This window comes from Herbaspirillum lusitanum (assembly GCF_026127345.1).
Lineage (GTDB): Bacteria > Pseudomonadota > Gammaproteobacteria > Burkholderiales > Burkholderiaceae_D > Herbaspirillum > Herbaspirillum lusitanum.
The window spans coordinates 169,506-227,176 of sequence record NZ_QXFG01000010.1 but is presented as its reverse complement, the minus strand read 5'-3'; the positions used below and the strand labels follow the sequence as shown (position 1 = coordinate 227,176).

Below are 57,671 nucleotides of genomic sequence, written 5' to 3'. Positions count from 1 at the left end.
TTTCATTGACCAGCGCGCGGAAACCGGTTGGTTGCCACAATTGGCGCAGCAGGAGGTTGTAGGCAATGCCGACGAAGATCATGTACGCCACCACTGCCGTAATAACTTGCGGCTTGCGGAAGAAGCGGCTGGCCGGATTTGTGCCGGGCAGGGCCAGCGCCGAAAAACCCACGGCGCTCAGCAGGATGGTCAGGTTGGTGAGATAGCTCGTCAAACGTTCGATGCCGTCCATGACCGTCATGCCGCGGTCGAGCAGGCGGTCTATGGTGATGTCGGTCTGGGCGCTCAGCGCGAACCAGCTGATCGCGGCGATCAGCAGGGCGAGCATGCAGGAGAGGGTGATCAGTTGCCGGTCGGGAAAGATCTCGGCGGACAGGGTGGGTTCGTTCTTTGGCGTGGACATCGGCGTAGCGGCGGACTGGTGTGGATAAGAAAAGGCAAAAAGGCGTTCAGTCCGGTGGCGGCATGCCGAAGCTATCAAGCGGGAAGCCTCAGAAATCCTTCACTGGAACTTGGGTATTGACCGTCGCAACGAAAACATTGTTCCGGGCCGCTACCTCTGTATGTCGCTCCGCCAGTTCAGCCGCCTCAATGAAAATGAAGTCTTCGTTGCTGTCCGGCACGAGATCCAGCGCCTGCAACAATTGGAACAGCAGCGATGCCGCGATGGGCAATGCGATAGCGCCAATGATAATCCACATGATCCTCTCCTTGTTTAGCACGATAGTGCGAAATTTAGCCAAAAAAGCACACGCGATTTCCGCATGCGGCCTCAGCCGTGATAATTGAAACTGCGGTAAGTCGAAATCAGCCGGTCGTAGGCCGTCTGTACGCGCTCCAGCGCCTGCGGATCGCGCAGGAAACGCGCATCGTGCATCAGTCCGACCATCAGGCAGTACAGTTCGAACACCAACTGCTGCGGATCGGTGTCCGGGCGCAGTTGGCCTTCTTCCAGCGCCTGCTCGATGGTCCGGTGCAGCATGCCGCGCCATTGCAGGATGTTCTTCTTGATGCGGTCGCGCATCGGGCTGTCGAGCACGTCGTCGTATTCAAAGGCGCCGGCGATGTACAGGCAACTGACGTCGTTGTTGGTGCGTTGCAGCCAATTGCGGATCATCTTGTTCAGGCGCGGCAGGCCGCGCGGCAACGCCATCGCAGGCTTGAAAATCTCTTCCACGAAACGCCGGTCGAATTCATCCAGCACCGCCTGTTGCAAGGCTTCGCGCGAGCCGACGCGCGAGAACACGCCGCTCTTGCTGATGTTGAGCCGTTTGGCGACTTCGCCCAGCGACAGCGACTCGAGGCCCTCGTTTGCCGCCATTTCAAGGGCGGTGTCGACGATCGCGGCCAGGGTCAGTTCGCTTTTGGCGGTTCGGGTGATGACGGTATCCATGGTCGTCAATTTAGCACACTAGTGCGAAATGTAAACTGCTTTCAGCCGCGGTTCAGCCGCAATCGTAAAAGTACCGTAGCAGAGCTGTGTCGGACGCAAGGGAAAGATGTTGCGGAGAAAGTTTTTGGCGTTTCCTTGATCAGATGCCGGTCTGAGTTTTCAGGGCTGCCGTCGGGTTATTGCGCATTGAGAATACGCTCCACCCGCTCGGCGCTGGCCGGATGGCTCGACAGGTAGGGCGGCACACCGCCACCGGCAGCTTCCTTCTCGCCCAGCTTCTCGAATACGTACGCCAGCTTCTTGCGGCTGATGCCATTGGCCTTGAACAGCTCCACGGCATAGTCGTCCGCTTCACGTTCGACGTCGCGTGAATATTTCATGTCCAGCAGCACGGTCGGGATATTGGCGATCACCGCCGAGACGTCGCCGAACAAGGCCGTCGCGGCCGCGCCGATGGCCGAGCTCTGGATCAGGCGGCGCATCAGGTGGCGCCGGTGCACGTGGCCCAGTTCATGCGCGAGCACGCCCATGACGGCGTCGTCGTCGTCCAGCAGCGTGACGATCTCGTCGGTCAGCACGATCTGGCCCGACGGTAGCGCTAGTGCGTTCGGCCCGATGCGGCTTTTGCGGAACACGATCTCATAGTGCGGCACGCCTTCGACCTCCGCCGTCAGCGCGCGAAAGCGCGTGGTGATGGCGGTGCGTCGCGCGGCCGGCAACTGCGTCGGCAGCAGGATATGGTCGTCGAGGAAGTCCAGCGCGCCATCGCCGATGCGCTGCTCGACGCTGATCGGCAACGAGCGCGCGACGACTTCCGCCGCCAAGGGCAACAGGTACAGGTAGCCCAGCGCCAGCACCGCCACCAGCGTCGCGGCCGCGGCCAGCGTGGCGCGCCAGTTCTGTTGCATGCGCACTACCAGCGAATCGCGATGTGCGGTGGCCTGCAGCAGGCTGGTGAAGGCGGCGTTGTCCTGGATTTCAAGATAGGCGCCGTCGGGGTAGGTCACTTTGCGCGCCGCCCGGTTGAGCCGCTCGGACACGCGCAGCTGGATGATCGGACACACCCGCTCGGCTTCGCCGCTGATGGTGGCGACGCCGTCGGCCACGTCCAGCGTGACCGCATGGCGACGCGAGGTCTTGCCGTCGAAATAGAACGCTGCAACCTGCATCGCGGCGCTCAAAGCGACAGATCGAAGTCGAGCAGGTCGCTCAGGCCTTCACCGGCGGCGGAGCCTTGCGCCGCATTGTCGGCGATGAACTCGTCGAGATTGCCGGCGGCATGCAGGCTCATCGACTCGATCTTGTAGCGCAGTGCGCGGATCTGCGCGAACGGCGTGAACAATCCCAGCGTCGCCACGATGCCGACGATGTTGGTGAAGGCGATGAACATCATGCGCGGCCAGCGCATCGCGCTATGGAAGCGATGTTCGCCGAGCCGGGTATGGTTCCAGATGAGATTCTGCAGCAGCGTCAGGAACAGCGGATACATCAGGAAGGTCCAGGCGTACAGCGCAAAGAACAGCAGCATGAACGAGAACACGCTGTGCGCGCCGAAATCACGCCCGGCGGCGATCAGGGCGGTGCCGCCCAAAGCCACCACGATCGCGATGAAACCCGCGAGGTAAATCCCGAAGCCGATCAGGTAGGTCTTGTAAAAGCTGCCGACCGAACCATCGAAGGAAAAATGGCTGGCGCCGAAGCGCGATTCATTGTGCTGGAAGCGCTTGATACGCTGATGCGTGAACGGCGTCAGCAGGTACAGCGTCAGCACGGTCAGCACCGGCAGCAGCAGATACGCTTTGTAAGCGCCGCCGGCATTGCCGCGGAAACCGAAACGGATGCCGCGATAACTGGAGTTGTACAGCTTGAACTGCAGGCTGCGCCAGATCAGCCACGGCACCGCCAGCGCAAACACCAGCAGCGCGATCATGCCCAGCAGCGGGTTGTAGCTGAACGCGAACTGGTAACCGAACAGCAGCACCACCGCGACGATGCGGCCCTTGAGGATGGCGATGGGGTTGCCGTGATACTCGAAGCTGGTGCCGGCCACCGTCGTGTTGTCATAAAAATAACGCAGGCGGCGCACCTTGGCCCACGCCGAGTAAATGCCGAAGGTCACCACCGACAGCAGCAGATTGACTATCCATATGCGGAAATATTCGGAGCCGCGTCCGCTGAACGAAAACGCTTCGACCGATGGCCCGGTCTGCGCCGGCAGCAGCGATGCAAAACTGACCGGTTGATTGGGCTCAGGCTGCCCGGGCGGATCGAAAGTGTCGCTCATGTTTACCCCGTTCGTTGTTATGGAAATAGATGGTCGACGTGAGCGATGAGTCCGACGCGTCGTTGAGTGCGCCAAAGAATCTCTTGCGGCATCCAAAAAGTCAAGCCGTTGACGGATCGACGTCAGCGGAGTTGGTGAGGAGGAGCTAAAAAAAGAAGACGCGAAATAAAAATGAAAAGAAGAAAAAAGCTGACGCGAAAAATATGACTGCCGCCCATCGCCTGATGAAAAACCGACGGTGTCGCCGATTGGCGACATCATCCTCATCGTCGAAGATCTATCGTCTTCACAGAGCGAAAACGCAGAATAAAAATGATGAAGCGCGTAGTGGTATTTGCGTGTGGCGAAAATTTTATACGGATTAAAAATGCGCGATGCGAATTCAACCGCGCGAATGTTCCGCAATCTCATTCCACTGTTACAAAATTCTCGTGAACTTTCTATTTCATGATGTGCCGAATCGCCTGATATCGCTGCACAACTCATGTCGTGAAAACGCAAACGGCATCAGCAGTACAGCGATCTCATCCTCCGCGGAGGACAGCGTTCATCATCGCGTCGAAACAGTGCGCCACCATATGAAGATCATGTCCCCGATTTGTTTTATCAGTGCCACGTCTTGCACCGCACATCTATCTTCAGGAGATACCATGCTTCGCTCAGAAACCCTCTTTGGCAAACGAGAAACCAATTCGCCAAATTCCCCTTTCAGCGCCAACAACAACTTGACGCAACCGGGCGTATCCAATGTGTCCAAGACGGCTACTTCGACTTCTGCTTCTTCCGGCTCGCAGTCGAACAACAACTCCGGTTCCAACGAAATGGGCAGCAAGCTGATCGTCGGTCCCAACATCAAATTGAAGGGTGTCGAAATCAACGACTGCGACACGCTCGTGGTCGAAGGCCGCGTCGAAGCGACCATGGATTCGCGCGTGATCCAGATCGCCGAAAAGGGCGCTTTCAAGGGTTCGGCTGAAATCGACCTGGCCGAAATTCGCGGCGATTTCGACGGCGATCTGACCGTACGCCAGAAACTGGTGATCTATTCCAGCGGCCGGGTATCGGGCAAGATCCGCTACGGCAAACTGGTGATCGAAGAAGGTGGCCAGCTCAGCGGCGACGTGCAGGTCGGCGGCAGCGCCGAGCAGCGCGAGCTGTTGCAGGCTAAAACGGCTTAACGGACGCATCAAATTCATCTGGTCGCCTTCACCGCATAAGCGGCGACCGTCAGCTGCTTGCCGCAGGTGCGGCAGCGGCGTGTCCACCTGTGGGCCGTGTTACGGGCTTAGTGCTCAGGACGGCAAGGGCAGCGCCACGCTTTCCGGAATGTTTTGGACGGGTTGCTGGCCTTGTTCGCCTGTTTTTAACGGCTTTTAGACGTTTTTCGTGCTTTCCAGACCCCTGATCCGGGTTTGGTGCTTTGTGCGCGTGCGCCGGGCATGCGACAATAGCGGCTTTTCGCCATTCGGCTGCGTTCTGGAGGTTTCTCCGGGGACTGGCAGCGGGCGACAGTGCTTCGAAGAACGGCTATGACTCACCCGGAATACATCCTCACCATCTCCTGTCTCGACCAGCGTGGCATCGTCCACCGCGTGTCGGGCTTCCTCGCCGATCACGGCTGCAACATCATCGATTCCGCCCAGTTCGGCGACGCCCAGTCGAAGTTGTTCTTCATGCGCGTGCATTTCGCGTCGGAAGACGTCACGGTCAGCGACGAAGTGCTGCGCGCCGATTTTGCGCTGCTCGGCGCTTCGCTCAACATGGATTGGGAATTGCACGATGCCGCCGCCAAGCCGCGCGTGTTGCTGATGGTGTCCAAGATCGGCCATTGCCTCAACGACCTGCTGTTCCGCTACAAGAGCGGCCTGTTGCCGGTGGAAATCCCGGCCATCGTATCCAATCACACCGATTTTTACCAACTGGCGGCAAGTTACAACATTCCCTTCCATCATCTGCCGTTGGCGGCCGGGGCCTCGGAACAGGCCAAGCTGGCGCAGGAAGCGCGCATCCTGGAAATCGTCGAGCATAACCAGATCGACCTGGTGGTGCTGGCCCGTTACATGCAGATCCTGTCGCCGTCGATGTGCGCCGCGCTCAAGGGCCGTGCGATCAACATCCACCATTCCTTCCTGCCTAGCTTCAAGGGCGCCAAGCCGTACTACCAGGCGCACGACCGCGGCGTGAAGCTGATCGGCGCCACCGCGCATTTCGTCACCAGCGATCTCGACGAAGGCCCGATCATCGAGCAGGGCGTCGAGCGCGTGGACCATTCCATGGGGCCGGAAACGCTGACCGCCATCGGCCGCGACATCGAATCGGTGGTGCTGGCGCGCGCGGTGAAATGGTTCACCGAACATCGCATCCTGCTCAACGGCCACAAGACGGTGATCTTCAATTGATCCGGCTGTCCATAGGGTCGTCCTGACCTTGCAAATGAAAAACGCCGGTGCAGATCTCTGCACCGGCGTTTTTCATTACGGCCGCAGGTGGCAATGCACGGGTGATTCGAGGATAATGCGCAGAAAGCAAGAATCTGGCTTTTTTTCGATGATTTTTCGATATTAGTTTCACGCGATCTTCCGCATCATCTTTTATCCCCATTCAGAGAGCCCCGTCAGCATGAAAAATTGGACGATCAAACAGCGAATCCTCGGCAGCTTTGCGGTCATCCTGATCCTGATGGCGGTCATGGCCGGAATCGCTTACACCAGGCTGGCCAAGATCGACGACGAGGCCACCAGCCTGCGCCAGGATTCCACGCCCGGCTTGTATTACAGCACCATGATCAACGCCGCCTGGTATGAAAACCTGCTGCTGGGCCAGCAGATCGCCCAGATCGACGACACCGAAGCGACGCGCCAGGCCGACATTGCGCTGTTGCGCGCCAATAGCGAGCGCCTCAACCATCTGCAGGAAGAATACGAAAAGACCATCTTCAGCCCCCGCGATCGCGCCTTGTTCGATCAGTTCAAGCAGGCTCGCATGGGATACCGTCAGATCCAGCAGGACATCCTGCGCATGGACTTGTCCAGCCCCAATGCCGCCGTCTACAAGATCATTTCCGATCAGCTGCGCCCGGCCTGGCGCACCGGTTATGTGCTGACGCAGAAGATGGTGGAGATAAACAAGACCATTTCCGATGATTCGGCGCACCGCATCACCGACGCCGTCACCCAGGCCAAGACCAGCATGCTGATCGCGGTCATCGCCGCGCTCGCGGCGGCAGTGGTATGCGGCTACTTCCTGCTGCGCGCGATCACCGGCCCGATGCAGCGCCTGATGGGCATCCTCGACGTGATGCGCGCCGGCGATTTTTCGCAACGGCTGTATTTCGAACGCCGCGACGAGTTTTCGCATCTGGCGGCAGGCTTCAATCGCATGACCGATGAACTCACCGCGCTGGTCGGCCAGGCGCAGAAATCCTCGGCGCAGGTGTCGACCTCGGTCACGGAAATCGCTGCAACGTCGCGCCAGCAACAGGCCACCGCCTCCGAGACGGCCGCCACGACCACCGAGATCGGCGTTACCTCGCGCGAAATTTTCGCCACGTCGCGCGACCTGGTGCGCACCATGAACGAAGTCTCGCTGGTGTCGGAGCAGGCGGCCACGCTGGCCGGCAGCGGCCAGAGCGGCCTGACGCGCATGGAAGACACCATGCAGGACGTCATGGAAGCGGCCGGCTCGGTCAGCGGCAAGCTGGCCATCCTCAACGAGAAGGCCGGCAACATCAACCAGGTCGTCACCACCATCACCAAGGTCGCCGACCAGACCAACCTGTTGTCGCTGAACGCTGCCATCGAAGCCGAAAAGGCCGGCGAATACGGCCGCGGCTTCTCGGTCGTGGCGACCGAAATCCGTCGCTTGGCCGACCAGACCGCCGTGGCCACGTACGACATCGAACTGATGGTCAAGGAAATCCAGTCCGCCGTCGCCGCCGGCGTCATGGGCATGGACAAGTTCTCCGACCAGGTCCGCCGCGGCATGGCCGAAGTGCAGCAGGTCGGCACCCAGCTGTCGCAGATCATCGCCCAGGTGCAGGCGCTGGCGCCGCGCTTCCAGGTGGTCAACGAAGGCATGCAGGCGCAAGCCAACAGCGCCGAGCAGATCAACCAGGCGCTGCTGCAGCTGAGCGAAGCAGCCCAGCAGACCGTCGAGTCGCTGCAGCAATCGAGCCAGGCCATCGACGAACTGAACCTGGTGTCGAACGGCCTGCGCAACGGCGTCTCGCGCTTCAAGGTATCGGCCTGAGCGGCCGGCCATGCTATTCCTGATTTTCCAGATCGGCAATGAGCGTTATGCGCTCGACGCCGCCCAGGTGGCGGTGGTGTTGCCGCCGGCGCCATGCAAACAGGTGCCCGAAGCGCCGCCCTGGGTGCGCGGCATCTTCAGCCACGAAGGCAGCAACGTGCCGGTGCTGGACGTGAGCATGCTGGCGCTCGGCACGCCTGCCGCCGCGCGCCTGAGCACGCGCATGGTGCTGGTCCGCTACACGCCTGAAGGGAAAACGCCGCAACTGCTGGGACTGATCGTCGAGCGCGCCACCGATACGCTGCGTTGCGAAGCGGCCGATTTCACCGGCTCGGGCCTGGCGCACGACAATGCACGCTACCTCGGCCCGGTCATGCGCCACGGCGACGGCCTGATCCAATGGATCAAGGTCGCCGACATGCTCGATGCCGAGGTGCAGGCCTTGCTGTTTCCCGAGGAGAGCCCGGCATGAGCGCCAATGCTTCGCCAATTGTCCATGCCCGCCATGTGGCGGTCGAGCCGATCGCCGCCATGCTCAAGCAGCACATGGGACTGGACATTGCGTCGGTAGGCCGCGCACTGATCGAGCGCGGCGTGCGCGAACGCATGCATGTGCTGGGTCTGGCCGACACGACCGGCTACCTGGACGTGCTGCAATCCGGCGTGGGCGAACTGCAGGAGCTCATCGAACTCGTGGTGGTGCCGGAGACCTGGTTCTTCCGCGACCGCGAAGCGATCCTCGCCGTCGCGCGCCTGGCCCGCGACAAAATAGTTCGTGCGCCCAACGCCACCGTCCGTATCCTGAGCCTGCCGTGTTCGACCGGCGAAGAACCGTATTCCATCGCGATGGCGCTGCTTGAGGCCGGCGTGCCGCCCGCGCAATTCCGCATTGACGGCGTCGACATCTGCCACCGTTCACTGGCCGCAGCGCAGCGGGCCGTCTATGGACGCAATTCGTTCCGCGGCAAACAGCTCGACTATCGCGAACGCCATTTCACCTACGATCACGAAGGCGCCGGCCAGTACGACCGGGCGCTGGCCGAGGATGTGCGGCAGCAGGTCGCTTTCCGCTTCGGCAACATGCTGGCTGCCGACTTCATGCTCAATGAGGCGCCTTACGATTTCATCTTCTGCCGCAACGTGCTGATCTACTTCGATCGCGAGGTGCAACTGCGGGCGGTGCAGGTGCTGGAGCGGCTGCTCGACCGCGACGGTTGCATTTTCGTCGGTCCGGCCGAGGCCGGGCTGCTGCTCAAGCCGCATATCGAATCCATCGGCATCCCGCTCAGTTTCGGTTTTCGCCGCAAGAAAGCGGGGGATCGCGCGGACCTGCCGCCGCCGACGATCGTGGCGGCAATTCCGCGCACGGTTGCGCCTGAACCTGCCCCGCCGTTGCGTGTCCAGCCTGTGCGGAGCGCACCGGTTGCACCGGTTGCACCGGTTCGTCAACGCCTTCCCGAAGCGGCGCCTGCCGTCGCTGCAAAGGAGGACCTGCTCGTGCAGGCGCGCGCCTGCGCCGACCGCGGCGAACTGGCGCAGGCCGAAGCGCTGTGCAAGCAGCAGTTGCATGCTGTCGGCCCGAATGCCGACGCTTACCATTTACAAGGCCTGATCAGCGATGCAAGGCAGGACGCCGTCGCCGCACGGCAGCTCTACCGGAAGGCAATCTACCTGCAGCCCGATCACCGCGAAGCCTTGCTCCACCTGGCCGCCTTGCTGGCGGCGCAGGGTGACGACGCTGGCGCGCGGCGTTTGCAGGAACGTGCTGAACGTGCTGTAAGTACGCCACTGAAGCAGGCCGATGAGGAGCGCTCGCATGTCTGATTTCGCCTCCTCGCCGGTCGTCGTGGAAATCGCCGTCGACGATTGCTGGAATCGCATCGGGGTACGCGGCGACAACAGCTGCGTCAAATTGAAAGAATATTTCCGCTGTCTCAATTGCCCGACCTTCGCCTCGGCCGCTTCGGCGCTGCTCGACCGGCCTGTGTTTGGCGACGATGCGAGCGCCGGCTTGTTTTCGCCGGCCGATGAAGGCGAGGCGCACGCGCGCGGTCGCGGCGATGCCACGGCATCGATGCTGGCGTTTCGCGTCGGCGCCGAATGGCTGTCGTTTCCGACCGCAGCCGTAGTCGAAGTGATCGAGGCGCGCGCGGTCCACAGTTTGCCGGGCCAGGCCAATCCTGCGGTGCTCGGGCTGACCAATATCCGCGGCGCGCTGAAGATCTGTGTGTCGCTTGCCCGCATGCTCGGCATGGCTGATGTCGCTTCAGTCAAAACTGCACAACGCCTGCTGGTGGTGGAACATGAACAGCAGGTGCTGGTGTTCCCGGTCGATGAAGTCGCCGGCGTCTATGGCTATGCAGCCGATGCCGTGCAGCCGCCGCCTTCGACCATGGCGCATGCCGGCATGACCTACACGCAATCACTGATCTCCTGGCGCGACCGGCAGCTCGGGCTACTCGACTGCAGTTTGCTGTTTTATGCCTTGAATCGGAGCCTGACATGAGTTCGCCCGATCTGCAGCAGATGACCATGCTGGAGTTGTTCCGGCACGAAGTGGAAAGCCAGGTGCAGGTGCTCAATGCCGGCCTGCTCGAACTCGAGCGCCACGCCGGGGACATCGATCCCGGGCAATTGGCCGAGCCGCTGGAAGCTTGCATGCGTGCAGCCCATTCGCTCAAGGGCGCGGCGCGCATCATCACGCTCAACGCCGGCGTCAACGTCGCGCACGTCATGGAAGATTGCTTCGTACTGGCGCAGCAGGGCAAGCTGAGCTTGCGGCGCAGGCAGATCGATGCCTTGTTCAAGGGCGTCGACTTGCTGGTGCGCATCGCCAATGCGCCGGGTGGCGACGAAACCTGGGGCGACAAGGAAGGCAAGCCCGAGATCGACGCTTTCATGCTGGCGCTCAGTGCGGCGATGACCGACGACAGTGAAGACCAGGCCGATGAGCTAGTCGATACCGCGCCGGTCGAGACGGCAGCGATCGACATCGCCATACCGGCGGCGGCACCAGCCGACTCCCGCGACGGCGCACATGCCGGCGGCGGCCGGTCGGTCCGCGTGTCCGCCGACAACCTCGACCGCCTGCTCAGCCTGAGCGGCGAATCACTGGTGGAATCGCGCCGCCTCAAGCCGTTTGCGGCGTCGATGCTGCGCGTCAAGCGCCTGCAGCGTGAAGCCGCGCAGGCGCTCGACATGCTGCAGCAAAAGATGGGCGCCGGCGGCGACGCCGCGCAAGTCGCGCTCAACGAAGTGCGCGCGCTGATGCTGCAATCGCAGCACATGGTCGGCGACCAGTTGGCAGAGCTGGAAATGTTCGACCGTCATTCCGTCAACCTGTCGCAGCGTCTCTACGAAGAGGCGCTGGCCTGCCGCATGCGGCCGTTCTCCGACGGCGCCGGGGCAGGCTCCGGCAACTATGCGCGCATGGTGCGCGACGTCGGCCATGCGCTGGGCAAATCGGTACGGCTGGACATTGTCGGCCACGCTACCCGGATCGACCGCGATATCCTGGAAAAACTCGATGCGCCGATCGGTCACCTGTTGCGCAACGCCGTTGACCATGGCATCGAATCGCCGCAGGAGCGCCTGCAGGCCGGCAAGCCGGAGCAGGGCCGCATCACGCTGGAGGCGCGCCACAGCGCCGGCATGCTGCAGGTCAACGTCAGCGACGACGGCGCCGGCATCGACATGGCGCAATTGAAGAAGGCCATCGTCGCACGCAGGCTGTCGACCGAGGACATCGTCGCGCGCCTGAGCGAAGCCGAGTTGCTGGAATTCCTGCTGCTGCCCGGCTTCAGCCTGCGCGACACGGTCACCGATATTTCCGGTCGCGGCGTCGGCCTCGACGTTGTCGCCGACATGCTCAAGCAGGTGCGCGGTACGGTGCGCATCGCCAGCACGGCCGGGCAGGGCACGCGCTTCCAGCTGCAATTGCCGCTGACGCTGTCGGTGATCCGCAGCTTGCTGGTCAGCATCGGCGGCGAGCCGTATGCGTTCCCGCTGGCTTACGTCAACCGCACGCTGGCGTTGCAGCGCGAAGAACTGGACATGCTCGAGGGTTACCAGCATTTCAGTTTCGAAGGGCGCCAGATCGGTCTCGTCAGCGCTCACCAGATCCTGCAAAAGGGAGAGTTGCGGGCAAAGGGCGAGTCGGTCATGGTGGTGGTCATCGGCGACAACGAGCACACGTATGGGCTGGCGGTGGATCGCTTCCTCGGTGAGCGCATGCTGGTGGTGCAGGCGCTCGACGCGCGCCTGGGCAAGATTCCCAACGTGCAGGCCGGCGCCCTGATGGAAGACGGCGCGCCGGTGCTGATCCTGGACGTCGCCGACATGCTGCGTTCGGTGGAAAAGCTCAGCCTCGCCGGCCAGCTCGAAAACGTCGGCCAGGCGACCGCTGAAGATACCGGCGTGGCGCGCAAGAAAGTACTGGTGGTGGATGATTCGCTGACGGTGCGCGAACTGGAGCGCAAGCTGTTGAGCAACCGCGGTTACCAGGTCACCGTTGCAGTCGACGGCATGGACGGCTGGAACGCCGTGCGCACCGAGCAGTTCGACCTCGTCATCACCGACATCGACATGCCGCGCATGGACGGTATCGAGCTCGTCACGCTGATTCGTCAGGCGTCGCACCTGCGCAGCCTGCCGGTGATGATCGTGTCGTACAAGGACCGTGAAGAAGATCGCCAGCGCGGGCTCGAAGCCGGCGCCGATCACTATTTCACCAAGAGCAGTTTCCATGACGAGACGCTGCTGCAGGCGGTGGTCGATCTGATCGGAGCGGCCTGATGAAGATCGCCATCGTCAACGACGTCCCCATGGTGGTCGAGATCCTGCGCCGCGTTCTGGCGGAGTGGCCCGAACACCAGTTGCTGTGGGTGGCGCAGGACGGCGCGCAGGCGGTTGAACTGTGCGCCTGGCAATTGCCGGACCTCATCCTGATGGATATCGTCATGCCGGGTGTGGACGGCGTCGAAGCCACGCGCCGCATCATGCAACAGACGCCGTGCCCGATCCTGATCGTCACGGCCGACATCGGCGCCTGCGCCGACAAGGTCTACCAGGCGCTCGGCCATGGCGCGCTCGATGCCGTCGATACCCCGGCGCTGTCGGGAAGCGACTGGCGCCAGGGTTCGGCTGTCCTGATGGAAAAGATATCCCGTATCGGCCGCATGGAACGCAAGCCGGTGCGATCGCCGGCCGCCCGCGTGAAGACCGAGCCGAAGACGACGCCATTGATGCCGGCGCTACCGATAGCATCCGACAAGCTCGTGGCGATCGGCGCCTCGGCCGGCGGGCCGGGCGCGCTGGCCACTATCCTGCGGCAACTGCCCGATGCTTTTCCGGCGGCCATCGTGATCGTGCAGCACATCGATCCTGGTTTCGCCGGCGGCATGGCGGGCTGGCTGGAGCAGCAGAGCGGGCTGAAGGTAAAAGTGGCGCAAGAGGGCGACCGTCCGCAATGCGGCACGGTGCTGATGGCCGGCACCAATCAGCATTTGCTGTTCAGGAATCGCGATAGCCTGGGCTACGTGCGGGAGTCGCCGGAAGATGTCTACCATCCTTCGATCGATGTGTTCTTCAACAGCGTGGTGCGGCAATGGCGCGGCCAGGCGGTGGGCGTTTTGCTGACCGGCATGGGGCGGGACGGCGCCGTCGGCCTGAAAGCCATGCGCGACGCGGGCTATCACACAATCGCCCAGGATCGCGAGAGCAGTTCTGTCTACGGCATGCCCAAGGCGGCTGCCGCGCTCGATGCCGCCACCGAAATCCTGCCGATAGCGAACATCGCCAAGGCGCTGGCCAGTCAATTTACATGATGCAAAGGAAAGACAACATGGAGTCCCCGACTCTTACCGGTAATGACAGTAACGACAGCGACCTCGGCATACGACTGCCGCCGGCCGACTACAAGATCATGGTGTTGCTGGTCGATGACCAGGCCATGGTCGGTGAAGCGATCCGACGCGCGTTGTTGACCGAATCCGACATCGATTTCCATTTCTGCCCGCGTGCCGAAGATGCTCTGGGCATCGCCGAAAAGACCCAGCCCACCGTGATCCTGCAGGATCTGGTGATGCCCGGCGTCGACGGCCTCACGCTGGTGAAACAGTACCGCAGCAATCCACTGACGATGGATATTCCCATCATCGTGCTGTCGAGCAAGGAAGACGCGCTGGTCAAGCGCGATGCCTTCGCCACCGGCGTCAACGATTACATGGTGAAGCTGCCGGACACGATCGAACTGATCGCGCGCATCCGCTACCACTCGCGCTCGTACAACAACCTGCTGCAACGCGACGCTGCCTACCGCGCCCTGCGCGAGAGCCAGCAGCAACTGCAGAAGAGCAATTTCGAGTTGCAGCGCCTGACCAACACTGACGGCCTGACCAGCATCGCCAACCGGCGTTATTTCGACGACTATCTGAACGCGGAATGGAAGCGCGCCAAGCGCGTGCAGCAAGAGATTTCGCTGCTGCTGATCGACGTCGACAATTTCAAGCTCTACAACGACAACTACGGCCACGTCGCCGGCGACCAGGTGCTCAAGAACGTGGCGCGCGCGATGGAAGCCAGCGCGGTGCGTTCCTCCGACCTCAGCGCTCGCTACGGCGGCGAAGAGTTCGCGGTCATCCTGCCGGGCACCGATGCCGAAGGTGCGCGCGCTGCGGGCGAGAAATTACGCGAGATGGTGGAAGCCCTGCACATCGGCCACGCGCATTCGATCACCAGTGAATGGGTGACGGTCAGCATCGGCGCGGCCACCGTGATTCCGAAGGAAGAGCAGACCCAGAGCGACCTGATCCGCTTGGCGGACAAGCGTCTCTACAAGGCCAAGCAGCGCGGCAAGAACCGCGTGATGGCGCAGGACGACTGAACTTGTTTTGACCGTCCTGCTTCGAGCACGAGAGTCGGTCAGGATGGATACTGTTCGCGCATCACGCGCTTGTTGAGCTTGCCGACGCTGGTGCGCGCCAGTTCCTTGACGAACTCGATGCGGTCCGGCACGCCGTATTTTGAAATCACGCCGTCGTCGGCTGCCGCCAGCACCAGCTTGCGGATGTCGTCGGCATCAATCTTGCCGGCCTGGCCGGCCTTGAGCACCACCAGCGCCACCGGGCGTTCGCCCCATTTCGCATCCTTCACGCCGATCACCGCAATCTCCGCCACGGCGGGATGGCGCGCGATGATTTCCTCGATCTCCAGGGACGACACCCATTCGCCGCCGGTCTTGATCACGTCCTTGATGCGATCGGTCACCTGCAGGTAGCCGCGCGCATCGATGTTGCCGATGTCCTGCGTGTGCAGCCAGCCGCCTTCCCACAGGCCTTGCGACGCCTCCGGATTGTGCAGGTAGCCTTGCGTGAGCCAAGGCGCGCGCACCACCACTTCGCCGGTGCTCTTGCCGTCGTGCGGGCAATCGTTCATGTCGGCGTCGACCGTGCGCAGCGCCACCAGCGGCAAGGGACGGCCGGTCTTCACGCGGGTGGCGACATCCTGTTCCGTGCCGAGTTCGGCGGTGGGCACGTGCGCCAGCGAGAGGATCGGGCAGGTCTCCGACATGCCGTAGCCGGTGAAGACGTCGATGCCGCGTTCGCGCGCCGTCTGTGCCAGCGCGCTGGTCATGGCGGAGCCGCCGATGATCATTTTCCACTTCGACAAGTCGACGTCTTTTGCGGCAGGCGCGCTCAGCACCATGTGCAGGATGGTCGGCACGCAATGCGAGAAGGTGACCTTCTCCGTATCGATCAGTTTGAGAATGGTGTCGGGCACGTAGCGGCCCGGATAAACCTGTTTTAGCCCGGCCATCGTGGCGACGTAGGGCAGGCCCCAGGCGTGCACATGGAACATCGGCGTCAGCGGCATGTAGACGTCGTCGCGATGCAGGCGGCCTTGCTGCGGCGCCAGCGCCAGGCCGGCGGTGACCGCCAGCGTGTGCAGCACCAGCTGGCGATGGCTGAAGTAGACGCCCTTGGGCAGGCCGGTGGTGCCGGTGGTGTAGAAGGTGGTGGCGCGCGCGTTCTCGTCGAAGTCAGGAAACTCGCAGGTCGGCGAGGCTTGCGCCAGCAGCTCTTCGTACTCGCCCGCGAAGCCGGGACCGCGCGGCGCCGGGGTGTCGTCGTCGGTGATCAGCACGCAACGCGTGAGCGTCTTGAGCTCGCCGCGGATTTGTTTGAGGATGGGCATGAAATCCGAATTCACCAGCAGCACGTCGGCCTGCGCATGGTTGAGCGTGTAGGCGATCTGCTCCGGCGACAGGCGCACGTTGACGGTCTGCAGCACGCAGCCGAGCATCGGCACGGCGAAGAAGCATTCGAGATAGCGGTGGCTGTCCCAGTCCATCACGGCAACGGTATTGCCGCGCTGCAGGCCGAGTTCGCGCAGCATGTTGCCGAGGCGCTGGATGCGCGTGTTGAGGTCGGCGTAAGTGTGGCGGCGCTGGTTGTCGATGCCGTAGACGATCTCCTGGTCGGGCGCGGTCGCCATGGAAGAGTGCAGCAATTGCTTGATCAGCAGCGGGTAGCCGTAAGCCTCCGGGGTGGTGTCGATGATATGGGCGCTCATGGGTCTCCTGTCGTTGTCATGGCGGCAAGCGAGCGCGCACGGAGCCCGATACAGGCAATATGCGCGGCTGCTTTTTCCGGAACGATGATGATAGCCCGATTTTCCGTCTCCGGGCCTGCCGGCGACGGCTTGCTGCGCCGTGGCAGCTTCACGCAGCAGCATTGGGAAATAGCAGCGTGAATCGGGTTTTACCCTGTGCGGACCGTACTGACACCTCGCCTTGATGGGCGCGCATGATGGCTTTTGTGATGGACAGCCCTAAACCGGCAGAATCGGAGTCCAGCTTGGTGCGTGCCTTGTCCGCCCGATAAAACCGGTCAAACAAATGAGGAAGATGCTCGGATGGTATCTCCGGACCATCGTTTTCGACATGCACGCTGATGTCCTTCTCTGACCTGTCAATCGATACCGCAATCACTCCTGCCGGCGGCGTGTAACGCATGGCGTTGGAAATCAGATTGCTCAATGCTCTGCGCACCATCAGGCGATCGCCCCGAATCGAGGCTTCCCCTGCAAGCCGCATCAGGACATTCTTTTCTTCTGCCAGCGCGTCGTAAAAATCGAATAGCTCAGAAATCTCTTCTTGCAGACTCAGTCGCTCATAGCTGGGCAAGGTAATACCGTTTTCTGTTTGCGCCAAGAACAGCATATCGGAAATGGTCCGGGCGAGTCGCTGTAACTCCTCGGCATTCGACGAAAGGATGTCGCGATAGGCTTCATTGGTGCGCTGCTGCGTCAGGACGACATCCGTCTGGGTCAGCAAGTTGGTAATGGGCGTGCGCAACTCGTGGGCGATATCAGTCGAAAAGTTCGTGATGCGATTGAAATCGCGCTGCAATCGTTCCAGCATGGCGTTGAGCTTGGCCGCGAGATCGGCAATTTCGATCGGCAGCATCTCGACGGACATGCGTTCGCCGAAGTTATGAGAAGAGACCGCTTGCACTTTGTCCGACATCGCGCGCAAGGGGGCTAGCCCACGGCGCGCCGCCCACCAGCTCAGGAGCACAACAATTAATACTGAACCCGCGATATAGACGACAAGGGTGGTCTGGAAATTGCGCATGAAATGATCATGGATCTCGGTGTCAACTGCCACAATGACTTGCAGTTCCCGAGCGCTTTGATCATCCTTCAAACGGGCTTTGATCGCCTGGAACTTCTGGTGCTGACCCACAGGCACCGCAAACGAACGACCAGGCATGGCGGATTGTGCAGCAGCGAGGATCGGCGCGGTAGCGTGGTTCAGTGTCGAATACAAGGCTTGTCCGCTCAGTGAACTGATGTGAACGTAAAAGCCCGGATGGTTGTGCAATGCCTCGCCAAAGGTCGAGGTAATGGCGTCTGCGCCTCGTTCATTCACCACCATGCGGATGAGCTGCAGTTCTTTTTCCAGCAGTTGCTCATCCTGATCGGTAAAGTGCTTGGCCACGGTCGAGATGATGAGCAGGCCCAGGCCGACCAGCACGGCTGTCGATGCCAAGGCGAACAAGGCAGTCAGGCGGACCGTCAGCGAGCGTTGACGGATCACGTGGCGCTCTCCGTGTGCTCAGGGACGTCCAGGATGTAGCCGACACCTCGAACAGTCAAAATCAACTTTTCGTCAAAACCATCATCGACTTTTGCCCGAAGGCGGCGAATCGCCACGTCAATGACATTGGTGTCGCTATTAAAGTTGATGTCCCAGATCTGGGAGGCGATCAGGGAGCGAGGCAAAACCTCTCCTCGGCGCCTGGCCAGGAACTCCAATAGCGCGAATTCCTTGTTCGTGAGCACCAGTTTGCGGCCACCCCGGCTTGCCGTGCGGCGCGGCAGGTCCAGCACGAGGTCGGCTACCGTCAGGCGGTCTTGCAAGACAGCACTACTCCCTCGACGCAGCAAGGTGCGCACCCGTGCCAACAGCTCGGAAAAAGCGAACGGTTTGACCAGATAGTCATCCGCGCCCATTTCCAGCCCCTTCACGCGGTCCGACACGCTATCGCGCGCCGTCAAAAATAGCACTGGGACCGTCTTTTGCGCTTCACGCAGAGACTGAACAATGCGCCAGCCGTCGACGTCGGGCAGCATCACATCAAGGACGACTAGGTCATAAGATTCCGTCATGGCCAGATGGTAGCCATCCAGGCCGTTTTTTGCCAGATCAACAACGAAGCCGGCTTCGCTGAGCCCGCGCTGGATGTATTCGCCGGTTTTCGGCTCATCCTCAACGACAAGAAGTTTCATATTAGCAATGAGTAGGGAGATGAGCACATGGTACGTGCAGTTGATGAGAATAACGAGATCATTACAGGAATGTAATGATCGGGTAATCCAACTGATCGCCGGCGCTCTTTATCATCAGCCGCATACATCCTCACCTCGGAGAAATCCATCCTATGTCGAACTCATCGTCCCCAATAAGCTCCCGCCGCCGTTTCGTGAGGGGACTGGCCGCCGGTGGCGTGCTGTTTGGGTTGTCCTCACGAGCGCTGCAAGCGGCCTCCCAGAACGTAGAGAAGCCGGCCCGTGGTCCAGCATCTCCCATTCTGACCGGAAACGTGTTCGACCTGGTGGTCGCGGAGTCGGTGGTCAATTTCACCGGAAAGCAAACCACCGCCACGACGATCAATGGCTCGCTGCCGGCGCCGACCTTACGTTGGAAAGAAGGCGAAATGGTCACTATCAACGTGACCAACAAGCTGCGGGAACACACGTCCATCCACTGGCACGGCATCATTCTGCCTTTCCAGATGGACGGTGTTCCGGGCATTAGCTTCGCGGGAATTGCTCCTGGAGAAACGTTCACGTACAAATTCAAGGTGAAGCAAAGCGGCACGTATTGGTATCACTCCCATTCCGGCATGCAAGAGCAAACCGGTATGTATGGCGCCATCGTCATCGATCCGATCGACAGTGGCAAGAAGCTGGCCGATCGTGAGCATGTTGTCCTGTTCTCGGATTGGATGGATGAAAACCCGATGTCAGTGCTTTCCAAGCTCAAGAAGCAAGGCGATTTTTACAATCTGAACAGATTGACTGCAGGTGACTTCGTTCGCGATGCACGCAAGGATGGTGTCAAAGCGGCCATGGACAACCGCGCGATGTGGAATGAGATGCGCATGAATCCGACCGACTTGGGAGACCTGTCGGCAGCCGTCTTGACTTACCTTGCCAACGGCGTTACCCCGGCAGGCAATTGGACCGCATTGTTCAAGCCTGGCGAGAAGGTTCGTCTGCGCTGCATCAACGGTTCCGGCAACACCTTCTATGACGTGCGGATTCCTGGCCTGAAGTTGAAAGTCATCCAGGTGGACGGCGTGAATCTTGAGCCGGTGAGCGTCGATGAATTCCGTTTCGGTCCCGGCGAGACATGCGATGTCGTCGTGGAACCCAAAGAAGAGGCCTATACGATATTTGCCCAGTCCATGGAGCGCACTGGTTATGCCATGGGAACGCTGGCCGCTCGTGCTGGGCTGACCGCTCCGGTACCGACCGTCGACAGGCCTGAATGGCTCAGTATGGACGACATGATGGGAGATATGTCTTCCATGGGTGGAATGGATCACAGTGCCATGGGTGGAATGAACCATGGCGCCATGGCCAATATGTCGTCGATGAACATGGGAACTATGTCCAACATGGACTCCATGGACAGCATGGACGCCACGACGGCGGGGTCATCTATGGGGGGCGGTTCGCAAGCCATGCAAGGCATGGACCATAGCCAGCATCAGATGGCCCCCGGCAATCCGCTAAAGGTCCCGAGCAAGAAGGCGCGCCACGCCAGCACAGAGTACGGTGCCAGTACGGACTCCAAGGTCGACAGCGCCCGCACCAACCTGGATGATCCCGGCGTTGGCTTGCGCAACAACGGACGCCGTGTACTGACGCTGGCTGACATGCACACCATCGGTGGTCCCTTGGACGATCGCGGACCAGAACGAGAAGTCGAGCTTCACCTGACCGGTAATATGGAGCGCTACGCCTGGTCTCTCGATGGCTTGGAGTTTGGCAAGTCCACGCCTGTGCATTTCCGCTACGGCGAACGCTTGCGCGTCATCCTGCACAACGACACGATGATGACCCATCCCATGCACTTGCACGGCCTATGGAGCGAACTGGAAACGCCGAACGGCGATTTCCTCGCTCGTCGCCACACCATCCCGGTGCAACCGGCGCAGCGCATCAGTTTCCTGGTCACGGCGGACGCCTTGGGCCGCTGGGCGTGGCATTGCCACCTCATGTATCACATGGACATGGGCATGTTCCGCGAAGTCGTCGTCAGCTAACCAGGATCTGCACTGAAAGGCATATCGAGAATGATCTTTACCCGTTACCCAACTCGGATTTTACTGCTCGCGCTTGCTTCGGTGAGCATGAATGCGGCGCAGGCCCAGTCTCACGCAAACCACGGAGCGCCGGCCACCGACGCAGCGAGCCAACCGGCGGTCACGACGATGGACTCCATGAATGGAGAGACTTCCAGCACTACTGGGGCGGCCGATTCCGGTGGGATGAGCCATGCCGGCATGGACCATGGCAGCATGGACATGGGATCGACTTCGACTGCACCTTCCGATGCCCGGGATCCACACGGCTATTCCAATGGATACACCCTCAATACAGGCCCCTACGCACCAAAGGACACCAGCGGCTTGATGATGTCGGACATGCATTCATTCGGCTCTTTCATAGTGGACCGCCTGGAGCGGGTTCACACCCGCAATGCCAACTCTCTTGCTTACGACACGCAAGGGTGGATCGGCAACACCTACGACAAGTTCTACATCAAGGCCGAAGGCGATATCGAGAGAGGTCGTGTGGGAGATTCGCGCACTGAATTGCTGTGGAGTCATGCCGTCACCCCATACTGGGACAGCCAGCTAGGCCTGCGCGTTGACGCGGGCAGTAATCGGCCCGGCCGCAATTGGCTGGCATTCGGACTCCAAGGACTAGCGCCGTACTGGTTTGAAGTCGAGGCTACGGGCTACGTCGGCGAGCAAGGTCGCACTGCGTTGCGATTGTCGGCAGAGTATGAAGTGTTGCTGACACAGCGTTGGATACTTCAGCCCCGCGTCGAGGCTAACTTGTACGGCAAAGAAGACCCCGATTTAGGCATCGGCCGCGGTCTGTCCAGTGCGGCTTACGGCATGCGCCTGCGCTATGAATTCTCGCGACAGTTTGCGCCCTATGTTGGGGTCGAACGAAGCCAAAAGTTCGGCCGTACTGCCAGCTACACCCGTGGAGCTGGCAGCAATGTCGGAGAAACGAGACTCGTAGCCGGCGTTCGCATTTTGTTCTAACACTGAATTTTTCGGATCATCCACAGGAGAGTTGCCATGTCTTATCAGTCCTTTATTGCCAAAACCGCTGTCACGATCGCTGCAGCGGCCTTCGCCACCGCAGCCTTTGCGCATCCCAAGCTTCTGGGGTCGACGCCAGAAGACAATTCGACCGTGAGCGCGCCGGAGAAAATTGAATTACGTTTTTCCGAGAACCTGTCCAAGCAGTTTTCCGGCGCGAGTCTGGTGATGACCAGCATGCCGGGCATGAACCACGCTGCGCCTATGAAGATGGGCGCAAAAATTTCTGGCGCTGACGATCCGAAAACCATGATCATCACGCCTACGCAACCATTGATGCCTGGTGTTTATAGTATTGACTGGCGTGCGGTCTCTTCAGATACGCACCCGATTACCGGCAAAGTTATTTTCACGGTGAAGTGAGCTGGCAATGGATAGCGTGAATGTTTTGGTGCGTTTCGCGCTGTATTTGGACTTGATGCTTGTCTTCGGCTTGCCATTGTTTCACCTACATGCCTTACGAAAGCCTGAACGTTCATCCATCTTAGCCAGGAAGCTCTCGACATTGGCCGTAGTCGCAGCCATTGTTGGCATGATCCTGTCAGCGATCAGCATGGTCTTGATGACCAAGGCGATGAGCGGCGCGGCCGATTTTAGCTCGATCGAGCAGCACATGTTCGAAATGATGCTGACCGATACGTCATTCGGTATTGCCTGGTGCTTGCGCGTGGCGATGCTCGTGCTGTGTGTCTTGGCAGGATTGTTCTTAGCACAAGCACCCACCTCGAAATTCGGCGTGATGAGTCTGGCCGGAGGCGTTGCCTTGGCCACGCTGTCGTGGGGCGGCCACGGAGCCATGGATGAAGGCACGCGTGGCCAGCTGCACCTCGCTGCAGACATCATCCACCTTATCGCCGCCGGCGCTTGGATAGGTGCGCTTGCCGTATTTATTCTCATGTTGGTACTGCGCTATGGTAATGACGCCGACGAAGTCTCTCTGCTTAGCCGTACGCTTAATGGATTCGCCCTGATGGGCACTGTCATCGTCGGCTCTTTACTGATCACCGGTGCGCTTAATTACTGGTTGATCGTAGGTCCCACAGTTGCGGGACTGTTCTCGTCACCTTATGGACAACTGCTGATCGCCAAGCTAATTCTCTTCGGCATGATGCTTGCGCTCGCGGCAGCGAACCGGTACCGGTTAAGCCCCATACTCGAGCGAGCATATGTCTCCGGTAAACATCAGGAGGCGGTTGCAGCATTGCGGAGAAGCCTGTTCATCGAGACAGCTTGTGCTTGCTTGATTTTGGTGCTTGTCGCCTGGCTGGGTACACTTGGACCGATGATCGATTGACGTCATAGGAGGGGTATCGGTCGATAAAACATCGTCTATAATCTGGCTCATGAGAATGCTACGTACATTTCTGATTCTGTTGTTGGCCCTTGCCATTCCCCTTGAGGGATTGGCAGCGGTACGCATGGTCGAAATGATGCGCACTAATTCTACGTCTACGGAAATGGCGGCATCCGCGAACGCCGTAGATGAGCCTTGTGTGATGAATATGTCGGACACCGATAAGTCATCCAAATCGACGGCGCCGTGCAAAATGGGTGACGCCTGCAAGATTTGCCAGGTGTTCCCATCGACGACATCTTCCGTCGACATCAATCCATTGATCCTTCCGCTGATCGACACCGTTTCACTGTTGCCTGAGTCATTTCTGCCTTCTCATGACCCGTCCGGGTTGTGGCGTCCCCCTCGTTCACTCTAAATCTCATTGATTCGTTGATGCGTCCGGCCTAGTTGCCGGGCGACTGTTTGCGCGCTTTTGTACGCGCCGTCACGCTATGGAGTGAACAATATGTCCTTTCGCAGGATATCCAGTACCTTGCTTGCTTTGCTGGCAGGGATGTCCGGCCTTGCCCACGCCGGTCCCTTGTCTTTTAACGCCGCGCTCGACATTGCCGAGCGCCAGTCCCCCAATCTCGCCTCTAACAGGGCACAAATCCAGGCGGCTCAATCGTCTGCGATACCCGCCGGCGCTTTGCCTGATCCAAAGATTTTCGCCGGCATCGACAACTATCCCGTGTCTGGTCCGGATCGGGGCCGCCTCAATGCCGACTCGATGACGATGCAAAAGATTGGCGTCATGCAGGAGTTTCCCAATGCGGCGAAACGCCAAGCCCGCGTTGCGGTTGCTGAAGCTTCAATCGAAACAGCCGAAGCACAAAGGCAGGTCGAGCGTCTGAAATTGCGCCGGGCGACTGCCCTGGCATGGCTCAATCGATACTATCTGGAGCGCAAGATCGCTTTGTTTGACAACCTGGACAAGGAGAATCAGCTCTGGGCAGAGGCAGTACGTGCCCAAATCGCATCCGGTCGTACGCAGATTGCCGATAGCGTCATGCCGAAACAGGAGGCGGTGCAGCTTGCCGACCGTCGCGACGACCTGATTCGCGACCTGGTCAAAGCGAAGGCTGGCTTACGTCGTTACGTCGGCGGCGAGGCTGATGAGCCACTGGTCGATGCATTGCCTGCTTTGAACATCGACGCGACCCATCTGCGGGAGCACTTGCATCGGCATCCGGAACTGCAAGCCTTTGCCGCCGAAACACGCAAGGCAGAAGCCGAGGTCCGCGAAGCGCAAGCCATGAAAAAGTCGGACTGGGGTGTCGAGCTTGCTTATCAGCGACGCGATGCGCGATTCGGCAACATGGTCTCCGTCCAGTTCACGTTTGAGATTCCTGTGTCTCCTTCAACCCGACAGGATCCCCGCATTGCCGCCAAACAGCAGGAACTGTATCGGATCGATGCCGACCGTGAAGCCATGCTGCGCGATCACACCAACGAGCTGGAAAACGATCTCGCCGACTACCAGACCCTGACCCGTCAACTGGAGCGCGCCAATCAGACCGCCTTGCCTCTGGCACAGCAAAAGGTCGATCTCCAGTACGCAGGCTACCGCTCGGGTAAGAGCGACTTGACGACGGTGTTGACTGCACGCCGCGAAATCGTCGATCAACGTCTAAAGATCATCGACATAGAAGCTCAGCGCACGGCGATGGCCGCGCAGCTCTATTTTGCTTACGGAGAAGACCTGCAATGAAGAAAAATACCTATCAAATTGCCGTACTGATGATTGCAGTTGCCGCCGTGAGTAGCTCAGGCGGTTATTGGCTTGCCCACCAGAATAACGGCGCTCAAACCATGCATAGCGAAACTGCAGGCCCGACCACGCAAGTGGAACGTAAGGCGTTGTATTGGTACGACCCTATGATGCCGAGTCAACGCTTCGACAAGCCGGGTAAGTCACCTTTCATGGACATGCAACTGGTGCCGAAATACGCAGATGAGCAAGCAGATGACGCCGGCATCAAGATTGACGCCGGCATTGCCCAGAATTTAGGAATGCGCACCGCGAAAGTGGAGCGAGGCAGCTTATCGGCAACGGTGAACGCCGTTGCCAGCGTGCAATTGAATGATCGTCAGGTTGCGATTGTCCAGTCCCGCAGCAGCGGCTTTGTGGAGCGCGTCTATGCACGGGCTCCTGGCGATGTCGTTGTACGCGGTGCTCCTCTGGTTGATTTGCTGATTCCTGAATGGGCCGGTGCCCAGTCGGAATTTTTGGCGGTGCTCAAGACAAACGATCCGGCATTAGTTCAGGCTGCCCGTGAGCGTCTGCAACTACTCGGGATGAGCAGTGATCTGATAAGCCGCGTCGAAAAGAGCGGGCGTCCTCAAACCGTGGTGACAATCGTCGCTCCCATCGCAGGCCTGATTCAGACGCTCGATATCAGAAGCGGAATGACAGTGACAGCGGGCGCGCCTCTGACCAAGATAAATGGCCTGGATTCCGTATGGCTGGAAGCGGCCGTTCCCGAAGTGCAAGCCGGACAGATCAATGTCGGCGGCAAGCTGGAAGCTCGTTTTTCCGCTTATCCAGGTGAAAACTTCACTGGCAAGATCTTGGCCGTTCTGCCTGAAACGAATGCCGACAGCCGCACGCTTCGAGTCCGTATCGAATTACCCAATCGCGACGGCAGGTTAAAGCCTGGTATGTATGCCCAGATCAATTTGGACGCAGGCAAAGCGGCACCAGGCTTGTTGGTGCCGTCTGAAGCGGTCATTCGCACCGGTACCCGCAATGTCTTGCTGGTCACTACGGGTGACGGGCGATATCAGCCGGTCGAAGTTCAACTTGGCCAGGAAGCCGACGGCAAGAGCATCGTGCTGGGTGGCGTCACCGAGGGGCAGCAGGTTGTCACGTCAGGGCAATTCCTGATCGATTCCGAAGCAAGTCTTAAAGGCGTGCTGGCGAGATTGAATACATCGTCATCCTCCACTGCTGCGACAGCGCAGGCCGCACTCAATGAGACAACCGGGAAAATCGAATCGCTGAAGGGGCTCGAAATCACGCTCTCGCATGGTCCGGTCAAAACGCTGGGTTGGGGGCCGATGACGATGACATTCAAATTGGCTCAGCCCGACATGGCATCAGGTCTCAAGACCGGGGACCGCGTGCATTTCAGTTTCAGTGAGAAGAATGGCGACTATGTGATCGAGAAGCTGGATCGGAGCGCGCCATGATAGAGAAACTCATCAAATGGTCGATTGCGAGCCGTTTTCTGGTCTTGCTCTCCGTCCTTTTCCTCGGGGCCTGGGGTATCTGGGCGCTCAAGATGACGCCGGTGGATGCCTTACCGGATCTGTCGGATGTCCAGGTCATCATTCGCACCAGTTATGCCGGCCAGGCGCCGCAGATTGTGGAAAACCAGGTGACCTATCCGCTAGCGACCACCATGCTGTCCGTCCCAGGGGCGAAGACCGTGCGCGGCTACTCCTTCTTTGGCGATTCCTTCGTCTACGTCCTGTTTGAAGACGGCACCGATATGTACTGGGCCCGCTCCCGGGTGCTGGAATATCTCAACCAGGTGCAGGGGCGCCTGCCAGCTTCGGCCAAAGCATCGTTAGGGCCGGACGCCACCGGAGTCGGCTGGATCTACGAATATGCCTTGGTCGACAAGACCGGGCAACACGACTTAGCCCAGCTACGTAGCCTGCAGGACTGGTTTTTGAAATATGAACTCAAGAGCTTGCCCAATGTGGCGGAAGTTGCGACAGTCGGCGGGATGGTCAAGCAATACCAGATCGTGCTCGATCCGGTGAAGCTGGCGGCCTACCGGATCACGCAAGACAGGGTCGTCGAAGCAATCAAGAAAGCCAATCAGGAAACCGGCGGCTCGGTGTTGGAGATGGCGGAAACCGAATACATGGTGCGGGCTTCCGGCTATCTCAAGACGCTGGCGGACTTCCGCAATATCCCGTTGGCGACGGGACAAAACAGTGTGCCGGTTAAATTGGGTGACGTGGCGACCATTCAACTGGGGCCAGAGATGCGGCGCGGTATTGCCGAGCTCAACGGCCAGGGTGAAACAGTCGGGGGCGTTGTCATCCTACGCTCTGGTAAAAACGCACGCGACACCATTGCCGCCGTCAAAACCAAACTGGAAGAACTTAAGAAGAGTCTTCCATCCGGCGTCGAAGTCGTTCCCGTCTACGACCGCAGTCAATTGATCGACCGAGCCATCGACAACCTGTCGCACAAGTTGCTCGAGGAATTCATCGTGGTGGCGGTAGTGTGCGGCCTGTTCCTGTGGCATCTCCGCTCGGCACTGGTGGCAATTGTCTCTTTGCCACTCGGCGTCATGATTGCCTTCATCGTGATGCGCTACCAGGGCGTCAACGCCAACATCATGTCGCTGGGCGGTATTGCCATCGCCATCGGCGCCATGGTCGATGCCGCAGTCGTCATGATCGAGAATGCTCATAAGCATATCGAAGCCTGGAAGCACGAACATCCGGGACAATCTCTTCAAGGGGACACCCATTGGAGCGTAATCGGCGAAGCGGCGGCCGAGGTTGGGCCGACGTTGTTCTTTTGTCTGCTGATTATCACCTTGTCGTTCATCCCGGTGTTCACGCTGGAGGCACAGGAGGGACGCCTGTTCGGGCCGTTGGCGTTCACCAAGACCTATGCCATGGCCGGCGCCGCGGGCTTGTCCGTGACGTTGATTCCTATCCTGATGGGCTACATGATCCGCGGGAACATCCCCTCGGAAAATAGTAACCCGTTGAACCGCTGGCTGATTCGTTGCTATCGGCCGTTGCTGGAGGCCGTCTTGCGTCGACCGAAAGCCACGCTGGTCATTGCCGGCCTGGCCATGCTGACGACGCTATGGCCGATCAGTCGACTGGGCGGAGAGTTTCTACCGCAGATGGATGAGGGCGACTTGCTTTATATGCCGTCGGCATTGCCTGGTTTATCTGCATCCAAGGCTGCGGAACTGCTGCAACAAACTGATCGCCTGATCAAGACCGTCCCGGAAGTCGCCAGCGTTTTCGGTAAAGCCGGCCGGGCGGAGAGCGCGACCGATCCTGCGCCGCTGGAGATGTTCGAAACCACCATCCAGTTCAAACCACGCGATCAATGGCGCTCCGGCATGACGCCGGCGAAATTGATCGATGAGCTCGACCGAGTCGTCAAGGTCCCTGGCTTGTCGAACATTTGGGTTCCGCCGATTCGTAATCGGCTGGACATGCTGGCTACCGGGATCAAGAGTCCGATTGGCGTAAAAGTCTCAGGGACCAGTCTTGCCGATATAGACAAGACGGCACAACAGATCGAACAGGTCGCCAGGCAGGTTCCCGGAGTCAGTTCTGCACTTGCAGAACGTCTCAGTGGCGGACGTTACGTGGACGTCGACATCGATCGGCTTGCGGCTGCCAACTACGGGCTCAATATCGCCGACGTGCAAAGTATCGTGTCTTCGGCAATCGGTGGCGAGAACGTGGGCGAGACGGTCGAGGGGCTGGCGCGTTACCCGATCAGCGTTCGCTATCCGAGGGAAATCCGGGACTCGCTGGAGAAACTGCGCGATCTGCCGGTCCTGACCGGCAGCGGCCAGCAGATCACGCTGGGAACCGTCGCAAAATTGAAAATCAGTGACGGTCCTCCAATGCTGAAGAGCGAGAATGCGCGACCGAGCGGCTGGATCTACGTCGATGTCCGGGATCGGGATCTGGCTTCCGTCGTTGCCGATCTACGTGCAGCAGTGGCTGCCAAGGTAAAACTGGCGCCGGGACTCAGCATCGCCTACTCAGGTCAGTTCGAGTATCTGGAGCGTGCGAATGCACGTCTGAAACTGGTGGTGCCGGCAACACTGCTGATCATCTTTGTGCTGCTGTATCTGACCTTCCGGCGCATCGACGAAGCAGTGCTGATCATGGCTTCATTGCCATTCGCACTGGTCGGCGGCATCTGGTTCCTTTATCTGCAAGGCTACAACCTGTCGGTTGCCACCGGTGTGGGATTCATTGCCTTAGCGGGAGTGTCTGCCGAATTTGGCGTCGTCATGCTGCTGTATCTGAAACAGGCTGCTGCCCGGCAAGGATCCGGAACAACGCTGACGACAGCCGTTCTTGAAGATGCAATCCGGGAAGGCGCCGTGCTTCGCGTTCGTCCCAAAGCGATGACCGTCGCCGTCATTCTGGCCGGGCTGATTCCTATTTTGTGGGGAAGCGGCGCCGGCTCGGAAGTCATGAGCCGTATTGCCGCACCCATGGTCGGCGGGATGATCACCGCTCCATTGCTATCCATGCTTGTCATTCCGGCCGCGTATCGCCTGATGCGTGGTCGTCAACCGAAAGCCACACAGGCTTGATTTATCTTTTAACCTGAAAGGAAATTTATTGTGAAAAATCGTTTTATTATTGCCGCTTTTGCTGCCTTTGCGCTCGTTGGTACCCTCTCAGCTTTCGCTGCCGACATGGGAAACATGAACATGGGTAAGAACGACTCGGCCGAGAAAGTTGCGCACGGTGTTGGTGTCGTCAAAGATGTTGACACCAAACAGAACACCATCATTCTTGCTCATCAGCCGATCAAGGAATTGAACTGGTCGGCGATGACGATGGCTTTCAAAGTGTCGGATGAGAAGTTGCTCAAAGGCGTCAAAGTCGGCGATCAAGTGTCGTTTGATCTGAAGGGAAGCGGCATGTCACCGGTGGTGACGGCCATTCGTCCGGCCAAGTAGTCAGGTGCAAGTTGTGCTTGTCCGTCGGTGGTGTTACTAACCAAAAATAAGGAACGCCCCGATAGTCCCGAACGGATGCAAGCAGTAAAGTTAAACCTGACATCTCCTCTTCAGCAGAAAGGCTGACTCGCTCGTGATCGGTCCATTCCGATCGCGAGCTTTTTTATTTTATGGGCAGCGAAACAAAATCCTGTTAAATCAAGCGTCTAGTCCTGAATCGATGAGGTTATCCACAGCCCTGTCCACACAAACTGGGGATAAGTTTTCCACGAAAAGACACAAAGCACGAAGAGATATTCATCTGCAGGTACCGTGATAACACGTGGGGTCCTAAATTTTCTCGCTCTATATTGCGCGATTGGCCAAGTCGAACGCAATCACGTGATCAAGTGCAATTCCGCAGCCAGCCACTCAATCGATGTCCATGTTACTGAACACCTGGCGTCCACGCTGCTGAACCGCCTGACTAAATTCACTGGAATATGCACTCCTGACAAGTTGCATTTAAAGCTCCTTTTATCGGCATCCCATCCAACGCCAGAATGCGGTCAAGCCGAAAACACAGCACTCTTGCAATTCGATTTATTCCGCACCAGCGCGCGTACCCATCGGGCCCACTCTCGAAGACAGCACTGATCTGACAATTGTTGTCGACCTTAGCGGCCCTGCAGTATCCAATGCCTTGTCTCCTGTCAGCGACTCTTTGATTAACGATAACAGCTACCGAAAGCGAATTGCCAAGTTCATCGACGGTCTCAAACCGACACGCGAGCCTCAGCAGCCTCGCCATGGTTTAATCGACTTCGCCTTTGGGTCCATCAGGCACTATTGGCACCAGCATTAAGCAGGATGGCTGGCGCAATAGGCGAGAATGGGTGGCGCGTGTTTGTTGCAAATAGGTGGCGCGATTGAAGTGATAGTTAGTGGCGCGGTTAGAGCGCAATTTACTGCAGCGCATATTCAGAAATCGCTGATCAGGGATGCCGAGCCCGTTCGAGTTCACACGGACTGGCCGAAAAACCATCGTCTCAGGCAATTCGACTAGAATGTAATCATCGTCAGCTGAACCGGGAGTGACTATGGACAGCGATCTAGACCTGAATATTGCCCTCGAAAAATTGCATCGGCTGCAATTGGAGGATGGTGACTTGGGCGCCGCATATTGGTATCAAATTTCAAAGTTGTTGAAAGAGGCACATCTCTATCAACAGCGGGCACTAGCGGCCGAAGAGAAACTGCGGCGCATTCATAAATTGAGTGGCGCATAAGCGTCTTGCTTCACGTATCTGCAGGGAGGATCTCACCTGAGTTTCAGGAAAGGGATGGCTGCGTGGTGCGCAATGCAGCCGGTATCGTCCTATGTTTCCCGTAAACGACGGCACGCGGTCAAACTGCGTGGGCGGCTTTGGCCGTAAGCGCTGAATTTGCAGAATTGCTCCAGATGCTTCGACTCAGTGCGGTCAAGATCCTCCAGCTCACCGCTGATCTTGTCTCCCTTGGCGATATCAATTCCGCTCAGCAGTTCAAAGACAACATAGTCGCCACGATCCAAGGCATCGATGAACATGCCGAGCCGAAAGTTTACTTCAATGACTGTGCCCATCAACATAATCTCATCCATGAGACGGCGTCGGTATGAAAAAAACTCCGCACCCGGCACAACACCCTTGCGATTTGGTATTTCTAAGCCGACCTAACGAAGTGAAACACGGTCAATGCGATTAGGACAGCAGACAAGCCAATACTGAGCAATTTCAGTCTCTTAATTGTCCGATTTTGCCTCAGTAGAATCTCGTCATCTTCAAGTTTCACGCGCTTCATGCTGACAAGTTCTGCTTCTACGTCATGCAAAAATTGTGGCAATCCGAGTTGTTTTATTTTTTTCATTTCTGTCACATCGATTGTTCTTAGTTCGCTGATCAATTCATTGTTCGATTCGCCTTGTGCCATTGGATGCGTCCGTCCTGGCTCATACTCAAAAGTGATACCAAACCGGCCGTACCAGGCATCCCGTTTCTCTGCGGGGAATTCTGTACTCAAGTGCTCGAAGACCTTCAAGGGATAGAGAATCGACGTTGGGTGATGCGCCAGCGCCCACCCAACTACTTCATTGAAGCAAACGGTGCCGATGCCTTTTTGCCGCTGATATTTATTGGGCACTTCGATATAGCCATCGGACAATTTGGTAACGACCTCATCGCTACTACCCCTCATCGTCGTCACACAGCGAAGCTCTTCCGTGTGGGGCTCTACCAGAAGCGCCGTTACATCAATCTTGGAAAAATCCGTCGCAGTCCTGATCGCAACAAGCATCAACTCTCTTTGCCTGAGATGGTTCGATGTCAGAAGAAACAACTTCCACTTCAACGTAAATTCGTTTTCTTCATCTTGATCGATGTAATTGTTCTGGTCCATAGCTCCAAGGCTAGAGACAGACGGGATAAGGCCACTAAGAGAGGTATTCGAGTATGTATTCACAAAAATAGGCAGAACTAAGAGTTAAGAGCGCAGGCTTTCTGACGGCTATCTCTCAAGTGCGCCGACCTGGTTTAATGGCCAGGAGTGACGGAAAGTCCCCGCCAACTAGCAGTTAATGGATCAAACTACATTGGCATGCCTGGGGACGTATCATCATCCTCTGCAGCCGGGGCATCAGCAGCATCGAGCAACGCCTGCAAACGTCCATCCTTAAGTTCGAACATATGCATCGCCAGCCAATGACCGAATTCATCGTCCTGCAGTTGCGCGAGGATCTCAGCGCGTTCTTCCTCTTCTGCTTCGTAGTACTTGTGAACAAGTTTGAGAGGTGCGGCCGTATCCAGCAACATGAAGCGCTCTTCTTCGATATTGGCCAGGACGATAAGAGCGTGGTTCGAGAGACTTTGAAATGCAGAGGGGTCTCGCTCCAGAAGGACTGTAAGTCGATGATTCGTGAAATTACTGTTGGTGAGTCTATCGAGAAGAGATTTAAGACTTTCGGGTTCAGGCAGTGATTTTTCTACATAAGTCGCAAAGTCACGCGGTTCCAGTACCAGAGTGCTCTGCACCACATGCGGTGGCTCTGGGGCAGGGACAAGAGTCCAATTCCAGCCATTAAATGCATATCGAATAAATACGCCAAGCTTCCATAGCTGGATCAGCGACGAATTCTGTTCCTGATTATGTGGGGAGTTCCACTGGCTGAAAGAGCCGTCATCCTGACAATCTTTGAGTTCGAATAGCAGCGCAAAAGTCCCTTTAAGAAAGACCGCCAAGTCATAAGGCTTGCCTTTCCCTTTTTGTAAATTGGTACTCTCCTGAGAGATTGATACGCCGTCCACCTGGACGAATTCCGTGTGCGAATGAAAATACCACTGGATCGCACGTACCATTGCCAACTTTAGATTTTCTTCTTGGCCAGGTCTTTTGCTCACTTAAATTCCCTATTTTGAGATAGTGATGGTGGATTCGATTGAGAATAAAACGACCGACGCACGGTCACTTCGACGGCTTTGTACGCGCAATATCTCAGGTGATCTCTGCACGCTCATTTTCTTGGCGGAGTAAGAAGGATAGAACACCTATGTCAAATTCTTTCTCAAGAATCTGCAAAAGAGGGATTATGAGCGACGACAAAAAGAGAAGCAGGCATTACGCACAAATTAAACAAGCTGACTACGCATGTAGTAATCGACCAGATTGTCTGCGGCCAGATGCTTCGCAGCCATGTCGTCCCATTTTTTGCAAGAAACGACCCACTGCGCGGCACGAAATTCCGCTTGCTCGGCTTGCGTCTTGAACGTTTCGCTGCTGTGTTGCTTCGCTAGGCGCTCTAATGTGCTCTTAATTTCCTTGCCAGCCGTTTTGCTGCGTCTTTGGTTGATGAGTTGATGCTCGATAAGTGTCTTCAAGGCCAGAGTCAGACCGTATTCTTTAAACGAATCATGATTCAAACTACGGACCCCACTTACAAAAGAATCCGCAATTGCCTCAAGCTCCGTGTCAATTTGAATGCCAGGCATAAGAGCGCCTACAAGAAATGCAGCATCCTGTTTGTGACCAGGCGGTAATTCGGAAAACCACGTCATGATTTGTTCGAATGGGGAAGACATAGATAGCTCCGCGATTGACATTGCTAAATTATGCCCGGAACCTCGTGGTTAGCCAAAAAGTTTTGCAGGGGTGCCGAAAACTGGGGCCTGTTGTGATTCGCGGTTCCGCCGGTCGCTCCAAGGACGAGGAGTTTCATGGTTGCTCTCCTGCCCGTGGCTACGGACGGATCCCTTCCGTATTACAAGCCTGTACGCTGTAGAAAAATGGCATGGATTTTTGCGATCTCGTCAGCTTTACGTTGAACGTGTGTATGCGGTCCCATTTGTAAAGCGGTAGAAAATGGAACTGGCTGGTATCATCTAGCACGGCCTTAAACATAGGACAATAATCCGATGCGCGTTAGATACGACGAAAGTACCGCGAAGATGAAAGAGCTTATGACCGCCCACCCTATTTCTCCTGAAGCGCATGCTGCAGTGCTACGCAATAAAGTAGATGCTAGGCGAATAGCAGAAGATGTGAGAGAAGAGGCCAAGCTACGTCGTGAAGACTCGCTTTGTCTATAAACAGAGTTTCCCCGTCTATTGAATTGCACTCACTCTTGGTCGCGAGCTTGGCATCGAATTGAGACTCCAAGGACTTTGAATTTGACAAACTTCGCGCTAAGCGAAGCAGAAAACCTAGGCATCTAAGAGTCTCAATTGATGTTTGATGTAGCCAGCACAGGCTGCGATCCAGTTGACGATTGTTTTTTCGTCGGTCGCTATTTGAACATGCGAATCTGGACTGTTAGACTGGTGCCACAGCGCGGCCATCGCAAAGTGGAACTTCTTCATTTGACTCAAGAGATCACTGTCCTTCTTTTCTCCCTTAGGCTGTCCGCTTTGTGTGTTAATGCCTTGTTCCTGAGCGACGATATCTAAAAAATCAGGTTCTTGTGCATTGGCAAAATCGACGAAGTTCGTCGAGTTCCCGGCAATTGGAGAGTTCCAGGCGATATCGTGAATATTCCAATGCGGTTGGGCGTGCCGGTGTGGATTGTCTCTCGGGTCCCACTCTGCCCGGAAGTAAAGCTTCGTCGCCTCCATCGTGGGGCCGGCATATAGCTTTAGACTGACGTGCGTCAAATAATATTCTTCCCCATCTCGCTCAAAGTCCAACTCTACGACTAGCCAAGCACTTTGCTCTCCCCAACTATAAATTGGCAGTGCCAATAGCTTTTTCTCTAAGCCCTGGATCTCTAATGATTCTCGGGTACGGATGTAGTAGATTTCCTCTGTGCCGCTGCTGAAAGCGCTATGTTCTAGATGACTCTTACCTATTGCATTGCCAATTCTCTTTTTCGAGTCAATCATGAATTTAGAAAAGTTCTGAATGCGCAGACCTGGTACTAGCGCTGCTGCAGCAGTAGTATTCATCTTAGCCACGATCACGTCCGTAATTGGAATTCGTAGGCCATTCTCACAGCAGCCTCAATGCGCTCTCGATTGAACGCACGGCCTTCAGTAATGGCTAGCCCAAATGCGAAGAGCTCAGCTTTTACCTCTGCAGGAATAATCCGCACATCGATCATCGGCATTTGCTCGACAAATCGCTTCGACAAATTCCATTGGCCTCCCGCGACATTGTTGGAAATTCCTGCCAACAGCTTGTCGATGAAATGCGTATGAAGAATGGCGAGCACACAAAGCAAATCTTCATCTCCTAAGACCTTCTTGGGAAGCCATCCGTAACCCTGCACGACAACGTGATCACCTCTAGCATCGAGAGCGAAGGAGCCTGAGTCCCCAAAATAGGTTGAAACGATTTTCACTTGCGGTCGAATTTGCCATTTCCGATGCTCAGAAAGGCGCCACCAAGTATCTTCAGTGATGCGCGAGCGGCGCAGCAAGGCTTCCTTACTGGGCAGCAAAATCTGCGCATAATAATTTTTGAGGTGCTTCGCCAGTTTTTCTTCGCTGTCGATAAGAGGGAGCCCTTCCGAGTTAGGGTAGAACACCCACCCGTCCGTCTTCAGCTTTCCACAAACGATGGAGTCATTCATGATTGCTGGCCGAAAGAACTTTTGTTCCGATTTAGGCAGTCCTGCGTAGTAGACGTGCGAAATGAGAAGCGTAGCGTTCATTCCGGTTAAGGTACCTTGCTGCACCGAGAAAAAATCCCCTACCTTTTGGAGATCACCAAATTTAGCGAGTAGCTGCGCTGATTTGAATGGCCGCGGCGCCCAATTCCCCGCTTCCAAGCTTCTCGCCTGGTAGATACTAAAGTGCGCTTCATCAACGAGAACTTGTTCCGCGTCATGGACGTCGATTTTACGCAGCGCGCGCAGTGCAGCCTCCGAAGAGCTTTGCTCGTGATCTGCCCAAAGCCAAATTGGATCGGCCTCTGTTACCGTGGGTGCCTTGCGAGTACTTTTCGCGATTACGAGCGCAGGATCGACCATCGCATCAGAAAACACTTGCTGGCTTCCCAGTCGCGCAACCAAACGCAACTGAAGAATTTCCTCGAGATAATCGCGTAGTGCTATCGACGATTCACCGTCGAGAATTGATGCGGGCAAGACAGTGCCGATGACACCTTGAGGATTAATACGTTCTGCGGCCAATAGCAAGAAGGCCATCGCAAGATCTGGACGCTTTTGATTCAAGCGCCCCAAATGCTGCCCAATGGCTTCTCGCTGGTCGGGCAATTGGCGAGACCAGGAAACGAACGGAGGGTTCATTAGGCAAAGATCTGCATTTGGCCACGTGTTTATGGTCAACGCATCGCACTGGACAATTTCAATGACCGCCTGCTTGTTCCAGGATCTCGACTCTGCGGCCAGCACGAATCGCGCCATGACGCACGCTGGCTCAGAGATGTCAAAGCCAACGATCCTCAGCCGCCCTTTAAACCGTCGCAAACTCAATTGGCGCATGGCTTCACGCAAAAACTCACCACTGCCACATGCAGGATCGAAAATGGTCAGATCTTTTCGCTCACTTAGATTTACTTGCTCTAACGCTTGCTCTACGACCGTACGCACCAGAGGTGTCGGTGTGAAGAATGCCCCGGACGTTTTCGATGCGCGCGCAATGGGAACAGCAAGGGCGCCTAGGAAAAGATCATCTTGAATTGGGGTCAATGCGAGATAGTGCGCTTCCTGGAAGATTCTTCCGGATGCGTGACGAATCAGCAAATCAACGTCGAGAGGCAAGCCGTCGGAAAGCTTGGGCTCAAGCAGTCGCTCCACGATCAAGTCTCGATCGGCCGCGTTAAGCGTTGTCGTCAGCGCATCTTGCGCGACGTCAAAATCAGCCCAATCACTCATGTCTAGCTTCGAAGACTGTCGTTGCCACCCCTCGATTAAAACTGCCATGAAAGAAAGAAGTGCTTGGTGATCGTCTTGGCCCGGGCGAATCTTCCCGCGCAGTGCCCTATATAAACCAATCGCATGCGCGACAACCGACTTTTCGCGTGGTGCTTGACGAGACTCAAGGTACTGCTGAAATAAAGGTAATCGACCCTCGATATCAGAGATTTTGTACGCTTCCTTTGCCTCAGGCCTACTCCAGCTCGCGACTGTGATCTCTGCATTTTTTACAGAAATGTAGTGATCGACGTCAGCCGACCACGCTGCCCCTGCAGGAGAGATGTCGGCGTCCGAAGTAGCAACATCCAGGCAGAAATTACCTTTGCCTCCATTGAGCATGACATAGCGGTCATCACTCCTGTCAGCAAACAACGGAACGGGTAAAAAGCCTAGCTGTGTGCGCCATACCTCTGGGTTGGATAATTTTGTTTTCATTTTGCGGCATCTTTCAAAATCGTTATTCCTAGCGGTGGCCAGTTCAACTCGAGCTGCGCATCCGGATCTTGGCTCACCAAATTCAACCGCAGTTGTTCCATGATCGGCCCGAGGGCTACCAAGATGCAGGGGCCTCCAGCTGTGAATTGATTCAATTGCTCTCCGTCTTGGTGAATATTGATATCGGCGCTGCCGATTCGAAGGACGCTATCCCGATACTTCAACCAATGCGTTTGATGACAAATTGCAAATAGAGACTCCGCTTGCGCGGCAAGACGACCAATGTCAATCGTGAGTTCACGTACTACAGCGTTGATCACCATGAGCGCCAGGAGCTCTCCGTGCGTATAAGAGGGGCCGTGCCCACGCTTATTTTTGAGCGGTATTAAATAGCGCTTCCAATAACGAAGCGTCTGTTCGCTGACACCAACGATGGCTCTGGCTTGGGCAGGAGTAAATTTCATGGTGGCAATGATACAGCTTATCCTGTTGTTAACAACAGGATGGATCGCGGATTCGCCACACGATAGTGAATTTTTTTGAAATTATTTAAAAAATTCCAAAATGGAAACTTTTTGGCATTCCTAGGGGGGGGCACGGATGTCTAGCAAGGCTCCGGTAGCATTTTTCCTTTTAATCTGCAAAAGCGAGGGTCTGACTGTGGGTGTTACGCGTACAATCGATCGTCCCGTTGCTTGACCATGTCGCGTTAGGACAGGTAAAGCCCAGATTCCGGCAAAATTATAGGGGCATTGCTGACAATGCTAACTCCAAGTGTCAGTGTTGTAGCCCCGTACTAAGCCTTTATGGACCCAATAGGCAAATTAATGCATACCCACCAAATGCTTCGGCAAAATTATCGGGGTAGCAGGCGTTTTGTGACTCGAGTTTGGGCTCAGCCAATTCCAAAAAACAATGCAAGAATGGCCTTGGATACGTATATGTGGCAAGGTAATGGGGTCAGTTCGCCGCATTTTTATGAGTCCCTTACCATCCCGCCGTGGTTTTTGTGCATTTTTGCCCATCCGGATCGCGTTTTTGTCAGTCCGATGACAGCATTCCCGAAGTTTGTTTGGTAGTAGTTTGCATTACCTTGCAGGTAATCGTCGATCGCCCGATTTTGGCTCACAATGCAGCTGTATGTTAAAGCCGACAACTGACTGGCAACTTGACGATATATCACTGTAATCACGCGTTAAAAGTTTGACGGATTCGGACGCAAGCCTTTATAATCGCCGGGCTTCTAAACCGCCGTCTGCTCATAATGAGTGCGGCCTGCACGATATTGGATATATATGCTGCGCATCATCCTTTTGCAGCTTGTGGCCATGGTCGTCGCTGCATGTATTGCTGGTTTGCTGGGCGGGGTATCTGCGTTGTGGTCTGCATTGCTGGGAGGGATGTGTTGCTTCATTCCCAACGGCCTGTTCGCCCTCCGTCTCTATACAAGTACTCGCAAGCCTGGTGGGGCTGACCCGATGACGTTTTTGTTCGGGGAATTTATCAAGATTGCTACGACTCTTGCGCTCATGGGCGCAGTTGTTTGGTTGTATCGCGATGTGAACTGGCTCGCATTTGTGCTGAGCTTCATCGTGGTGCTTAAAAGTTACTTAATCTTACTGTTTAGACATCGACCATGACTGCTGCTGCGCACGCACCTACTGCTTCAGAATACATCGTCCACCATCTCGGACATTTCTCCTCGCAACACCAGGACAAGATCGTCGATTTCTCGATCATCAACATGGACACCATCTTCTGGTCGGTGTTCTGCGGCGTGGTCGGCTGCCTGTTCATGTACCTGGCGGCACGCAAGGCCACTTCCGGCGTGCCGGGCCGTTTCCAGGCATTCGTCGAAATGGTGGTCGAAATGGTCGAAGACCAATCCAAGGCCATCGTTCACGGCGACCGTACTTTCATCGCACCGCTGGCGCTGACCGTGTTTGTCTGGGTCGCCCTGATGAACTCATTGGACTTCCTTCCTGTCGATCTGGTGTCGGGCATCATGCGTCTGGCCGGCCTGGAAGAAATCCACCACCGCATCGTTCCTACCGCCGACCTGAACGGCACCTTGGGCATCGCCCTGGGCGTGCTGGCGCTGATGTTGTACTACAGCTTCAAGATCAAGGGTGCGGGCGGCTTCATCCATGAACTGTTTGCGGCGCCGTTCGGCATCTGGCTGGCGCCTTTCAATCTGCTGTTGAATATCATTGAATTTGCTGCAAAGACCGTGTCGCTGGGCATGCGGTTGTTCGGCAACATGTATGCGGGCGAGCTGTTGTTCTTGCTGATCGCATTGCTGGGTTCGGCTGCTACGGCGTTCGGCTTTGTCGGCCACGTCATCGCAGGTTCGATCTGGGCAATTTTCCACATCCTGATCGTGCTGCTGCAAGCATTCATTTTCATGATGTTGACACTGGTTTACCTCGGCCAGGCGCATGAGGCGCACTAACAAGGCTGCTGTACGGTTTTAGCTTTTTGGTTTGTTTTTTGATTTTCGTATTAACTTTAACTTTCTAAGGAATTGTCATGACTGATGTCTCTTTCGTTGCTTTGGCTTGCGGTTTGATCATTGGCCTGGGTGCTATCGGTGCTTGTATCGGTATCGCAATCATGGGCGGTAAGTACCTCGAAGCATCTGCACGTCAGCCAGAACTGATGAACACGCTGCAAACCAAGATGTTCCTGCTGGCCGGTCTGATCGACGCTGCGTTCCTGATCGGTGTCGGTATCGCCATGTTGTTCGCATTTGCAAATCCGTTCATCGCGAAGTAATTCGGGCGGCATAGCCGATTCTCACTTTTGCCGGATTACTGATCCGGCACACGATATTCTGAGAAGGAAATTACCGTGAACTTAAATGCAACATTGTTTGCGCAGTTCGTGGTCTTCTTCATCCTCGCCGGCTTTACGATGAAATTCGTTTGGCCGCCGTTGATCAAGGCGCTCGACGAGCGTGCGAAGAAGATTGCGGACGGCTTGGCTGCGGCTGACCGCGGCAAGGCTGACCTGGCGGCTGCTGAAAAGCGCGTTCAGGCAGAACTGTCGACAGCACGCGACGAAGGCCAGAAACGTATTGGCGACGCTGAAAAGCGTGCTCAGCTGATCATCGAAGAAGCGAAGAAAACCGCTTCCGAGGAAGCCGCGCGCATCATCGCCAATGCAAAGGCCGATGCAGAGCAGCAAGTGACTAAAGCGCGTGAAGAATTGCGCGGCGAAGTTGCGACCCTCGCGGTCAAAGGCGCCGAACAGATTCTGAAGCGTGAAGTCAATGCTGCGGCGCATGCCGACTTGCTGACCCAACTGAAGACAGAGCTGTAATATGGCCGAACTCGCAACGATCGCTCGCCCTTACGCAGAAGCCCTGTTTCGTGTAGCCAAAGCCGGCAGTTTGTCGGCTTGGGCTGATCTTGTTTCCGAGATGGCGCAAGCTGCAGCGCACCATGACGTGAAAGACATGGCTCAAAATCCGGCACTGTCGGATGAGCAAGTCGTTTCCACGTTTTCGTCCGTTCTGAAAACACCATTGAGCGTCGAAGCGAAGAACTTCGTCAGCGCGCTGGTGCAGAACGGCCGTCTGACGCTGTTGCCTGAAATCGCCGCCCAATTCCATACGCTGAAAAACGCACAGGAAGGCGCCGCTGATGCAGAAATCACCAGCGCGTTCGAATTGTCCGATGCGCAGTTGAAGGATGTGGTCGTCACGCTGGAAAAGAAATTCGGTCGCAAGCTGACGCCAACCGTCAAGGTGGACAATGCTTTGATCGGCGGCGTGCGTGTGGTTGTCGGTGACGAAGTGTTCGATACCTCGGTGCGCGCGAAGCTGCAACAGTTACATGTTGCCTTGGCTGCATAAAACCTGGGCCTTGGCGTAAGAGCCTAAGCGATAGAAAAATTTTTAGGAGTTAGTATGCAACTCAACGCATCTGAAATCAGCGAGCTGATCAAGAGCCGGATTCAAGGCCTTGGCGATACCGCTGAGATTCGCAATCAAGGCACGGTTATTTCCGTGTCCGACGGTATCTGCCGTATCCATGGTCTGTCTGACGTGATGCAAGGTGAGATGCTGGAATTCCCAGGCAACACTTTCGGCCTGGCGCTGAACCTCGAGCGCGATTCGGTGGGCGCCGTTATTCTGGGCGACTTCGAACACATTTCCGAAGGCGATACAGTCAAATGTACCGGCCGTATCCTGGAAGTGCCTATTGGTCCGGAACTGCGCGGCCGTGTAGTGAATGCACTGGGCCAGCCTATCGACGGCAAGGGTCTGGTCAACACCAAGCTGACAGCCCCGATTGAAAAGATCGCCCCAGGCGTTATTGCCCGCCAATCCGTTTCGCAGCCAATGCAGACCGGCATCAAGTCGATCGACGCGATGGTGCCGATCGGCCGCGGTCAGCGCGAACTGATCATCGGCGACCGTCAAACCGGCAAGACTGCTGTTGCGATTGACGCGATCATCAATCAAAAGGGCCAGGACGTGACATGTATCTATGTCGCGATCGGTCAAAAAGCATCGTCGATCAAGAACATCGTGCGCTCGCTGGAAGCACACGGCGCCATGGAGTACACCATCGTTGTTACCGCATCGGCTTCCGAGTCGGCTGCGATGCAATACCTGTCGGCCTACTCCGGCTGTGCAATGGGCGAATACTTCCGTGACCGTGGTCAAGATGCGCTGATCGTGTATGACGATCTGTCCAAGCAAGCTGTTGCATACCGTCAGGTATCCCTGCTGCTGCGCCGTCCACCAGGCCGTGAAGCTTATCCTGGCGACGTGTTCTACCTGCACAGCCGTTTGCTGGAACGCGCAGCACGCGTGAACGAAAAGTACGTCGAAGATTTCACCAAGGGTGAAGTCAAGGGCAAGACTGGTTCGTTGACTGCACTGCCTATCATCGAAACGCAAGCAGGCGACGTTTCCGCCTTCGTTCCGACCAACGTGATTTCGATCACCGACGGTCAGATCTTCCTGGAAACATCGTTGTTCAACGCTGGTATCCGTCCTGCGATCAACGCCGGTATTTCGGTGTCGCGCGTCGGTGGCGCTGCTCAAACCAAGGTCATCAAGAGCCTGTCCGGCGGTATTCGTACCGATCTGGCGCAGTATCGCGAGCTGGCAGCGTTTGCGCAATTTGCTTCCGATCTCGACGAAGCGACCCGCAAGCAGCTGGATCGTGGCGCCCGCGTCACCGAGCTGTTGAAGCAAGCGCAATACTCGCCGTTGTCGATCTCGCTGATGGCTGTGACTTTGTTCGCAGTCAACAAGGGTTTCCTGGACAGCATCGAAGTCAAGCAGGTACTGCCGTTCGAAAGCGGTCTGCATAATTTCATGAAGACCAGCCACGCGCCTTTGCTGCAAAAGATCGAAGAAACCAAGCAAATCGACAAAGATGGTGAAGCTGCATTGTCTGCTGCCGTTGCTGATTTCAAAAAATCGTTCGTAGCTTAATTTAACTGGAGCACGGAATGGCTACAGGTAAAGAGATACGCAGCAAGATCAAGAGCGTAGAAAATACGAAGAAGATCACCAAGGCGATGGAAATGGTTGCTGCCTCCAAAATGCGCAAAGCGCAGGACCGGATGCGTGCGGCACGTCCCTACAGTGAAAAGATTCGTAATATCGCGTCTAACTTGTCGCAAGCCAATCCAGAGTACACGCACCCGTTCATGGTTAAGCAGGACAACTCCAAGAACGTTGGTTTCATCGTCGTCACCACAGACAAAGGTCTGTGCGGCGGCATGAATACCAACTCCTTGCGTTTGCTGACCGCGAAACTGCGTGAGCTGGAAGGACAAGGAAACAAGGTTCAAGCAGTAGCGATCGGCAACAAGGGTCTGGGTTTCCTCAACCGGATCGGCGCCACCGTCGTTGCGCATGCCGTGCAAATGGGTGATACGCCACATCTGGACAAGCTGATCGGGCCAGTGAAAGTGCTGCTCGATGCTTACCAGGAAGGTCGCCTCGACGCGGTTTATCTGGTGTACACCAAGTTCATCAACACGATGAAGCAAGAGCCGATGCTGCAGCAATTGCTGCCGTTGTCAGTTGATCGTCTTGAGGCTGATAGTAAGGCTGGGGATGCAGGTTCGCATTCCTGGGACTACATTTACGAGCCGGATGTGCAAAGCGTCATCGATGAATTGCTGGTGCGTTATGTGGAAGCGTTGATTTATCAGGCTGTCGCAGAAAACATGGCGTCCGAGCAATCGGCGCGGATGGTGGCGATGAAGTCGGCTAGCGACAACGCGGGTAACGTGATCGGCGAATTGAAACTGGTTTACAACAAGACTCGTCAAGCTGCGATTACCAAAGAACTCTCGGAAATCGTTGCCGGTGCGGCTGCGGTGTAACGCGCAAACTGCGCTTAACAGAACTTAATTTTATATTATTGAAGGAACGAAAATGGCTGATGGCAAAATCGTTCAGTGTATCGGCGCTGTGGTGGACGTTGAATTCCCACGTGACGCGATGCCTAAGATTTACGACGCCTTGAAGATGGATGGCTCGGAACTGACGCTGGAAGTACAACAACAGCTGGGCGACGGCGTAGTCCGTACCATTGCGCTGGGTACATCCGACGGTTTGCGCCGCGGCATGGCAATCAAGAACACAGGCCAGCCAATCATGGTGCCGACCGGTAAAGCAACACTGGGTCGTATCATGGACGTGCTGGGCAACCCGATCGATGAATGCGGTCCGGTGAGCCACGCAACGACGGCCTCGATCCACCGCAAGGCTCCTGCGTACGACGAACTGTCGCCGTCGCAAGAACTGCTGGAAACCGGCATCAAGGTTATCGACCTGGTGTGTCCGTTTGCCAAGGGCGGTAAAGTCGGTCTGTTCGGCGGCGCGGGTGTGGGCAAGACCGTGAACATGATGGAACTGATCAACAACATCGCCAAGGCGCACAGCGGCTTGTCCGTGTTCGCCGGTGTTGGTGAACGTACCCGTGAAGGTAACGACTTCTATCACGAAATGGCCGACGCCAAGGTTGTGGATCTGGAAACTCCGGAGAACTCCAAGGTCGCCATGGTCTACGGTCAGATGAACGAACCGCCGGGCAACCGTCTGCGCGTGGCGCTGACCGGCCTGACGATCGCCGAAGGCTTCCGCGACGAAGGTAAAGACGTGCTGTTCTTCGTCGACAATATCTACCGTTACACACTGGCCGGTACTGAAGTTTCCGCACTGCTGGGTCGTATGCCTTCCGCCGTGGGTTACCAGCCTACGCTGGCTTCGGAAATGGGCCAGCTGCAAGAGCGTATTACTTCGACCAAGACTGGTTCGATCACATCGATCCAGGCCGTCTACGTTCCAGCGGATGACTTGACCGACCCATCGCCAGCCACCACGTTTGCCCACTTGGATTCGACCGTCGTTCTGTCGCGTGACATCGCTTCGCTGGGTATCTACCCTGCGGTCGATCCACTCGACTCGACATCGCGCCAGCTGGACCCGCAAGTCGTCGGCCAGGAGCACTACGAAACAGCCCGCGCTGTTCAAGGCATCCTGCAACGCTACAAGGAACTGCGTGACATCATCGCGATTCTGGGTATGGACGAACTGGCTCCGGAAGACAAGCTCCTCGTTGCTCGCGCACGTAAGATGCAGCGTTTCCTGTCGCAACCGTTCCACGTTGCTGAAGTGTTTACCGGCTCGCCAGGTAAATACGTTTCGCTGAAAGACACGATCAAGGGCTTCAAGATGATCGCTAGCGGCGAACTCGATCACCTGCCGGAACAAGCGTTCTACATGGTTGGCACGATCGAAGAAGCAATCGAAAAGGCCAAGAAGATCAACTAAGATCTCTTGATTCTCGCGAAGCCGTTATTGCCTGAAGTCCGGGCAAGACGGCTGACCGGATAGGAAACGATATGGCACAAACTATTCACGTTGACGTAGTCTCCGCCGAAGAAGCAATCTTCTCCGGTGAGGCGGAATTCGTCGTGTTGCCGGGTGAATCGGGTGAGTTGGGGATTTATCCTCGCCACACTCCCTTGATCACGCGCATCAAGCCAGGTGCAGTACGCATCAAGATTCCTGGCCAGGCGCAAGAAGAGTTCGTATTCGTCGCCGGTGGTTTGCTGGAAGTGCAGCCTGACACCGTGACCGTTCTGGCCGACACCGCAATCCGCGGCTCGGATCTGGACGAAGCCAAGGCCAGCACCGCGAAGAAACTCGCGGAAGAAGCCCTGGCGAATCGCGACTCCAAAATCGATTACGCAGCTGCACAAGCCGAACTGGCGACCGCAGTGGCGCAATTGGCCGCGATCGCAAGATTGCGTCAGAAGCGTTAATTACCCGCGCTCTGCGGCAACGGCATTCAGCATCATTGAAAAAGGCAGCTTCGGCTGCCTTTTTTATTGCCTGCGAATTTACCGGTCCTGCCATCGCCGCCGCTGCTACCGATACACGACGCGTGTACGCATGATCGGTTAAAGTGAATATTTCCGCACATTCGCTGATGTTGCTTTGAGCTGCCTCATGCAGGCGCCGGCAGCCTCTGCCTTTTTACACAGGAGTTGCTCCATGAGCGCCAAGCCAGTCATCGCCGTCGTCGGCCTGTCCAATCGTCCCGACCGTCCCAGCTACGACGTCACCGCCTACATGCAGCGTGAGGGTTATCGCATCGTCGCCGTCAATCCCATGTACGCCGGCCAGCAGATCCTCGGCGAGCACTGTTACGCCAGCCTGACCGAAGCCGCGCAGGCGCTGGCCGGCCAGGTTACGATTTCCATCGTCGACTGCTTCCGCAAATCCGCGGATATTCCGCCGGTGGTGGACGAAGCCATCGCCATTGGGGCGGCTTGCGTGTGGATGCAGCAGGGTATCGTCAATGACGCCGCCGCAGCCAAGGCCAAGGCCGCCGGTCTGACAGTCATCATGGACCGTTGCATCAAGATTGATCACGCCATGGGAATTAGCCACGGCGTGTTGTAGTCCAATCGCTTTCATTGCGCCGGAAGGCACACAGGAGATCGTCACGATGGGTATACGCGAACAATTCCGCGCGACCAAAAGGCAGGAAATCAAGGACGAAAACGCCGGCGTCAAACCGCTCTCCAGCGGCGACAAGGCCGCCGACAAATTGCAGGTCCAGGCATTGGCGGCGCAGATCGCCGAGCAACAGGCGATGCTGTTCGCGCAGCATGAACGCAAAGTGCTGGTGGTGCTGCAAGGCATGGATACCAGCGGCAAGGACGGCACCGTGTCCGGCGTATTCGGCGGCGTCAATCCGCAAGGCCTGCGCATCGTCAGCTACAAGGCCCCGAGCCAGCTTGAACTGCAGCACGACTACCTGTGGCGCATCCATCAGCAAGTGCCGGCCAAAGGCGAACTGATCATCTTCAATCGCAGCCACTACGAAGATGTGCTGATCACGCGCGTGCATAATTGGATCGATGCGGCCGAATGCAAGCGCCGCTACGCACAGATCAACGATTTTGAACGCCTGCTCAGCGAGACCGGCACCGTGGTGTTGAAGTTCTTCCTGCACATCTCGAAGGACCAGCAGCGCGCGCGGCTGCAGGAGCGCGTCGACGATCCCGCCAAGCATTGGAAATTCGAGCTGCAGGATCTGGAGGAGCGCAAGAGCTGGGACGACTACCAGAAGGTCTACAGCCAGGCGATCCAGGCCACCGATGCCGATCACGCGCCGTGGTACGTGATTCCGTCGGATTCCAAGACTCACCGCAACCTCGCCATCGCGGGCGTGGTGCTGGAAACCCTGCAGGCAATGAAGCTGGCTTTTCCGCCGGCCAAGAAAGAACTCGCCGGCCTTAAGGTGAAATAGGCATGCGTCGCTGGCTGCCCGAATTGCTGGCCTTGCCGCTGCTGCCCTGGTTGTATGCGCAGGGCAAACGCACGCGCCGCATCACACCGCGTCTTCCCGAAGCGGACGGCGCGCGGGAAGGCTTGTGCACGCCGGCCGAGGTCGGTGACGCGGTCCCGGTGGTGCTCATCGCCGTCGGTGAGTCGCCGGTAGCCGGAGTGGGTGTGGAGCGTCAGGAAGAAGCCATCACCGCGCAGTTTGCGCAGGAACTGGCCGTTGCGCTGCGACGGCCTGTGCAGTGGCGCGCCTTCGGCAAGAACGGCGCCACGGTGGCGGACGCCCACCGCGACGTCTTGCCGCAGCTCGCACAGTCCTCACTACCGAAAATGCCTCGCATGCAAGAACTCCGCATCGTGCTGATCGCCTTCGGCGTCAACGACAGCACCGCTTTCCATGGCAGCGGCCGTTACCGTCGCGACCTCGCCGCGTTGGCGCACGCATTGCAGCGGCAACTGTCGCCGAGCTTGCTGCTGATTTCCGGTGCGCCGCCGCTGCATCTGTTCCCCGCGCTGCCCCAACCTTTGCGCCATGTGCTTGGAATGAAAGCCGCAGTGCTCAGCCGGGCCGCGCAGCAACTGGCGGCGGAGTTGCCGCGAGCGATTTATGTGCCGGTGCGCAGCGACGCCCGCGAACGCAACCTGATGGCGCATGACGGCTATCACCCGTCGGCCGCGGGCGCGCGCATCTGGGCGCAACAGTTGGCGCAGGCAACTGTCGAAGGCTTGCGTACGCTGGGCGCGCTGAAATAAAAACGCCCGCGTCATCGGCGGGCGTTGCACTGCTCGGCATCAATCCGTCAACGCATCAATGCAGCCACTTGTTGAGCACGCGATCATAGTCGCCGGTGGCTTTCTGCAAATGCATCCAGGCATCCACGTATTCCTTGAAGGCGACATCGGCGCGCGGCAGCATGAAAGCTTTCTCCGAGAATTGCAAGGGCTGGTCCGGATGTACCGGGCACAGCTCGGGATGCTGTTTCGCCTGCCACAAGGTTTCGCTGGCGTCCGTGACCATGATGTCGGCCTTGCCGTCGATGATCTGCTGGAAGATCGTGACGTTGTCCGGATGCAGGATCAACTGCGCCTGCTTGTAATTGGCGCGCGCAAAGCGCTCGTTGGTGCCGCCCGGATTGAAGATGGCGCGCGTGGTTGGCTTGTCGATCATTTCCAGCGTCTGGAACTTGGCGACGTCGGCGCAGCGCACGATCGGCGACTTGCCGTCGACCATGTGCGAGACCGCAAACGCGGCTTTCTTCTGGCGGTCCAGCGTCACCGAAACACCGCCCATGGCGATGTCGCATTTGGCCAGGAAATCGGTCATCAGGTTGGTCCAGGTGGTTTTGACCAGTTGCACTTCGACGCCCAGCGACTTGGCCAGTGATTGCGCCAGGTCGACGTCCATGCCTTCAAACGTGTTGTCGGTCTTGAAATAGGTGAACGGCCTGTAGTCGCCCGTCATGCACACGCGCAACTTGCCGGACTTGATCACCTCGTCCAAGCGGCTGCTTTCGGCGGCGCCGGCGGTCTGCATCGCCAGGCCGGCACACAGCAGCGTGAGCGGCAACAGCCATTTCCTGAAATACTTTTTCATATCGTCTCCTCCATGTTTTTGTAGAGCAAAGACGATATCACCAGCAGCCCCGGGCATCAATCGGGCACGGCTGTTTTACGGTTTGAATGAGATAATAGAAGATTGCCGATGCGGCCAACATGAAGTCCCATTGCTCCAGATCGCTCCCATGTCTCAATTGTCCACATCTCAATTTGCTCCGCTCAAGAACGACACCTTCCTGCGTGCCTTGCTACGCCAGCCGACCGATTACACGCCGCTGTGGCTGATGCGCCAGGCTGGCCGCTACCTGCCCGAATACCGCGCCACGCGCGCCCGCGCCGGTTCCTTCCTGGGGCTGGCCAAGAATCCCGATTACGCCACTGAAGTCACGCTGCAGCCGCTCGAGCGCTATCCGCTGGATGCCGCGATCCTGTTCTCCGACATCCTGACCGTGCCGGATGCGATGGGCCTGGGCCTGTTCTTCGCCGACGGCGAGGGACCAAAGTTCGAGCGCCCGCTGCGCGACGAAAAGGCCGTGCTGGCGCTGCAGGCGCCGCAACTGGACAGCCTGCAGTATGTGTTCGACGCCGTCACCCAGATCCGCACCGAACTGGATGGCCGTGTGCCGCTGATCGGCTTCTCGGGCAGTCCGTGGACGCTGGCCTGTTACATGGTGGAAGGCGGCGGCTCCGACGACTTCCGCACCGTCAAGACCATGCTGTACGACCGTCCCGACCTGATGCACCACATCCTCCGGACCAATGCCGCCGCCGTCGCCGCCTACCTGAACGCCCAGATCGACGCCGGCGCGCAGGCCGTGATGATTTTCGACACTTGGGGCGGGGCGCTGGCGGACGGCGTATACCAGGCGTTTTCGCTGCACTACATGCGCGAAGTCATGCGCCAGCTCAAGCGTGACAAGGACGGCGTCAAGATTCCGGCGATCGTCTTCACCAAGGGCGGCGGATTGTGGCTCGAGCAGATCGCCGACATCGGCGCCGATGCCGTGGGGCTGGACTGGACCGTCAATCTGGCCGATGCGCGTCGCCGCGTCGGAGATAAGGTGGCGCTGCAGGGCAATCTCGATCCTAACGTGCTGTTTGCCGGGCCGGCGCAGATCCAGGCCGAAGTTCGCAAGCTGCTGGAATCCTTCGGCAAGCCCGAAGCGGGCGTAGGGCACGTGTTCAACCTCGGTCACGGCATCTCCCAGTTCACCCCGCCGGAGTCGGTCACGACACTGGTGGAGGCGGTACATGGCATCAGCCGGGAGCTGCGCGGCTGATCTCCACCGCCCAGAACGCCGATAAATCGTTGAAAACAAAGTACATACTCACCAGCATGCGAAACGGTGCACATTGCACCCGCGCGCAGACTCACTTATGCACACGGACGGGGCTTCTCTTAGTGGGAATCATTCATATCCATATTTGTAATGCGGTGGAATTTCGGATTTTGCAAGTGATTGATTTTTAAGGAATTTGTTTCGTGCGCGGGATTTGTGCAAACTATCGAGAGCCGCATGAAACGTGGGGTTCGGGACTGTCAAGAGGTAGTTGCCCACAAAGTTATCCACAGGAATTGTGGATAGCTGAAAAAGCACTTATGAAACCGTGAGTTACATACCTTTTTAACGTTTTACTTTAAAAAACGCGTCAGAATCCTCTCCGCTGTCAGCGCCTTTCCGACAAAATTTTCTTGACTGAAAGTAGTGCGGTCGATCTCGCGACGGTACCTTTTCGGTGCGAAAAAGTGGACTTATGCACAAAAAAGCTTTGTGCGAAGCAATAATAAAAATTTAAAAATAAATTTCATAGGCGGTGGAGTGTTTTGCAAGTCATTGATTTTTATAGGTTTAAATTTTGCTTTTGATTTGGGCAATTTATTGAAACCCGCATCCAGACTGGGAAAAAGGCTGTCAAGCCCGAGTTGTGCACAAAGTTATCCACAGGTTTTGTGGATAGCCTAAAAAGTAGTTATGAAACCGTTACTTAGGTCATCTTTTCAGGAATCACATTAAGTTCGTGGAACAACGCATCCTTCAGATCGTTCTCGATACTCCGCTTGACAGGACCTTCGATTACCGTTGGCGCGCCAACGGCGACGAGGCGCTGCCGCAAATCGGCCAGCTGGCGATCGTGCCGTTCGGCCGGCGCGAGGTGGCGGGCCTGATCATCGGCCTGGCCGAGCAGACCGACGTGCCGGACGGCAAGCTCAAGGACGTGCTGGCGGTGCGCAGCCAACTGGCGCCGCTGCCGCCGCAGTGGCTGGCGCTGTGCGGTTTCGCCGCCGACTATTACCAGCGCCCGCTGGGCGAGGTGGCGTTGCCCGGTTTGCCCAAGAACCTGCGCACCCTGACCGCCACCGCGCTCGATCGTGCGCTCAAGAAGCTGGCCAAGCTCGATGCCGGCCACGACGGCAATCCGGTCAACACGCCGCAGTTGAAGCCGGAACAGCAGGAGGCCGTTGACGCCATCGCCGGCGCGCAGGGTTTTGCGCCGCTGCTGTTGTATGGCGTGACCGGCAGCGGCAAGACCGAGGTCTACCTGCAGGCGGCGGCGCGCATCCTGGCGCAGCATGAAGCCGCCGGCGAAGTGGCGCAGGTATTGGTGCTGGTGCCTGAAATCAACCTGACGCCGCAGCTCGAATCGAATATCCGCGCGCGCTTTCCGGGCGTACACGTGGTCAGCCTGCACAGCGGCCTGGCCGAAGGCGAGCGTACGCTCAGCTGGCTGGCGGCGCACCAGGGCCAGGCGCGCATCGTGCTCGGCACACGGCTGGCGATCCTGTCGTCGTTGCCGCATCTCAAACTGATCGTGATCGACGAAGAGCACGATCCCTCTTACAAGCAGCAGGAAGGCCTGCGTTATTCGGCGCGCGATCTGGCGGTCTGGCGCGCGCATCAACTGGCGATTCCGGTGGTGTTGGGCTCGGCCACGCCGTCGCTGGAAACCTGGCAGCATGCCCAGGCCGGGCGGTACCGCAAGCTGCAGCTGCGCGAGCGCGCGGTGCGCGACGCCGTGCTGCCCAAGGTCAAGATGATCGACATGGAGCGCGACCGTCCCAACGACGGCCTGACCTCGACGCTGGTGGCGGCCCTCAAGCTGCGCCTGGAGCGCGGCGAGCAGTCGCTGCTGTTCCTCAACCGGCGCGGCTATGCGCCGGTGCTCAATTGCGATGCCTGCGGCTGGATCAGCAACTGCATGCGCTGCACTTCGTTCATGGTGCTGCACAAGCCTGAGCGGCGCTTACGCTGCCACCATTGCAGCCTGGAACTGTACATCCCCAAAGCCTGCCCGACCTGCGGCAACGTCGACCTGCAACCGCTGGGACGCGGCACCCAGCGCGTCGAAGAAGGCTTGCAGGCGATGTTTCCGGAGGCGCGCATCCTGCGCATCGACGCCGATTCCACGCGCCTCAAGGGTTCGGCCCAGAATGCCTTCGACAGCGTGCACCGCGGCGAGGTCGACATCCTGATCGGCACGCAGATGGTCGCCAAGGGCCACGACTTCAAGCGCCTGACGCTGGTGGGGGTGATGAATCCCGACACCGCGCTGTTTTCGCACGACTACCGCGCCAGCGAGCGCCTGTTCGCGCAACTGATGCAGGTCGCCGGCCGCGCCGGACGGGCCGGTCAGAAGGAGGGCGGTTCGCCCAGCGAAGTATTGATCCAGAGTCGTTATCCGCATCATCCGCTGTACAGCGCGGTAGCCGCGCACGACTACGACGGCTTTGCCACGCAGTTGCTCGAAGAGCGCCGGCAGGCGGCCCTGCCGCCGTTCCTCTACCAGGCGCTGCTGCGCGCCGAAGCGCCTGAGCTCGACGTCGCGCTGGCTTTCCTGCAGGATGCGGCGGCCTGCCTGGAGCACCCGGGCATCACCATCAACGATCCCATCCCGATGACCATGACGCGCGTGGCCAACGTCGAGCGTGCCCAGTTGCTGGTCGAATGCCCGTCGCGGCCGGCGTTGCAGGCCTTCCTGCGCGACTGGATGGAGGTCTTGCGCCAGATGAAAACGCGCGCCAAATGGTCGCTGGAAGTCGATCCGGTCGATATCTGAGCCGGTACGCCCCATCCGGCGCATCCACTCATCGCATCAAATTCCCCGCAGCCCGCCGTCCTCGCGCCGTTCATCGCACAGCGCTGGAACGGCGCGCGGGGCGCGCCTAACATGGCGGCATTCCTTTCCTTCTTCATTCCAGGAGTCGCCATGTTGCAACAAATGATCATTCATACGCCGCTGTGGGTCTGGGCCTTCCTGGCCTTCGTGGTCTATCGCGGCTGGTTGGCCGGCGCCGACCGGGAAACCCCGCTGTTGAAGGTAGCGCTGATCCCGCTGCTGTTGCTGGCCTTGTCGCTGCACGGTCTTTACGCGCAATCGCAAGCCCATGCGCCGGCGCTGGCGGCGGCTGCGCTGGCGGCATTGGGCAGCGGATTCCTGAGCTGGGCGGCGGCCGGACGGGCCGGCATCGCACCGCATCCCACGCGCGGCACGGTCTGGTTGCGCGGCAGCTGGCTGCCTTTGCTGATGATGGTCGGCGTGTTTGCGGTCAAATACGGTGTGGCCGTGTTGCAGGTCTTGTATTCCACCTATGTGCAGGGGACCTTGTTCACGCTCGCGGTCAGCCTGTTGTACGGCCTGTTCATGGGGGTGCCGGTCGGTCGTCTGTTGCGCATCCTGCATCTTTATCGCCAGGCGCAGTCGTCGGCGACGCCTGCGGCGACCTGAGGCGGAATGCGGGCCTGCAAGATCGGCTTCAATCCGAGCGCGGCAAGCCGGTATAATCCGGGGTTTATATATTCATCAATGTGCGGCTGGCGTTGTCAGCGCGGCCGCCGACCCCTCCGTTCCCATGCTCGCCCAACAAAAACAACGCATCACCGAATTATTCCAGGCCGCCGCGGCGCCGCTGATCGAAGGCTCCGGCCTGACGCCGACGATTACGCTGGAGCGTCCGCGCGATCCGTCGCATGGCGACATCGCCTGCAACCTGGCCATGCAACTGGCCAAGCCGCTCAAGAAGAATCCGCGCGAACTGGCCCAGGCGCTGGTGGATGGCGTGCTGTCGCAGCCCGGTCGCGAAGAACTGATTTCCTCCGCCGACATTGCCGGCCCCGGCTTCATCAACCTGCGCGTGGCTGACGCCGCCAAGCAGGCCGTGGTGAAAGTGGTGCTGGCCGAAGGCGCGCAATACGGCAAGAGCCAGGCCGGCGCCGGCAAGAAGGTGCTGGTCGAATTCGTTTCCGCCAATCCGACCGGTCCGCTGCACGTCGGCCACGGCCGTCAGGGCGCGCTCGGCGACGCCATGTCGGCGCTGCTGCAGTCGCAGGGCTACGACGTCACGCGCGAGTTCTACTACAACGACGCCGGCGTCCAGATCGCCACGCTGGCGACTTCGGTGCAGGCGCGCGCCAAGGGTTTCAAGCCGGGCGATGCGGGCTGGCCCGAGTCGGCCTATAACGGCGACTACATCGCCGACATCGCCGACGATTTCAAGGCGAAGAAGACGGTTTCCGCCAGCGACGGCGAGCCGGCTACCGCCAGCGGCGACGTCGAGGACCTCGAATCGATCCGCCGCTTCGCCGTGGCCTATCTGCGCCGCGAGCAGGATCTGGACTTGCAGGCCTTCGGCGTCAGGTTCGACAACTATTACCTGGAATCTTCGCTGTATACCGAAGGCAAGGTTGCCGCCGCAGTGGACGCCTTGATCAAGGCCGGCAAGACCTACGAACTGGATGGCGCGCTGTGGCTCAAGACCACCGACTACGGCGACGACAAGGACCGCGTCATGAAGAAGGGCGACGGCACCTACACCTACTTCGTGCCCGACGTCGCCTATCACATCACCAAATGGCAGCGCGGTTTCGGCAAGGTCATCAATATCCAGGGCAGCGACCACCACGGCACCATCGCGCGCGTACGCGCCGGCCTGCAGGCGGCCAACGTCGGTATCCCGCAAGGCTATCCCGACTACGTGCTGCACAAGATGGTCACGGTGATGAAGAACGGCGAGGAAGTAAAAATTTCCAAGCGCGCCGGTTCCTATGTCACGCTGCGCGACCTGATCGAATGGTCCAACGGCAGCAACGACGACAATGCAGCCGAAGCAGGTGATGCAGGTGATGCAGGTGACTTGACTCGCGGCCGCGACGCCGTGCGCTTCTTCCTCATCTCGCGCAAGGCCGACAGCGAATTCGTGTTCGACGTCGACGTCGCGCTGACCCGCAACGACGAAAATCCGGTCTATTACGTCCAGTACGCCCACGCGCGCATCTGCTCGGTGCTGAACCAGTGGGGCGGCGACGAGGCCGCGCTGGATCAGGTCGCCGACCTGTCGCCGCTGACGGCGCCGCGCGAAGTCAGCCTGCTGGCCAAGCTGGCCGAATATCCGGAAGCACTGGCGCATGCGCTGCAGGAGCTCGGACCGCATCAGGTGGCTTTCTACCTGCGTGATCTGGCAGGCGAATTGCATAGCTACTACAATGCAGAACGCGTGCTGGTCGACGATGTCCCAACCAAGATGGCGCGCCTGGCGCTCATGAGTGCGACTCGCCAGGTGCTGCGCAACGGACTGGCATTGATCGGCGTTTCCGCCCCGACAAGAATGTAACCCTGTAATGAAGACACAAGTGAAACAACACCATCCGATTTTACGCAAACAGGCCGGCGGCACCTTCCTGGGCCTGATCCTCGGTCTTATCGTTGGTCTCGGCATTGCCGTGGTCGTCGCGCTGATGATCACCAAGTCGCCGATTCCCTTCGTCAACAAGGTCACCAAGCAGGAGCGCACCGAGCTGTCGCCGGGCCAGTCCTCCGACCCGAACAAGCCGCTCTACGGCAACAAGGACGTCGCCAAGGAAGCTCCGCCGGCGCCGAAGAATCCTGATCAGGAAAAGCCTGCGCCGGAAGCCAGGAAGCCGGACACGCCGCTGGCGCCGAAGGTCGACGTGCCGAAGGACAAGGACAAGCTGGCCGCCATCACCAAGGAGCAGCCGGCCAAGTCCGATAAATCCGAGAGTGCAGTCGACGACAAGTGGACCTATTTCCTGCAGACCGGCGCTTTCCGTGAACAGGCCGATGCCGAAAACGCGCGCGCCAAGCTGGCGTTGCTCGGTTTCGAAGCCAAGGTCAGCGAACGGCCCTCCGACAACGGCACCTTGTACCGCGTGCGGATCGGCCCGATCGGCCAGCAAGAGACAGTGAACCGGATGCGTAGCAAATTGTCTGATAACGGCGTCGATGCCGCCATCGTCCGCATACCAAAATAAGGACCGTTTTCAGTTTTGCCGTGGTTCAACTTTGCCCGGCACGGCGGTCCGCCATCATATTTATTTGCGAATACCTTGAGAAGGGGTTAAGAATCATGCGTTTGTTCCGTCATGCTCTCGCTGTCATCAGCCTGGGTTTGCTGGCCGTTTCGGCTAGCGCGTCACCTGCCAATCCACAAAGCGGTACCGACTACCGTACGCTGGAGCAAGCCCAGCCGACCGAGTCGGGCAAGAAGATCGAAGTCACCGAATTTTTCTGGTACAGCTGCCCGCATTGCGCTGCGTTCGATCCAGCGCTGACCGCCTGGGTCAAGAAGCAGGGCGACAAGATTGTCTTCAAGCAAGTGCCGGTCGCCTTCCGGGAATCGTTCATCCCTCAGCAGAAGCTCTACTACGCGCTCGAAGCGATGGGCAAGACTGCGGAAATGAATCCGAAGATTTTCCAGGCCATCCACGTTGACCGCCAACGCGTCGACACCGACAAGACCATCCTGGAGTTCATCGAGAAGCAAGGCATCGACAAGCAGAAATTCGTCGACCTGTACAACTCCTTCGGCGTGCAGACCAAGGTGCGCCGCGCCTCGCAATTGCAGGAAGCGTACAAGATCGACGGCGTGCCGACCATCGCCATCGACGGTCGTTACCTCACCTCGCCATCCATCGCCGGCGCCTCCATGGCCAACCAGCCCGAGTCCATGCAGCAAGCCGCATCGCTGCAAGTGATGGATCATCTGCTGACCAAGCTGGCGGCGGAAAAAAGCGCCGAAAAGCCGGCCGAAGCAGCAACATCGACCAAGCCGGCCAAGAAGAAATAAGCTTCACCACACCGAACACGGTCCGTCGCTCGCGAGAGGACGGACCGTTTTCATTGGTGCGCACCGATCACAATTGAACGAAAGGGATGGCATGCAGCGAGTCTTCATCACCGGCGCATCAAGCGGCATCGGCGCCGCGCTGGCCGCGGCCTACGCGCAGCAAGGCGCGGTGCTGGGCCTGGTTGCGCGTCGCCGCGACATGCTGGAACAGTTGCGCGCCGGACTCGCCCATCCGGAGCGCCATCATCTGTACGTGCTCGACGTTACCGACCACGCCGCGCTACAGGTTGCGGCGCAAGATTTCCTCAAGGCTGCCGGCGGCATTGACGTGGTGATCGCCAACGCCGGCATTTCGCAAGGCACGCTGACCGAATTCGCCGAAGACATCCCGGTGTTCGAACGCATCATTGCCACCAACGTGATGGCCACGGTCGCCACTTTCCATCCGTTCATCGCCGCCATGAAGACTCAGCCACGGCGGCAGGACTGCCGCCTGGTCGGCATCGGCAGCGTG

Annotated in this window: 54 protein-coding genes (2 of these 54 cut by a window edge); 37 read left to right on the top strand and 17 right to left on the bottom strand. The window is 57.9% G+C overall.

Annotated elements, in window-relative coordinates; all coding sequences use genetic code 11:
- From DXT88_RS15830 to DXT88_RS15810, 5 genes are all read right to left on the bottom strand, one after another.
- A protein-coding gene (locus DXT88_RS15830; protein WP_265214893.1) for a Pr6Pr family membrane protein crosses the window boundary here: on the bottom strand, positions 1-403 show its 5' portion. The gene continues 299 nt to the left of window position 1, outside the view; the window shows 403 of its 702 coding nt (coding positions 1-403); it begins with the start codon at positions 401-403; its stop codon lies off the left edge, out of view.
- An 88-nt stretch (positions 404-491) separates the two neighbouring features.
- Positions 492-701: a hypothetical protein gene (locus tag DXT88_RS15825; RefSeq protein WP_265214890.1), complete on the bottom strand. Its 210-nt coding sequence runs from the start codon at positions 699-701 to the stop codon at positions 492-494.
- A 71-nt stretch (positions 702-772) separates the two neighbouring features.
- Positions 773-1,393: a TetR/AcrR family transcriptional regulator gene (locus DXT88_RS15820; RefSeq protein WP_265214888.1), complete on the bottom strand. Its 621-nt coding sequence runs from the start codon at positions 1,391-1,393 to the stop codon at positions 773-775.
- 176 nt (positions 1,394-1,569) lie between these two features.
- The gene (locus DXT88_RS15815) at positions 1,570-2,562 is read right to left on the bottom strand and encodes a M48 family metallopeptidase (RefSeq protein WP_265214887.1); all 993 of its coding nucleotides are present in this window, start codon (positions 2,560-2,562) and stop codon (positions 1,570-1,572) included.
- Positions 2,563-2,570: 8 nt separating this feature from the next.
- Positions 2,571-3,677, bottom strand: coding sequence for a YjgN family protein (locus DXT88_RS15810; RefSeq protein WP_016836499.1), 1,107 nt, complete (start codon positions 3,675-3,677; stop codon positions 2,571-2,573).
- A 650-nt stretch (positions 3,678-4,327) separates the two neighbouring features.
- On the opposite strand from DXT88_RS15810, the gene DXT88_RS15805 reads away from it, so the two are divergent.
- Entirely contained in the window at positions 4,328-4,855 is a 528-nt protein-coding gene (locus DXT88_RS15805) for a bactofilin family protein (protein ID WP_016836500.1), read from the top strand.
- Positions 4,856-5,206: 351 nt separating this feature from the next.
- Positions 5,207-6,076 (top strand): formyltetrahydrofolate deformylase, encoded by an 870-nt coding sequence (gene purU, locus DXT88_RS15800; RefSeq protein WP_016836501.1) that lies wholly within the window; start codon positions 5,207-5,209, stop codon positions 6,074-6,076.
- On the opposite strand, the gene DXT88_RS15795 is transcribed toward purU, so the two are convergent.
- The gene (locus DXT88_RS15795; RefSeq protein WP_265214883.1) at positions 6,069-6,278 is read right to left on the bottom strand and encodes a hypothetical protein; all 210 of its coding nucleotides are present in this window, start codon (positions 6,276-6,278) and stop codon (positions 6,069-6,071) included. The genes purU and DXT88_RS15795 overlap by 8 nt on opposite strands.
- Positions 6,279-6,296: 18 nt before the next feature.
- On the opposite strand from DXT88_RS15795, the gene DXT88_RS15790 reads away from it, so the two are divergent.
- From DXT88_RS15790 to DXT88_RS15760, 7 genes are read left to right on the top strand one after another with little or no spacing between them, the layout of a single operon-like run.
- Entirely contained in the window at positions 6,297-7,925 is a 1,629-nt protein-coding gene (locus DXT88_RS15790) for a methyl-accepting chemotaxis protein (RefSeq protein ID WP_265214881.1), read from the top strand.
- Positions 7,926-7,935: 10 nt separating this feature from the next.
- Entirely contained in the window at positions 7,936-8,397 is a 462-nt protein-coding gene (locus DXT88_RS15785; RefSeq protein WP_265214879.1) for a chemotaxis protein CheW, read from the top strand.
- Positions 8,394-9,749, top strand: coding sequence for a CheR family methyltransferase (locus DXT88_RS15780; protein WP_265214877.1), 1,356 nt, complete (start codon positions 8,394-8,396; stop codon positions 9,747-9,749). Before DXT88_RS15785 ends, DXT88_RS15780 begins: the two co-directional genes overlap by 4 nt.
- On the top strand, positions 9,742-10,431 hold the full coding sequence (locus DXT88_RS15775) for a chemotaxis protein CheW (RefSeq protein WP_016836507.1): 690 nt from the start codon (positions 9,742-9,744) through the stop codon (positions 10,429-10,431). The genes DXT88_RS15780 and DXT88_RS15775 overlap by 8 nt, the downstream gene beginning before the upstream one ends.
- Positions 10,428-12,719: a hybrid sensor histidine kinase/response regulator gene (locus DXT88_RS15770; protein WP_265214872.1), complete on the top strand. Its 2,292-nt coding sequence runs from the start codon at positions 10,428-10,430 to the stop codon at positions 12,717-12,719. The genes DXT88_RS15775 and DXT88_RS15770 overlap by 4 nt, the downstream gene beginning before the upstream one ends.
- The gene (gene cheB / locus DXT88_RS15765) at positions 12,719-13,750 is read left to right on the top strand and encodes a chemotaxis response regulator protein-glutamate methylesterase (RefSeq protein ID WP_265214870.1); all 1,032 of its coding nucleotides are present in this window, start codon (positions 12,719-12,721) and stop codon (positions 13,748-13,750) included. The genes DXT88_RS15770 and cheB overlap by 1 nt, the downstream gene beginning before the upstream one ends.
- A 17-nt stretch (positions 13,751-13,767) precedes the next feature.
- Positions 13,768-14,808, top strand: coding sequence for a diguanylate cyclase (locus DXT88_RS15760; RefSeq protein WP_321161117.1), 1,041 nt, complete (start codon positions 13,768-13,770; stop codon positions 14,806-14,808).
- A gap of 38 nt (positions 14,809-14,846) precedes the next feature.
- Here DXT88_RS15760 and DXT88_RS15755 read toward each other — a convergent pair whose 3' ends face one another.
- The 3 genes from DXT88_RS15755 to DXT88_RS15745 all read right to left on the bottom strand — a co-directional run bounded on the left by DXT88_RS15755 (position 14,847) and on the right by DXT88_RS15745 (position 18,716).
- Positions 14,847-16,496, bottom strand: a complete 1,650-nt coding sequence (locus DXT88_RS15755; RefSeq protein ID WP_265214869.1) for a fatty acid--CoA ligase — start codon at positions 16,494-16,496, stop codon at positions 14,847-14,849.
- Positions 16,497-16,644: 148 nt separating this feature from the next.
- Positions 16,645-18,024, bottom strand: coding sequence for a heavy metal sensor histidine kinase (locus DXT88_RS15750; RefSeq protein WP_265214868.1), 1,380 nt, complete (start codon positions 18,022-18,024; stop codon positions 16,645-16,647).
- Entirely contained in the window at positions 18,021-18,716 is a 696-nt protein-coding gene (locus DXT88_RS15745; protein ID WP_265214867.1) for a heavy metal response regulator transcription factor, read from the bottom strand. Before DXT88_RS15745 ends, DXT88_RS15750 begins: the two co-directional genes overlap by 4 nt.
- Positions 18,717-18,868: 152 nt before the next feature.
- On the opposite strand from DXT88_RS15745, the gene DXT88_RS15740 reads away from it, so the two are divergent.
- From DXT88_RS15740 to DXT88_RS15700, 9 genes are all read left to right on the top strand, one after another.
- The gene (locus DXT88_RS15740; RefSeq protein WP_265214865.1) at positions 18,869-20,761 is read left to right on the top strand and encodes a copper resistance system multicopper oxidase; all 1,893 of its coding nucleotides are present in this window, start codon (positions 18,869-18,871) and stop codon (positions 20,759-20,761) included.
- Positions 20,762-20,791: 30 nt separating this feature from the next.
- Positions 20,792-21,775, top strand: a complete 984-nt coding sequence (locus DXT88_RS15735; protein ID WP_265214863.1) for a copper resistance protein B — start codon at positions 20,792-20,794, stop codon at positions 21,773-21,775.
- 36 nt (positions 21,776-21,811) lie between these two features.
- Positions 21,812-22,198: a copper homeostasis periplasmic binding protein CopC gene (gene copC, locus DXT88_RS15730; RefSeq protein ID WP_265214861.1), complete on the top strand. Its 387-nt coding sequence runs from the start codon at positions 21,812-21,814 to the stop codon at positions 22,196-22,198.
- Between the two features lie 7 nt (positions 22,199-22,205).
- Positions 22,206-23,129, top strand: coding sequence for a copper homeostasis membrane protein CopD (copD, locus tag DXT88_RS15725; RefSeq protein ID WP_265214859.1), 924 nt, complete (start codon positions 22,206-22,208; stop codon positions 23,127-23,129).
- 535 nt (positions 23,130-23,664) lie between these two features.
- On the top strand, positions 23,665-24,882 hold the full coding sequence (locus tag DXT88_RS15720) for a TolC family protein (protein WP_265214857.1): 1,218 nt from the start codon (positions 23,665-23,667) through the stop codon (positions 24,880-24,882).
- A complete protein-coding gene (locus DXT88_RS15715) occupies positions 24,879-26,363 on the top strand; it encodes an efflux RND transporter periplasmic adaptor subunit (RefSeq protein ID WP_265214855.1) in 1,485 nt (494 codons plus the stop codon). Before DXT88_RS15720 ends, DXT88_RS15715 begins: the two co-directional genes overlap by 4 nt.
- Positions 26,360-29,497 carry an efflux RND transporter permease subunit gene (locus DXT88_RS15710; RefSeq protein WP_265214853.1) on the top strand — a complete coding sequence of 1,046 codons (3,138 nt, stop codon included), beginning with the start codon at positions 26,360-26,362 and terminating at the stop codon, positions 29,495-29,497. Before DXT88_RS15715 ends, DXT88_RS15710 begins: the two co-directional genes overlap by 4 nt.
- A 30-nt stretch (positions 29,498-29,527) precedes the next feature.
- A complete protein-coding gene (locus DXT88_RS15705; RefSeq protein WP_265214851.1) occupies positions 29,528-29,869 on the top strand; it encodes a copper-binding protein in 342 nt (113 codons plus the stop codon).
- 1,079 nt (positions 29,870-30,948) lie between these two features.
- Positions 30,949-31,137, top strand: coding sequence for a hypothetical protein (locus tag DXT88_RS15700; RefSeq protein WP_265214848.1), 189 nt, complete (start codon positions 30,949-30,951; stop codon positions 31,135-31,137).
- A gap of 89 nt (positions 31,138-31,226) precedes the next feature.
- Here the strand turns inward: DXT88_RS15700 and DXT88_RS15695 are convergent, their stop codons facing one another.
- The 7 genes from DXT88_RS15695 to DXT88_RS15665 all read right to left on the bottom strand — a co-directional run bounded on the left by DXT88_RS15695 (position 31,227) and on the right by DXT88_RS15665 (position 38,152).
- A complete protein-coding gene (locus tag DXT88_RS15695; protein WP_265214846.1) occupies positions 31,227-31,490 on the bottom strand; it encodes a hypothetical protein in 264 nt (87 codons plus the stop codon).
- 62 nt (positions 31,491-31,552) lie between these two features.
- Positions 31,553-32,284 carry a hypothetical protein gene (locus DXT88_RS15690; RefSeq protein WP_265214844.1) on the bottom strand — a complete coding sequence of 244 codons (732 nt, stop codon included), beginning with the start codon at positions 32,282-32,284 and terminating at the stop codon, positions 31,553-31,555.
- A 188-nt stretch (positions 32,285-32,472) separates the two neighbouring features.
- Entirely contained in the window at positions 32,473-33,282 is an 810-nt protein-coding gene (locus DXT88_RS15685) for a hypothetical protein (protein ID WP_265214843.1), read from the bottom strand.
- Positions 33,283-33,510: 228 nt separating this feature from the next.
- On the bottom strand, positions 33,511-33,960 hold the full coding sequence (locus DXT88_RS15680) for a hypothetical protein (RefSeq protein WP_265214841.1): 450 nt from the start codon (positions 33,958-33,960) through the stop codon (positions 33,511-33,513).
- Between the two features lie 621 nt (positions 33,961-34,581).
- Positions 34,582-35,328 (bottom strand): hypothetical protein, encoded by a 747-nt coding sequence (locus DXT88_RS15675; protein WP_265214839.1) that lies wholly within the window; start codon positions 35,326-35,328, stop codon positions 34,582-34,584.
- 2 nt (positions 35,329-35,330) lie between these two features.
- Positions 35,331-37,688: an SAM-dependent methyltransferase gene (locus tag DXT88_RS15670; RefSeq protein WP_265214837.1), complete on the bottom strand. Its 2,358-nt coding sequence runs from the start codon at positions 37,686-37,688 to the stop codon at positions 35,331-35,333.
- A complete protein-coding gene (locus DXT88_RS15665; RefSeq protein ID WP_265214835.1) occupies positions 37,685-38,152 on the bottom strand; it encodes a helix-turn-helix domain-containing protein in 468 nt (155 codons plus the stop codon). Before DXT88_RS15665 ends, DXT88_RS15670 begins: the two co-directional genes overlap by 4 nt.
- Positions 38,153-38,983: 831 nt before the next feature.
- Between DXT88_RS15665 and DXT88_RS15660 the strand changes: the two genes are divergently transcribed.
- The 12 genes from DXT88_RS15660 (at position 38,984) to DXT88_RS15605 (ending at position 48,273) form a co-directional block, all read left to right on the top strand.
- Positions 38,984-39,328, top strand: a complete 345-nt coding sequence (locus tag DXT88_RS15660) for an ATP synthase subunit I (RefSeq protein ID WP_016835153.1) — start codon at positions 38,984-38,986, stop codon at positions 39,326-39,328.
- Positions 39,325-40,140 (top strand): F0F1 ATP synthase subunit A, encoded by an 816-nt coding sequence (atpB, locus tag DXT88_RS15655; protein WP_016835152.1) that lies wholly within the window; start codon positions 39,325-39,327, stop codon positions 40,138-40,140. Before DXT88_RS15660 ends, atpB begins: the two co-directional genes overlap by 4 nt.
- Positions 40,141-40,217: 77 nt before the next feature.
- Positions 40,218-40,463 (top strand): F0F1 ATP synthase subunit C, encoded by a 246-nt coding sequence (gene atpE / locus DXT88_RS15650; protein ID WP_006461334.1) that lies wholly within the window; start codon positions 40,218-40,220, stop codon positions 40,461-40,463.
- Between the two features lie 75 nt (positions 40,464-40,538).
- Complete coding sequence (locus DXT88_RS15645) at positions 40,539-41,009, top strand: F0F1 ATP synthase subunit B (RefSeq protein WP_029363663.1); 471 nt, start codon at positions 40,539-40,541, stop codon at positions 41,007-41,009.
- Position 41,010: 1 nt separating this feature from the next.
- Entirely contained in the window at positions 41,011-41,544 is a 534-nt protein-coding gene (locus DXT88_RS15640) for a F0F1 ATP synthase subunit delta (RefSeq protein WP_016835150.1), read from the top strand.
- A gap of 54 nt (positions 41,545-41,598) precedes the next feature.
- A complete protein-coding gene (atpA, locus tag DXT88_RS15635; protein ID WP_265214831.1) occupies positions 41,599-43,140 on the top strand; it encodes a F0F1 ATP synthase subunit alpha in 1,542 nt (513 codons plus the stop codon).
- 17 nt (positions 43,141-43,157) lie between these two features.
- Complete coding sequence (gene atpG / locus DXT88_RS15630; RefSeq protein ID WP_016835148.1) at positions 43,158-44,042, top strand: F0F1 ATP synthase subunit gamma; 885 nt, start codon at positions 43,158-43,160, stop codon at positions 44,040-44,042.
- A 52-nt stretch (positions 44,043-44,094) separates the two neighbouring features.
- A complete protein-coding gene (gene atpD / locus DXT88_RS15625; protein ID WP_016835147.1) occupies positions 44,095-45,495 on the top strand; it encodes a F0F1 ATP synthase subunit beta in 1,401 nt (466 codons plus the stop codon).
- A gap of 71 nt (positions 45,496-45,566) precedes the next feature.
- Complete coding sequence (locus tag DXT88_RS15620) at positions 45,567-45,989, top strand: F0F1 ATP synthase subunit epsilon (protein ID WP_265214828.1); 423 nt, start codon at positions 45,567-45,569, stop codon at positions 45,987-45,989.
- Positions 45,990-46,221: 232 nt separating this feature from the next.
- Positions 46,222-46,632, top strand: a complete 411-nt coding sequence (locus tag DXT88_RS15615) for a CoA-binding protein (protein ID WP_265214826.1) — start codon at positions 46,222-46,224, stop codon at positions 46,630-46,632.
- Between the two features lie 46 nt (positions 46,633-46,678).
- Positions 46,679-47,485, top strand: coding sequence for a PPK2 family polyphosphate kinase (locus tag DXT88_RS15610; protein WP_016835144.1), 807 nt, complete (start codon positions 46,679-46,681; stop codon positions 47,483-47,485).
- 2 nt (positions 47,486-47,487) lie between these two features.
- On the top strand, positions 47,488-48,273 hold the full coding sequence (locus tag DXT88_RS15605) for an SGNH/GDSL hydrolase family protein (RefSeq protein ID WP_265214824.1): 786 nt from the start codon (positions 47,488-47,490) through the stop codon (positions 48,271-48,273).
- Positions 48,274-48,328: 55 nt separating this feature from the next.
- On the opposite strand, the gene DXT88_RS15600 is transcribed toward DXT88_RS15605, so the two are convergent.
- On the bottom strand, positions 48,329-49,114 hold the full coding sequence (locus DXT88_RS15600; protein ID WP_407649352.1) for a transporter substrate-binding domain-containing protein: 786 nt from the start codon (positions 49,112-49,114) through the stop codon (positions 48,329-48,331).
- A gap of 148 nt (positions 49,115-49,262) precedes the next feature.
- Here DXT88_RS15600 and hemE point away from each other — a divergent pair, with 148 nt between their 5' ends.
- The 7 genes from hemE to DXT88_RS15565 all read left to right on the top strand — a co-directional run.
- A complete protein-coding gene (gene hemE, locus DXT88_RS15595; protein WP_265214822.1) occupies positions 49,263-50,357 on the top strand; it encodes a uroporphyrinogen decarboxylase in 1,095 nt (364 codons plus the stop codon).
- A 739-nt stretch (positions 50,358-51,096) separates the two neighbouring features.
- Positions 51,097-53,133, top strand: a complete 2,037-nt coding sequence (locus DXT88_RS15590) for a primosomal protein N' (protein ID WP_265214820.1) — start codon at positions 51,097-51,099, stop codon at positions 53,131-53,133.
- Between the two features lie 150 nt (positions 53,134-53,283).
- On the top strand, positions 53,284-53,802 hold the full coding sequence (locus DXT88_RS15585) for a DUF6622 family protein (RefSeq protein ID WP_265214818.1): 519 nt from the start codon (positions 53,284-53,286) through the stop codon (positions 53,800-53,802).
- Between the two features lie 124 nt (positions 53,803-53,926).
- A complete protein-coding gene (gene argS, locus DXT88_RS15580; protein WP_265214816.1) occupies positions 53,927-55,684 on the top strand; it encodes an arginine--tRNA ligase in 1,758 nt (585 codons plus the stop codon).
- Positions 55,685-55,691: 7 nt separating this feature from the next.
- Positions 55,692-56,342 carry an SPOR domain-containing protein gene (locus DXT88_RS15575; protein WP_265214813.1) on the top strand — a complete coding sequence of 217 codons (651 nt, stop codon included), beginning with the start codon at positions 55,692-55,694 and terminating at the stop codon, positions 56,340-56,342.
- 95 nt (positions 56,343-56,437) lie between these two features.
- Positions 56,438-57,157, top strand: coding sequence for a thiol:disulfide interchange protein DsbA/DsbL (locus DXT88_RS15570; RefSeq protein WP_265214811.1), 720 nt, complete (start codon positions 56,438-56,440; stop codon positions 57,155-57,157).
- A gap of 91 nt (positions 57,158-57,248) precedes the next feature.
- Positions 57,249-57,671, top strand: the 5' portion of a protein-coding gene (locus DXT88_RS15565; protein WP_265214809.1) for an SDR family oxidoreductase. Its footprint extends 351 nt past the window's final position; the window shows 423 of its 774 coding nt (coding positions 1-423); it begins with the start codon at positions 57,249-57,251; its stop codon lies beyond the right edge, outside the window.

What these genes read in the sequence shown, in the direction of transcription:
- cheB (WP_265214870.1), top strand. Translation starts at nt 12,719, where the DNA reads ATGAAGATCGCCATCGTCAACGACGTCCCCATGGTGGTCGAGATCCTG.
- DXT88_RS15770 (WP_265214872.1), top strand. Translation starts at nt 10,428, where the DNA reads ATGAGTTCGCCCGATCTGCAGCAGATGACCATGCTGGAGTTGTTCCGG.
- DXT88_RS15640 (WP_016835150.1), top strand. Translation starts at nt 41,011, where the DNA reads ATGGCCGAACTCGCAACGATCGCTCGCCCTTACGCAGAAGCCCTGTTT.
- DXT88_RS15600 (WP_407649352.1), bottom strand. Translation starts at nt 49,114, where the DNA reads ATGAAAAAGTATTTCAGGAAATGGCTGTTGCCGCTCACGCTGCTGTGT.
- DXT88_RS15790 (WP_265214881.1), top strand. Translation starts at nt 6,297, where the DNA reads ATGAAAAATTGGACGATCAAACAGCGAATCCTCGGCAGCTTTGCGGTC.
- DXT88_RS15805 (WP_016836500.1), top strand. Translation starts at nt 4,328, where the DNA reads ATGCTTCGCTCAGAAACCCTCTTTGGCAAACGAGAAACCAATTCGCCA.
- DXT88_RS15570 (WP_265214811.1), top strand. Translation starts at nt 56,438, where the DNA reads ATGCGTTTGTTCCGTCATGCTCTCGCTGTCATCAGCCTGGGTTTGCTG.
- DXT88_RS15670 (WP_265214837.1), bottom strand. Translation starts at nt 37,688, where the DNA reads ATGAAAACAAAATTATCCAACCCAGAGGTATGGCGCACACAGCTAGGC.
- DXT88_RS15795 (WP_265214883.1), bottom strand. Translation starts at nt 6,278, where the DNA reads ATGGGGATAAAAGATGATGCGGAAGATCGCGTGAAACTAATATCGAAA.
- DXT88_RS15735 (WP_265214863.1), top strand. Translation starts at nt 20,792, where the DNA reads ATGATCTTTACCCGTTACCCAACTCGGATTTTACTGCTCGCGCTTGCT.
- atpE (WP_006461334.1), top strand. Translation starts at nt 40,218, where the DNA reads ATGACTGATGTCTCTTTCGTTGCTTTGGCTTGCGGTTTGATCATTGGC.
- purU (WP_016836501.1), top strand. Translation starts at nt 5,207, where the DNA reads ATGACTCACCCGGAATACATCCTCACCATCTCCTGTCTCGACCAGCGT.
- DXT88_RS15715 (WP_265214855.1), top strand. Translation starts at nt 24,879, where the DNA reads ATGAAGAAAAATACCTATCAAATTGCCGTACTGATGATTGCAGTTGCC.
- DXT88_RS15610 (WP_016835144.1), top strand. Translation starts at nt 46,679, where the DNA reads ATGGGTATACGCGAACAATTCCGCGCGACCAAAAGGCAGGAAATCAAG.
- DXT88_RS15690 (WP_265214844.1), bottom strand. Translation starts at nt 32,284, where the DNA reads ATGGACCAGAACAATTACATCGATCAAGATGAAGAAAACGAATTTACG.
- DXT88_RS15780 (WP_265214877.1), top strand. Translation starts at nt 8,394, where the DNA reads ATGAGCGCCAATGCTTCGCCAATTGTCCATGCCCGCCATGTGGCGGTC.
- DXT88_RS15760 (WP_321161117.1), top strand. Translation starts at nt 13,768, where the DNA reads ATGGAGTCCCCGACTCTTACCGGTAATGACAGTAACGACAGCGACCTC.
- DXT88_RS15745 (WP_265214867.1), bottom strand. Translation starts at nt 18,716, where the DNA reads ATGAAACTTCTTGTCGTTGAGGATGAGCCGAAAACCGGCGAATACATC.
- DXT88_RS15585 (WP_265214818.1), top strand. Translation starts at nt 53,284, where the DNA reads ATGTTGCAACAAATGATCATTCATACGCCGCTGTGGGTCTGGGCCTTC.
- DXT88_RS15680 (WP_265214841.1), bottom strand. Translation starts at nt 33,960, where the DNA reads ATGTCTTCCCCATTCGAACAAATCATGACGTGGTTTTCCGAATTACCG.
- copD (WP_265214859.1), top strand. Translation starts at nt 22,206, where the DNA reads ATGGATAGCGTGAATGTTTTGGTGCGTTTCGCGCTGTATTTGGACTTG.
- DXT88_RS15740 (WP_265214865.1), top strand. Translation starts at nt 18,869, where the DNA reads ATGTCGAACTCATCGTCCCCAATAAGCTCCCGCCGCCGTTTCGTGAGG.
- DXT88_RS15810 (WP_016836499.1), bottom strand. Translation starts at nt 3,677, where the DNA reads ATGAGCGACACTTTCGATCCGCCCGGGCAGCCTGAGCCCAATCAACCG.
- DXT88_RS15700 (WP_265214848.1), top strand. Translation starts at nt 30,949, where the DNA reads ATGGACAGCGATCTAGACCTGAATATTGCCCTCGAAAAATTGCATCGG.
- DXT88_RS15785 (WP_265214879.1), top strand. Translation starts at nt 7,936, where the DNA reads ATGCTATTCCTGATTTTCCAGATCGGCAATGAGCGTTATGCGCTCGAC.
- hemE (WP_265214822.1), top strand. Translation starts at nt 49,263, where the DNA reads ATGTCTCAATTGTCCACATCTCAATTTGCTCCGCTCAAGAACGACACC.
- copC (WP_265214861.1), top strand. Translation starts at nt 21,812, where the DNA reads ATGTCTTATCAGTCCTTTATTGCCAAAACCGCTGTCACGATCGCTGCA.
- atpA (WP_265214831.1), top strand. Translation starts at nt 41,599, where the DNA reads ATGCAACTCAACGCATCTGAAATCAGCGAGCTGATCAAGAGCCGGATT.
- atpD (WP_016835147.1), top strand. Translation starts at nt 44,095, where the DNA reads ATGGCTGATGGCAAAATCGTTCAGTGTATCGGCGCTGTGGTGGACGTT.
- DXT88_RS15815 (WP_265214887.1), bottom strand. Translation starts at nt 2,562, where the DNA reads ATGCAGGTTGCAGCGTTCTATTTCGACGGCAAGACCTCGCGTCGCCAT.
- atpG (WP_016835148.1), top strand. Translation starts at nt 43,158, where the DNA reads ATGGCTACAGGTAAAGAGATACGCAGCAAGATCAAGAGCGTAGAAAAT.
- DXT88_RS15575 (WP_265214813.1), top strand. Translation starts at nt 55,692, where the DNA reads ATGAAGACACAAGTGAAACAACACCATCCGATTTTACGCAAACAGGCC.
- DXT88_RS15710 (WP_265214853.1), top strand. Translation starts at nt 26,360, where the DNA reads ATGATAGAGAAACTCATCAAATGGTCGATTGCGAGCCGTTTTCTGGTC.
- DXT88_RS15695 (WP_265214846.1), bottom strand. Translation starts at nt 31,490, where the DNA reads ATGGATGAGATTATGTTGATGGGCACAGTCATTGAAGTAAACTTTCGG.
- DXT88_RS15665 (WP_265214835.1), bottom strand. Translation starts at nt 38,152, where the DNA reads ATGAAATTTACTCCTGCCCAAGCCAGAGCCATCGTTGGTGTCAGCGAA.
- DXT88_RS15620 (WP_265214828.1), top strand. Translation starts at nt 45,567, where the DNA reads ATGGCACAAACTATTCACGTTGACGTAGTCTCCGCCGAAGAAGCAATC.
- DXT88_RS15605 (WP_265214824.1), top strand. Translation starts at nt 47,488, where the DNA reads ATGCGTCGCTGGCTGCCCGAATTGCTGGCCTTGCCGCTGCTGCCCTGG.
- DXT88_RS15660 (WP_016835153.1), top strand. Translation starts at nt 38,984, where the DNA reads ATGCTGCGCATCATCCTTTTGCAGCTTGTGGCCATGGTCGTCGCTGCA.
- atpB (WP_016835152.1), top strand. Translation starts at nt 39,325, where the DNA reads ATGACTGCTGCTGCGCACGCACCTACTGCTTCAGAATACATCGTCCAC.
- DXT88_RS15775 (WP_016836507.1), top strand. Translation starts at nt 9,742, where the DNA reads ATGTCTGATTTCGCCTCCTCGCCGGTCGTCGTGGAAATCGCCGTCGAC.
- DXT88_RS15755 (WP_265214869.1), bottom strand. Translation starts at nt 16,496, where the DNA reads ATGAGCGCCCATATCATCGACACCACCCCGGAGGCTTACGGCTACCCG.
- argS (WP_265214816.1), top strand. Translation starts at nt 53,927, where the DNA reads ATGCTCGCCCAACAAAAACAACGCATCACCGAATTATTCCAGGCCGCC.
- DXT88_RS15615 (WP_265214826.1), top strand. Translation starts at nt 46,222, where the DNA reads ATGAGCGCCAAGCCAGTCATCGCCGTCGTCGGCCTGTCCAATCGTCCC.
- DXT88_RS15825 (WP_265214890.1), bottom strand. Translation starts at nt 701, where the DNA reads ATGTGGATTATCATTGGCGCTATCGCATTGCCCATCGCGGCATCGCTG.
- DXT88_RS15820 (WP_265214888.1), bottom strand. Translation starts at nt 1,393, where the DNA reads ATGGATACCGTCATCACCCGAACCGCCAAAAGCGAACTGACCCTGGCC.